This window comes from Candidatus Methanoperedens sp. BLZ2 (genome assembly GCF_002487355.1).
Lineage (GTDB): Archaea > Halobacteriota > Methanosarcinia > Methanosarcinales > Methanoperedenaceae > Methanoperedens.
The window spans coordinates 1-57,671 of the sequence record NZ_NTMG01000081.1 but is presented as its reverse complement, the minus strand read 5'-3'; the positions used below and the strand labels follow the sequence as shown (position 1 = coordinate 57,671).

Here is a 57,671-nt window from a genome sequence, read left to right as displayed (position 1 = left end):
CCGGGATCGTCACACAGATCTATGGGGGCTCAGGCACAGGAAAGACCAATATCTGCATACAGCTAACAGTAGAATGCGTCAGGAGCGGAAAAAAAGTCATATTCATAGATACCGAAGGCTTCTCAGCCGAGCGGTTCAAACAGATAGCTGGCGAGGATGCGAAAAAAATCGCTGGAGAGATAATCATATACGAACCCATGAGCTTTGAGCAGCAGTATTCAGCAATTACCGACATAGAGAAGCTCATGAATGAGAAGATCGGTTTGATAATTCTTGACTCTGCAGCCCTTTTTTACAGGCTGGGGCTCACGCAGGATGATACGGGTGAAGAGAACGTGGCAATAAGGCGTGAACTTGTGAACCAGATAGGAATACTTCACGGAATCGCAAGAAAATACGGCGTAGCAGTCGTGATCACAAACCAGGTCTATAAAGATGTGACAACAGGAGAACTATGCCCTGTGGGGGGGACTGCATTTGAACATCTTTCAAAAACGATTATTTTATTAGATAAGATCGGACCTTCAAAACGAAGAGCAACTTTGCGTAAACACAGGTCAAAAAGCGAAGAAGCTTTTTGTAAATTCATGCTGACCGATAAAGGCGTGAAATAGCAGTCTGATGAAATCCAGTTAAAAAATCAAGGGATAGAATGTAGTGATTTTCCGGGAAATCCGGTTGGAGTTGTTAAAATCATTTTTACAATGTCCCTGTGGCTTTCTTTGAGGGAATAGCACCGATGTTCCCTTTTCAAATAAATACGTAATATTCCAAGCCTTGTATGCATTTGCCCGACCATAGCAGAGACACCCCTGTAATTAACTTCAAATCCCTGTTTTTTGAGATAATCATAAACTTCACAGGTTGTATAATTCCTGGTTTGCAAGAACAGTTTTAGAAGAGATTTCCTTATGCCTACTTTATCCCTTACAAGAAATTTTAATAACCTTGTTTTCACACCATCTTCCATATTATTTGTTATAGCATCACCTAGAATAGGTATGTACGGATTGTTTATTAAACCTGCTGGTTTAATTCCGGAAAAACATGATTATGATTTTAATTTTATTTTTTCCCCTTTAAGTATTTTATATAGCTTTTGTAAAAAATCCTTTACTTTAAAAATCAATGTTTTCGGCTGGTCAGCAACAGAAGGTGCGGCAGCAGTTGCAGCATCCTTAACAACAGGTGCAGATTCTCTTAAAAGGTACCATGTCAGGACTTTATGATATGATATGACCCCGATAAAAGCAGACCATATAATGAGCAGGATGTGCAGATTAAATACCTGTATCCCTGAATATGAAAATTGTATTATTGAAACGAATCCCGCCGCCTCATCCGGAAGGATGAAAACAAAAACCACGGGAATAAGTATCATAATAAAAGCAGAAAGTAAAGGCGATACAAATACCAGAATTCCAAGAATCAGCAGTGAATATATGAAAAAAAGCAATATTGAAAAGATATCCATTAATTCGACCTCGTCTTAATTTTTGTTATTAAATAAGCTGTGAATGCAATACTTCCGATTATTCCGGATATCACAAGAAATGACAATATCATAAATGCTATCATTTCATACCGGCCTGCATTTATATGTGTTGTATCTGCGTTACCGGCTTTTGTTGATCCGGGGATTTCATTATTTTGTATGGCGTTTGATTGCACCTGCCTTATAGTCCCCCGGATATCGCGATACGTTGCAAAAGCTTCAGGAAGAGATACAGCATTGCCTTTCAATGAATACTTGAAATTCGCGCTCTTTCCTGCATCCACAAAACCTGACCACGTTGCTGAGCCGACCTCCAGAGGAAAACCATCAGGTATTTTATCATCCACCGTAACAATTGCAGGCCTGTCTCCACTATTGATAATTTCCAGTTCCACGTCTGTCAGGCCCTCATTGTTCAAAGCCTTCTTGACCAGGTTTATATAAGGCATATGAACGGTCATCTTAACATTCTTTGATGTGCTCTTCTTTTTGTCCCATTGCACTGTGGCGCTGGTAAGCTGATATACCCCGGGTTTTACAGGAGCGATATAGTATGATACGTTTGCTGATTTCTTTGGCCCCACTTCGATATGCCAATCCCTCTGGTTTTCTAAGGTGTCTTCGGTTACATTATCATGTATGTGTACGAACGTCCTGTTTGATCCGGAATTATATACAAATAATTCAACCAGGACTTTTTCATCATCAGTTTCTTCAGGAACGCGTTTTATAATGGAGACATAAGGAGCAACAGATACTTCCTTGCTTTCTGTGGATATGTAGGCATTATTGAAATAATCGCGCCCTTCTACTTTTGCATTAATGGTGAGCGTTGAATCGGGAGGCAGTTTATTTATTTGGGATTTGAAGGATTTTGTGCCATTAACATTAACTCCAGTAAAAAGATCTGGATTGAATGTTATTGGATTTTTGCTATCAAGACTCAAACCTGCGATGTTAAGAGTTTCATCAGTCGTGATGTTTATTAATACGGAAATATTTTCATCGGAAAAATATTCATCTTTATCAGTAATTATCTTTACTTTGATTGTCGGGATCTTATATTTGAAAAATTCAAACTCTATAAAACCAGTTCTATTTATGTCCATGACCACTATTCTCAAGTTATCATAATTTTTTGAACCGTTTTTTGTAAAAACGTCTGTACTAACAATTTTTTTGTCTGAGTTTGATACAGTAAGATTTACTGAATCTTTACCAATGGCCTCAATTTCTATGGAATAATCTTCAAATGAATATGTATCTCCCCATTTTAAGATCGTTCTTCCTGAAGGTATCCAGATATCTTTGTTTTCAAGACGGCTAAAAGCGATCCATGACTCACCCCCGATTATCCCCAGAAGAGTTATTCCTGCATCATCATATTTCCTAAATTCATTTACTTGAAACTCTTTTGTTTCTATCAGTCCCCTGTCTTTATAAACAATTATTGTTGAATTCGTATTATTCAAAGCAGTAACTTTCACGAGATAATTTTCAAAAGCCATAGATTCATCGATCTTAATAAAACCTGAAGATTTTGCGCTCCAGACCTTTTCTGTTGCGCCAAGAGATGCAGCAGGAAGAAAACCTATTATTATGAAACATATTACAATTTTTATGTTCATTGGACTATAAATTGTAATTCTCAATAAGTTTAATACTTCTTTTGCCTTCATATTGAATATATCATTATATATTAATGCTTGTATATATAATTAATTGTTTAACAACTTATCTTTTGAATTCAGTTGATTTAAACTTTTCTTTGATTTAAATGTATATTGTTTCTTTATTGGCAGGAGCGAACGATTTTACCCCAAGTTCTTCGTTGACCCAATTTGCGAACCCTTCGGTGTTATCACCATGTACTGCGATAACGGTTTCCGTACCTCTGTCGCAGAAGCTTTTTACAACATCTTTTAATTGCGCATCCCCGCAATGTGCTGAAAAATCATACAGCTCAAGCTTGCAATTAAGCCTCACAGTGCGTTTCCCATTTTCTATGTACCTGCTTTCAAGCGCCCTTCTTCCATTAGTGTCTTCTGCCTGGTAACCAGTAAGATGGATCTTGGATTTGGGATCATCGAAAATCTCATCGATATAATATAAAACCGGTCCACCGTTTAACATTCCGGCGCTTGTAACGATTATGGAAGGTTCATTTATTATAGCTTCCCTGTCTTCCCGTTTTACGATATTTGTGCTGACGAATGCGTTTTCAAGTTTCTTTATATCAGGTACATTCTCAGGCGACCTTTTGATCAGGTTAAAGACATCAACTCCCATGCCGTCAACATACGCATAAAGCCCGTGTTTTTTAAGCATCAGCATGATCTCCTGCGTCCTTCCGATCCCAAAAGCCGGGATTATTGCTCTTCCCCCGCTTTCAATTGTTTCCCTTATTGATGCGATGAACCGTTCCTCAAGTATTTTCCTGGGAGTATGATCCCTCCCGAAATATGTACTTTCAATAAGAAGTATATCGCTATCCGGAAACTCCGTATCTGCGCCATTCTGAAGTTCTGTCCTGATCGTGTTCATATCCCCTGTATAAAATAGGGTCTGTTTATCTTTTTCAAGATGTACCATGGAAGAACCCGGAATGTGGCCTGCATCGTAAAAACACACAGAATACCCATTGGTATTGAATTCTTTTTTGTATCCTATTGGCCTGACCTTTCGTTCGAATTCCTGGATCTCTTCATGATAATAAGGGATAATATGACCTTTTTTCCCCGCGATCTTAAGAGTATCCCTTGCCAGCAGCCCGGATAATTTTGCAGTAAGGGATGTGCAATATACCTCAGGCCCAAGGTCCATGAGATTCGGGGCAAGTCCGCAGTGGTCAAGATGGCCATGGGAAATTATCATGGTTTTCGGACGAAGACCATTTGAAGGATATGACGGCGGATCGGTAGGTTTAATCCCGTAATCAAGAAGAAGCTCTTCATTTAACAGGATGGCGGATCGTCCAACTTCTCTTGCTCCTCCAAGGAATCGTATGTTTATGTTATCGCCTCATTAACATTCTCGCTTCAATTCTATTTAGAGATATTATAGTCTTTTGTTTTGAGATGGGTTTGATATCATATTCTGATCTGGATCATGTCACCACGTAATAAATCACAATCTCAACAGCCACAGCCATAAAGGCATATAACTTATTTTCTTAGTCCCTATAATTTCTTCACCTTCGTAGTCCTCGGTTATTATAAGACCGCACTCAAGATTAAATTCATTCAAAACCGAAAGCATACCCTCAACTTCCCGCTTTTTGACTACAGGTTGAATAATTTCCCAGCAAACCTGAATAGCATTGCTTACTTTGTTTTCGCCCATCAGAAGGAAATCCGTTTCTTTTTGCTTTTTGTCATGCCAGTAGAATATTCTGGACAAAGGATCAGAAAAAGTTCTTCTTTTTAGCTCTATGAATACAATATTTTCAGCAATTCGTCCGTAATCCAGAGAAAATCTAAATCCTTTGATATTCCGTATGCCGCTATCTATACAGTATATTTTCTTGGGATTTATTTCCTGTGCTTTAACAGAAAAGCTAAATATCGGCATAGTAAAAACAAGATACGCATCCCCAAGATATGCCGCATACTCACCAACAGTATCCACAGAAAGCAAAATATCCTTTCCGACTTTGCTGAAATTCATGGGATTCGAAATGTTCTGTAAAAATATATTGATCATTCTTTCCATCTTTGCTGCGCTTCTCAAGTCTCGTTTTTTTATTATATCCCTGTAAATTATAGTATCAAAGTAAAACTGAAGCAGTTGTTTTTTCATGGTGGGATTCTTTTCAAGGACAACTTCGGGAAATCCTCCGAATTCCATATATTCAAATAAATAATGTTTTATTTCATCTTTCTTAGAAAGAGCTTCGATCTTATCTCTTATTCTGATCTTTATTTTAAGAAATTCTTTGAAACTCAAAGGATAAACTTCAAAGTACGCGATCCTGCCTGCGAGCCTGAAACTGAAATCATCCTTTTGCATCGAGAAGTTTGAACCTGAGATTATTAATTTGATCCCTTTTTCCAGATCATATATCCGTTTCAGGGTATTTTCCCAGTTATCTATCTCCTGGACTTCATCAATAAAAACAAAAATTTTGCCTTGCGGATTTACCAGTTCCATGTAACCTTTTAATGCATCATCGATCAAATTTTCTTTTTGAATCCTGTCATCATCGCATTTGATAAAAAGAATGTTTTTCCGGGGAATATTTGAACTTAATAGGTTTATCAGGATACTCATTAAAGTCGTCTTTCCAGATCTTCGGACACCGAGAAATCCCAATATCTCCTTTCTTTCAAGCCATGGTTCGATGTCTCTTACTAATTCGCGTTCAATCAGCTTAGATCCAGCCGTTTCCTCCCAGTGAGGATTCCATTCAACCAGAATCTCTTTATTCATATATTCTACTATAGTCGAGTGATATAATTAAATCTTTCGATTATAATCCGGATCTTATTACAAGTTTGTTCTTAATACTTTCCCATGAGTATCTATCTCCCCATTCCTGATACGAGTGCTGGATATCGGTAAACCATCTTCGGCAAGAACATAATCAACAAGGACGATCTTTAACGGTTTCATATTTTTTTCACTGCGTATCCTGTTTATCTTAAGCCCGATAGGACGTGTTTCAGGAGATACAACAAGATAATCAAAATCCTCAATTATGGTCGGGCCATAGGGGTCATCAAGCTTTATAATCCTGGGGATAATGCCCTGGTCATGGATAAAATTCAACACTTCATTATAGCGCGACCGGTAATCATCGACTTCATGGATCTTGTTTTTCGCCATTTCATCTGATGTTAACCCTATAAGTAGTTCACCATCCCTACCCAATTCAACAGCTTTCATCAAGAGTGACCTGTGTCCGTCATGCAAAGGGTCAAAAGTTCCTCCAACAGCTACGCGTGACATATACTCAGAATTGTAAAATCAAATGATAAGAGTATCTTTTAATATCTCTTGTGCGATTTTAGGGGAATATGACAGAAGAGACAATACACTGGGCAGATGTTATAGCGCAAAATCTGCTTTCGCGTGGAAAAAAGCATACTGTGGCCTCAGGAATTACTCCTTCAGGCCCCATTCATATAGGGAACATGAGAGAAGTCGTAACTGCGGATGCTGTTTACAAAGCGCTTCTGGATAAGGGCGCAGATGTACACCTGATCTATATCGCTGACACTTTTGATCCACTTCGTAAAGTATATCCATTCCTTTCAAAGGATTACGAAGCTCATGTGGGAAAACCGCTTTCTGAAATCCCGTGTCCATGCGGGGGCCACAAGAGCTATGCAGAGCATTTCCTCCTCCCCTTTATTGAGGCGCTTCATACTCTTGGCATAAAACCGGAAGTTTACAGGGCTGATGCGCTTTATAAAGAGGGAAAATACATTGAATCCATTAAGAAAGCACTTACCAGCAGGGATGCAATCGCGCGAATATTGTCAGAAGTTGCAGGCCGCGAGCTTGAACCTGACTGGAGCCCATATAATACGATATGCAAAGAATGCGGGCGGCTAAGCACCACGAAAGTCACAGGTTTTGATGCAGAGAAAGAAACTATTGATTATGTGTGCAAATGCGGCTCGGCAGGAACGGTTTCGATGAAAGGCACAGGTAAACTCAACTGGCGTGTTGACTGGCCTGCGCGATGGCCGCTATTTGGTACAACGGTTGAACCTTTTGGCAAAGATCATGCCACAGCCGGGGGTTCTTACGACACAGGAAAACGTATCGCCCGCGAAATATACAATTACGAACCTCCCTATCCGATAGTATATGAGTGGATAATGCTAAAAGGCAAAGGCGCAATGCATTCATCTACGGGTCTTGCGATATCCATTAATGATATGCTTGAAATAGTGCCGCCTGAAGTCCTTCGTTATCTTATTATCAGGCAGAAACCCGAAAAACACATTGAATTTGACCCGGGTCTTTCATTCCTTAATCTTATTGACGAGTATGACCAGGTAGAAGGCGATAAAAGGGCATACCAGCTTTCAAGGACAGAAGGGACAAAACCTTCAAAAATTCCTTTCAGGCACATGGTTACCGCAGTGCAGATCGCTGATGACAGGGGTTTTGATTATCTTCTTAATGTTCTGAAACGAACAGATTACGATACATCTGATGTAGAAGCGATCAGGCAAAGAGCAAATAATGCAAGGAACTGGCTTGCCAAATATGCTCCCCTGTTTGTTAAGTTCAAAGTCCAGGAGAACATTCCACCTCAGGTAAAAAGTTTCACAAAAGAACAGAAACTTGCGCTTGCAATTCTTGCCGACGAACTGGAGCATGGGATGTCAGGCCAGGAGATTCATGATAACTTATATAAGATTGCCGGGGAAACAGGTCTTGACGGAAAACAGGTTTTTGAGACTGTATATCTGGCACTTCTTGGTTTGAAGTCCGGGCCCCGGGCAGGGCATTTCCTTGCATCCCTGGAGAAGGATTTCGTTGTAAAGAGATTTAAAGAGGCAAGTTTGTAAAAAACATAATTATAATACTAATTATTTGTATGTTCGCATTTTCACGAACATAGCCTTTAAGTACTATGTAAGATTTATTATCTCTGAGGTTGTAGAATTATTGTAAATAATTTTACTAATAATATGACAGAAGGAAGGAAAATTTCACGGCCAATAAACTGGATAATAATATTTGCTGTATTATTATATTTTGTCAGTGTTGCGGCCGCCTACGATGGGCTCGAATGGGAAAACGGAACATCCGGAACCTTGAAACGGAATGAAGTAATTTCGTTTGGGGACTATTCTGTAAAGGTTACGGCTTTTAGCGCTCCTGTAGAATCAGAAAAGTATAAAAATATACCAATTGAACCAGTCGAACCTTTTGTGGAATTGAATATTTCCAAAAATGGTAGTTTTATAAATAAAACGTTTCTTGCACAAGGCGACTCGTTTATCTCTGCTGATAGCGAATTTAAGGTTGAAGTCGTACAGCTTCCTTCAGGTTCATCCAAAGATTGGTTATATGAAAGTTACAATCCATGGACTAAATTGCAATTAAGCAAGAGAGGAAAACCACAATTAGAATTATCAATAGAAACTGATGATGAGTATGTGTCTGGCCCGAATGCTGAGATCAATGCAGTGATCGTATTGAGAAACACCGGAACAGCCGCTATAAATAATATTGATCTGGACTTAGGTACAGAACTTCCTGTATTGAGAGGGCATTTAAAATATTATTATGAGACGCTCATGAAAGGAGAGGAGATCAGTGAGGCCGTTACTTTTTCAACACCGGCTATTATGGAACTAAAAAAATTTAATATATTTGTCAACTCCAGAGGCGTTGATGTCAAGGATGTTCCTTATAAAGCTACACAACTAAAAACGATCCTGATCGCACCGCCACTCCAGCAAGCCCCTTCCCTTACTAAGAATACGAACGCGAAGGCTTATTTAAAAGACTTGATCATGGTATCGATTTCTTTTAAGAACAATGCTGATTATGAACTTAAAAACGTCAGCATCGTGGATACTGTTCCAAATGGATTCAAGCAATTGAGCAATAATACACTCCGCTGGGTTGTCAATGTCGGTCCAAATAAGGAATGGTATTTCCGTTATCTTTTGAAACCAACGGTAGCAGGAGATGTTAAATTCCCTTCCACTACCGCAGAATTTGATATGAAGAATGAATACTACATGATCCAGTCAAATAGACCACAGACTGTAATATATGGGCCAAGGATTGAACTGATTAAACAGGCAGATAAAACAGAAATCAATCCTGGTGGTGATGAAGTAACCGTTAGAGTCATCGCTAAAAATAGCGGAACCACCCCTACTATGGTCACCATCAAAGACGATTTACCGCCGGATGCTACGCTCATAAGCGGTACTACAACCCTTGAAGAGTATCTTGAAGCAGGAAAGGAATTAAGTTTAATTTATACTCTCAGTTCAAATTCCGCAGAACCTCTTCAATTGCCCTCAGCTAAAGCAGAGTATTTTGAATTAGGCTCCCAGGGTTCAAAATTAACTACGATGAGCGAAAAACTCCTTCTAAGCATCAGGCCGCCGCCAACCCCTGAGCCAACTCAGGAGCCCACGCCTGATCCAGCTTTCGAAATACCATTTAATTCTACGGAAGAGCCCATTGACCAGCAGGCTGGATATGCAGTTAATCCCGGACAAGAGTCTGAACAACCCGTTATTGTAGAACCCACACCCACATCAACATTTGATGACGCGAATTCTGTTTTGAACCTCCTTATGGGGTGCGATAACAATAACGATAGCAATAGCGATGTTGTTTCACGAATTAATATGACAACTGATGTTTGCGCCCTTGTGGGAAATAGTCCCTGATAGACTTTGACACCATTGTCCTAAACGGAATTAGATATTCCTTCTATTTTCTTTTGTATCAGTTGTTTTAATTCTCCAAGATTTCCTTTTTTTGCGCTTACAGGGACGATCTTATCCAGCCATTGTCTCCAGGGAGGCGACATGCCCAGCCGTTGTGCTACCCCGTCAAGCGCTAAATCCCGGTCTTTCACTTTATCCATTTTGTTAGCAGCTATTATCACGTCTATATCCAGTTCATTGAAGAACTCGAAAAGCTCAACTTCCACAGGTATTTCATTTCTCAGGGTCCACCTGTCCACAATTTCTACAAATGATGTAGTATTAACGACCATAACTGCAAGCAGTATATTTGATGCATTATTTTCAATATAATGAACAATATTATCCTTTATCGCTTCCTGGCCTTTCCTGTTTACTTTGCTCATATATCCGAAACCAGGCATATCGGTAATTTGAATATTCTGGTAAGGTAAATGGAGAGGCTTTCTTGTTACGCCTGGAAGTTTCCCTACCGGGACTTTCTTTCCGGTAAGCGCCCTGATCAGAGTGGATTTACCAACATTAGACCGTCCTACAAAAATTATCTCTTTCATGTAGCAACTGCATTCACCAAAGTCATATAAAAATGCTTGCTGGTTCCAGGAGATTTGCGCTCCCTGTAAGAGTGAATCTACGCCTTGATCATCTGCGCCTGAAAACCGCAGCGAATGTCAATACAACGATCCCAAACATGATATCGAACCCCGGAGTGATGGGAGTGGGAGTTGGCTCTGAGGCTATTGGTGATGAGGTTGCCTGTAGTGGGTTAGTTTCTCCTGATTTCATCTGAACATTTGGAGTTAGAGTTGGAATGGCTGGATTTATCGATCTATTCATTGTCGGATCAATCACTGTGATGACAGGACGTCCGGATTCTACAGAAGAGCGTGTCATTCCTCTGTATTCTATGCCAGTGTAATTAGCTATAGCCGCAGGTAATTCAATATTTTCTCTGGTATTAACTCTGATTATATAGCTAAATCCCATTGTAGTATTTAACTCCAGAAATGTCGAATCAAGAGAAGTTGAACCGCTGACAAGGCTTACATTCTCTGGAAGAAAATCTTTGACTTCCATACGCGTTGCAATATTTCCTATATTCTGGATGCTCACTGTCACTGTTACATCGTCACTGATGTTTATAAATTGTTTATCTATAGTTTTGTTAATTATTATTTTTGGCCCATTTACAATAACGATAGATGCATTCGAAGAAATATTGTATTGTTTATTATTGACTTTGAATTGGGCATTAACTACCGGAAATGTAAATCCATTGATGCTTGTTTCCAGGGGTTTGATAGAATACCCTATGTCCTTCCACTCTCCCGGTTTAATTACAGGTATGTTCCAGGTCAATGATGTGTCGGATTTTAATTCAAAATTTGGGTTTATGCTATCCGTTAAGATAATATCTGTCATATCCATCGCGCCATTATTTGCAACATTTAATCTGACCATTAGCATGTCACTGAGATATATGCGGCTCTTGCTGAAGGCTTTGCTTACTGAATAATAATTCTGTTTGGGAGAGACTGTAATAGAAACCGATCCGCTCGATTTATATTCAAGATTTTTAACATCGATACTCTTTGTATCTGCACTCAAACTATAGTTTGTCTGATCCACTACATCAGGAACCAGGAATACGACTTCAAAACTTTTACTTTCATCTTTTTTCAATTCAAGATATGATTGGTGGAGCTGCCCCGTACCGCCTCCCCTGAGAACCAGTTCATCTGGATTAAGAAAAACATCCACATTCTTAGCAATAGCATCACCATTATTTTTTATAGTGACCTTAGCTGTTATGACCTGATCACTGCTTGAAGTATATGATGCTTTTTCTGTTGTAACAGTTACATTAAGTTCAGGCTTTCCTCTTAATGAGACCGCAACTTTTGCCCACGGCTTATAATATTCCATTACCCATTCCCTTGAATTTCCAGGGAGAAACTCCACTGCTGAAATCCTGAATTCATAATCAGGGTCTAATTCTGGCCCGCTTTGCATGGTCAAGAGAGCTTCTTTAAGGAAAGTACCATCCTTATAGACCTCAAGATATACCATCGGATCAACCGAAGTTTCCGGTATTATTTCTCCTTTAAAGTTCTTAAATCCTCTAACAGGAGATGGAAATTGTACTGCTTTTACCATGTATGGTCCATTGGTGAGATTATTTCCTTTGTAAAGCGTACCTTCTACCGCAGGTGCCCACTCAATTTCATCTGTTATGAAAGCTGCTGCCGGGAAAGAGCTGGCAAACCACAGAATTATTAATAGAACAACAAATTTCTTCATATTCTTCATATTATAATTATCATAATGAATTTGGAATAAATAGTTTACTATATCTAATTATAACAATTTTATGATGCAAAGATATATATTCATGAATAACCAAATCAGTATTAATCGGTTGGCTTATATATGGCAACTATTAGATAAAATGAATTATCTAAGGCTGTTTTTTTTAGGTTAATTGGTTTAAAATATAAAGGAAAGAAATAAATGGAATATGATAGAAGAGGCGGTTCACGCGGAGGAGGCAGAGGCTTCAGACCCAGCGGACCAAGAGAAATGCATAAAGCAACATGTGCAGACTGCAAGCAGGAAACTGAAGTACCCTTTGTGCCATCGGGCGACAGACCGGTATATTGCAGGGAATGCTACCAGAAACACAAGCCAGCAAGATATTAAGTATTAAATAACTATTTTTAGTTGGAGGGTTTTAATAACCCTCATTTTTTCAATTTTATTTTGAGGAAACCTGATTGAAAATAAATTCGGTAAGGATAATCAACCACAGAGGACGCAGAGATCACAGAGTTGTACTCTCTGTGGGCTCTGTGGTTTCTTCATTATTCATATAAGGGGATAATAAAAAGTCATAAATGGCGAAATCAAGTATTTAATCCCATGTGCCCCTAAAAAATTCAAGAACACATCTGCACGGATTTATTTTTTTGTATCCGTGCGTGTTCCCACTACTTCAATATTCAGATTTCAATACTCAGAGGTCAACTGTTATAGTCCCTCCCTCAAGTACATCCTTTTCAGCAACATCAATCTGCTCTGAGACATTACCTGCTGTCAAGGAATAAGGACCCACAGGCCCTGTGTCGAACCGTGTCTCACCCGGGATCGGGCCAAGCGTTGAATAAGGAACGATGAATACATAAGTTCCATTTGAAGCTGCCACCTGTTTGTATTGGATCGTTCTTCCGATATTCGTTTTTATTGTATTGTTCAGCGTGACGTTAGTACCAGGAGGAGCATTTCCAGTGATCCTTGCCCCTTTTACATATTCGAATATCTTTGCATATCCTGTATATTCAATTGGTATATCTGATTTATAAGCAAAGTTGTACCAGTATTTACCTACGCATATTTGTTGTGAATCACAGACCGGTGTAATTTGATTACCCTGATTATATACTCCCACTTCATAATATCCTCCCTGTGTATTAGGATTGGGTTGAGATTCATGAACCAATCTATAATATTTCATACCGTTGGCATCAAAAATATGCAGTCGGCTTTCCATTGTATCATAGAATTTTTGGCCTGGAACAAGCAATCGTCCTCCTCTGGTATTGAGAGCATAAAAACTTCCATAAACATCACTTTTATTCCATATACCGAATATCGGTTGGATCGAATATGCCATATATGCATTGCTTACAACATATCTTGCTCCAGGTTTTCCGTTAATACCTAATTTATCAAGGACAGCATTTGCTTCTTCTTCTGTTTGTGCGGTCAGGAATGTTGATGCACCAGGGTCATGTGTTAGGCTTCCGCCAATGCCTGCCTGGAAGGGATTTGCATTCGGGATCCGGTGTCCCCAGTATGTGATGATATGACCATAATCCCACCAGCTCATGACCCCGTAATCATTCCTGGAATAATTATATGGTTGGCCCGGCGCTGGTTTTTGATAAATTGAATAATATGGTAAATCAGGCACCGGAGTATTATTTCTCATCCACGTCAATGCCTCATTCCATTCATAAAATCCCGATCCAACAGCGCCCCCCGGCGCCTCCTGCATAGTTATTTTATAAGGAGATGCATTAGACGGCAAGAATCCGATAACAGCGATCACGAGGATAAAAGAAATAATGTGCTGCACCCTTATCTTTTTCACACATTCGATAATATCATTGGAATTAAAACTTTTCCAGTCAGCAAAGTCCAGGAATCTAGAACCAAGTATACCTGAAAGTATTGCTACGTTTACAGCATAGTAATATCCAAACCTGTTCTGGGCAAGCATTATGCCCAGGACGAAAATACTCCAGACAACAAGCAATGTGTATTCTGCATTGGATTTCTTGAGGACATAATAACAAAGAAGAATAATTGAAATATATGACAGAACATAATTATACCCGAAATACCCCAGCGCAGCCTCATAGGATGTTGGGGAAGCTTCTCCTATAGTTAAACCGCCATCTTTTAGTCCTTCAAAAAGAAAATTCCATTGACCTATTGTAGCGTTATACAGAGCGGGACTTATAATTTTCAGGAGTATTATTCCAACAAAAATTGCAACTAAAACAAATAATAGATAATGATATCCTTTATATTCCCGTTTATTCATTTCCCTGGAAACAAGACTCAAAAGAGCAAAAACAACTATGCCCCCTCCGGTAACTATAATATGCAATGCAGAATACCTGCTTGAACTAAATTCGTTACTTAAATCAACGTATGGTACTGTCATTATTAGAGCCACAAAATAAGCTATTATTCCCACAATACCGAGGTATTCCGTAGATTTTCCTCTATAGTGATCAATAACATATTGAACGACTATAAAAATGCCAAATACTACTGCGAAAAACACGCCTGTGGTCCATGTTAATAGATATGCTCCAAATGAAATTCCGGCCAGAAGAGTGTACGTTATAGGGACCTTTAAGGTAGCCCAATCTCTCTTAAGCCAGTGATCAAAAGTGATGTTCTCCGCCTTTTTTATAGCCATAATAAAAAACATCATCATCAGGGTCGTATAAAAGACTTCAGCTATATGATTATCCGTAAAACCAAGGATTGACCTTGAAAAGAATTGGCCCGGGAGAATGGCTATTAGAAAAGCTCCGATAAGCCCTGCTTTGTTATTCAATAATTCCTTCCCGATGAAGTATACCGGAAATACCATGAGAGCACCCAGTACTGCAGGGAAAAAGACACCAACAGTATCTATCGTGGACTGTGCTGGCAATCCGCCGTTTAAGAACAAACCGGCAATTATTGCAAAAAATGCGATCATCTGGTCAAATAATGGACCCCAGTGAATGGTGCTCCCATATGGATAGATCGTGAATGCATCATAAAATATCCTGTGAGGAAAAAAATTAATCGTGTTTTCGACCAGTCTCATGTGGAAAACAGAATCATCCATCGCAAAACCCACGAGTCCCTGCTGGAAGGCGGTTTTCATGGGGATTATGCCGCGTATATAAAATGAAAACAGGAATATTGCAATGAGAAGTATGTACGAAAGGTATGTGACTTTCAAAGACGTCATCGTTTCTTTTGTACTATTTAGATTATCGCCCTGTTTTTCCTTATATTGTTTTTTAGATTTTGCTTTAGCCAATGTACACCTCGGAACAGTTTTATAAGTGGAATTCGGAGACTATAAAGCTTACGGATTATTGTGAACTGCTCCGGGCTAAAGCCGCGGAGCGTCCCGCTGCATTGATACTCCGCTGAGATATCCTTGACGGGCGTTAATTCCGGTAGTTCCTACCGTACTGATTGGGCTATTCTCGATTAATATCGCAGATACCTGATCTCTTCCCATGACAAGACCACAGGAAGGACACCGATGTACCCTCACTGAAAGGTCTTTTGGGACACGGAAACCGCAAATACAGGTCTGGGATGTTCCTGCGGGATTAACGAATTCAACTATTTTCCCGGCACATTCTGCCTTGGATTTTGTGAATTGCATTAATTGATACCAGCCAGCATCGGAGATGGATTTAGCAAGACGATGGTTTTGCACCATGTTTTTTATCTGCAAATCTTCAAACACGATACGGTCATAGGAATCCACAAGAACCTTGCTGGTCTTATGAGCAAAATCTTTTCTTTGATTCCTGATCTTTCGATGTACTTTTGATACTATCACCCGCTGCTTATTCCTTTTCCCCGACCCTTTCCTTTTCCGGCTTAACCGCTTCTGTTCCTGTTCCAGCTTATCCTCTGATTCCCGCAGGAACTTTGGAGGTTTGATCTGTTCCCCGTTACTCAGGGTTATCAGGTCGATTAATCCAACGTCTATTCCTGTTTTGGTTTTGACTTCAACCGGGATAGGCTCTTCGATTTCACATGAAAAGGAAACATACCATTGATCAATATCCTTTTTGATGGTACAGGTCTTGATTATGCCTTCAATCGGTCTATGCAGGATGATCTTGATATTTCCAATTTTTGAAAGGTTAAGCTTTCCGTCTTTGATTGAAAAACCTGATTGGGGATACGTGAAACTATTGTATCTATTTCTTCCTTGAAACCGGGGATATCCGAACCCATTAAAGAAATTCTTGAAACTGCGATCCACTCTTTTTAAAACATCTTGAAGCACTTGACCATATACTTGACCATATACTTCTTTTTGATATTCTGTTTTTGTAGCTGTTAAATCAAGCATTTGATCGTATTTGTTGATCCATTCAGGTTTTCCCCACGGGAATACATCAAATGATTTTCTAAGCCGATTAAGCTCTGCTTGCTTCTTTCGTTCTGCGAGAGCATTATTATAGAGATACCTGCAAGTTCCAAGCGTTCTATTCAAAATAACCTCATGATTCTTGTTAGGGTATATTCTGAATTGATATGTCTTTTTCATGCTGTATCGACATTATTTTTAGATTATATATCGCTTATGATAGAGTGGGGTGAAAGTAATCTATTCCAAGGGGTACGTTTCAGCCCAAGCCTAAAGGCATTGGGCGATCTCTATCCCTTGACCCCGCGCAAAGTATATTTATCTTTTTTCTTATTACATTTTTGTCATGGATTCAGGTTCATTTATTATTCTTATTCTTACGTGTGGTTCATTGATCATTCTTATTCTTACGTTCCAGAATAGCTTTCCTCTGGTAAGAAAGATACGCAACCGAATATTTTCCGGAGTTAACCAAATACCTGACATACTTCCCTCCGATCAAAAAACTTAAAAATGGAAAGCAAATAGCCCAGGCGTAAGATATGAGCCATGGTATTGTGATTACCCTCAATTGGTTTTTTTGGCGTGCTCTGGCTGTTTCCTTAATTAACTTTATGGTGTTAGCAGTAATTCCTCCAATTTGCATCCCTGCAACAATCAGCCCGTTTATAAAATAAGCATCCCCTCCATCCTTAAAGATCCTGATTAGCAGTTCATAATCTCCTGCAATTCGAAACGATTCATCAAACTTTCCGTAGAGTTCAAAGAGGCTTCGATGATGAAACATCCCCTGGTGCGCAAAAGTGCATATTCCATCTATAACAATGCCCCTGCGTGTATATTCCCACGAATTACCATCAACACAACTTATCTCATTATTTTCTGTTACTCTTGCAACCTGCCCATACGCCATCCGCATACCTTGCGATTCCGCCCTGGCCAGATGCGGCATTATCTCTTCAAATACATTACTTTTCCAGAGATAGTCATCGGACCCCAGGAAACATATCCAATCTCCCCCGGCATGACCAAGTGCCTTATTCCATGCATCATAGATACCGTTATCAGGCCCTGATTGCCAGTAAGTGATCTTATCCTGGTTGGATCTCAGGATTTCTATCGTACCATCCGTAGAACCTCCATCAATGATAATAAGCTCTTTATTGAGATAAGTCTGATCTGATACACTATCGATACAGCGTTGTAAGGTTTTGGCGCCGTTATATACAGCTACAATAACAGAGACCAGGGGGTTTGAGGTCATTTTATTTAATCACCTATTACTTTTACTTACATACCACTCATATGTTTGCTCAATTCCATCCCTTAGAGATATCCTTGCTTTCCATCCAAGCCTGCACAACCTGCTAACATCCAGCAGCTTTTGCGGAGTCCCATCAGGCTTTGTGATATCATACACGATCTCTCCCTTATATCCCGCGATATCCCCTATCAGTTCAGCAAGCTCACGGATTGTCAAATCCTTTCCGACTCCGATGTTGACAAACTCCCCGATATCCGGGGCATCATAGTTCTCCATCAAGTATACACATGCATCAGCCATGTCATCCACATGCAGGAACTCCCGCCTGGGCGCCCCTGTGCCCCATACAATGATACGCGGCGCACTATTTATCTTTGCCTCATGGAATTTGCGGATCAGTGCTGCCATGACATGAGATGTTGTAAGGTCGTAGTTGTCATTGGGTCCATAGAGGTTGGTTGGCATGACCGAAATGAAGTTCATTCCATACTGCTGGTTGTAATGCTTGCACATTCGTATTCCTGCGATTTTTGCCACAGCATATGCCTCGTTTGTGACCTCAAGTTCGCCTTTGAGCAGATAGTCCTCTTTCAGTGGCTGCGGCGCGAGTCCGGGATAGATGCATGATGAGCCAAGGAATAACAGTTTTTTCACGCCATTGGTATATGCTGCATGGATCACATTTGCTTCTATCATGATGTTTTCATAGATGAACTCTGCAGGATACGTACTGTTTGCAAGGATTCCGCCGACCTTTGCTGCTGCCAGGAAGACGTATTCCGGTCTTTCTGCTTCAAAGAAGTTGTTGACAGCCTGCTGATTGGTGAGGTCGAGTTCGCTGTGGTTGCGGATTATGAAGTTATGGTAGCCTTTTGATTCCAGGTTTCTTTTTATGGCCGAGCCTGCCATGCCGCGATGGCCGGCGATGTAGATTTTATCACTTCTATTCATCAAATATCCTCTAAAATTCAAATTTTACATTTGGGAGTATAAATCAATATACCTTTTGGCAATATACTTTAGTTCAAAATTCTTTTCTACATATTTTCGCGAATTTTCACATAATACTTTTTTTCTCTGGTCATGCTTAACAATCCATTCAATACCTCTTGCAAGATCGTCTGCATTAAATGGTTTGGCCAGATATCCATTTTCTTTATGTACGATCATATCTGACATCCCACCGATATCAAATGCAACTGATGGAGTACCACATGCTAAAGATTCCATGATAGTATTTGGCAAATTATCCTGCAAAGAGGGCGCTACAAAGACATCAGCTGCCGAATATAATTTTGTCAACATATTATCTGGAAAATTTCCCATATAGTTGACAGGAATATTCAATTTATCTTTGCCCGAATTTCCAAATACTATAGCTTCAAAATCTAAATCTTCAGAAAGTACATTTATTGCAGATTTTAAATATTGGAATCCTTTTCTTTTATCCTTTATAGAATTCATCGCCCCAAATAGGATCAGATTTTTATCAACTGGCAAATTTAAATCTTCTTTAGCTTTTGATTTATCAATTGGTTTGAATTTTTGAAGATCAAGTCCGTTTGGGATCACTTCGATTTTCTTATCTCCAAACAGGGAACTTGAACGTGCGCAGTTTGCCAGCCAGCGACTGGGTGTGACAACAGTAAAATCCAGATTCGCCCAAAATTTCTTTTTTCGGCCCCATACCCGGCGACTTAAATCATTTTCTTTATCTGAACCAAGTTGTGGGCATTTACCGCACTCGTGCATGTACCTGTCACATTTGCCATTATAATGACATCCTCCTGTAAATGGCCACATGTCATGAAGAGTCCAGATAAGGGGCTGCTTTATTTTAGAAACTTCCTCAATAGGAACAAAACCGTCACATATCCAGTGAAAATGTACAATGTCCGGATTTAATCGATTAATTTTCTTATGGATTTTATTTGGAAGCCACTGAGGACTCCATACGGTTTTTTGATATTTTGGATATAACAGTAAAGGCAACTGATCGATTACATAGCGAAAAATATAGTTAACACCTATTCCTTTTAATCCTATTAGTTTTGGCCCGATCACAGAAATATCGGTACTGCGCTTATCCTGTACCAGCATTGTAGAATTGATTCCTGCCTGCTGCAACCCCTTGTGTAATCTATAAGATGCCCTTGCAGCTCCGCCACGGGCATCTGATGTGTTGATTAGCAGGGTTTTCATATCTTACTATTCTTAAATCTTATATAAATTATATATGGTATATTCAAAATCGGGAATATCATCCGTGAAATTCGTTCATATCTATTAATTTTTTGCCAATCTACGGTAATATCTTTCTTCTTTTGATAGATCGTTGCGTGGCTGCCAATACATGGCCCTATCCTGCGAAGTCCCATGATATGAGTGAATATTCTAAATGTGTATCTGAGGTGAAATGTGGAAGGTAAATGACATTTGATCACAGGAGAGAAATTATTCGCTATGATCAGGTATCCGCCAGTTCTTACATATCCAATCATTTCAGAAAATAATTTTAACGGGTCCGGGACATGTTCAAGAACATCAGTACTCACAAGGCAATCATATTTTTGGTCAATGCTTTTTATAAAGTGAATATTGGAATAATCTATTGCCCTTAATACGGCGTATTCACCTGGATATGGTTCAAAGATATCAACTGAAATCTTTGAATTCTTTCCAGCGATCAGGCGTGCAAGGGTTCCGAACCCGCCACCATAATCCAAAACATTGCTGAAGTTCCTTTCAGCGATCCAATCCGATATTGCATTGCGATGCTGCATGGAAAGTTCATGCTGTTCTATGAACATGCCATTAAGCAGCCATACAGGGTGGGCATAAAACTCGCTGACTTTATCCCAATCAGGATCTTCATTATTGCATCCAGTCTCATCCCAGACATTATCCATTAATTGCCACATGTCTTCCAGTTGTGGGGGAGAGTGGGGAGATTGTGAAAGCATTGAATCAATTACTTCCAGGTCTTTTCCGGATAAACCTTTTTTATTGAATTTCATTATCTTTTTCTCGCTAAAATAACATTGTCCAGATATAAATTTTTATTTTTTGGCAGGACTTTGGACAATATTAGTCCAAATATTAAAATCGGAGAACATAGAAATATTGAAATCAAAACATTGAGATATCGATTCTTTGTCAAAAATATTGTATATATATACGAAGAAAACATTTGTACTAAAGTCTCTATATAGTTACCACTTTTATATTGTTCAATTATCCCAAAACCCTTTTTTGAAAAAAAATAATTCAAACCAAATGAAGTATAACGCCAGTAGTCATATGGTGCTTCATGTTCATCCCACACAAAAGGAGCAGTTATAAGAAGTAAACCATCTGGTTTTAGAACACGGTATATCTCTTTCATTAATTGTTCCTGGTCGAGAACGTGCTCTAATACCTGATTTGAGATGACATAATCAAAAAAAGAATCGATAAACGGAAAAACTTTTCCGTCATAGTATACATCCGCAGATTTTGCATCATCATCGTGCCCACCGCCTGCAATGTCTAAACCAATATACGAAGTTACATTGAACAATGATTCGTATGGTTTCCTTCCGCAACCTACATCCAATAAATAACCACCATCAAAAAAGTGAATGTTTTTTTTTATATTCTGTAACAAATTTATTCGTGATATATAAAAAGGATTTAGAAAAATACCAGGTATCGTAGGGAAAAAAGCTTGTTTTTTGATATAATTTTCTATTCCGGCTAACATATTTCATTTCCTTGGGTCTGTAATATCAATAGCAAGCCCAACAAAACTGATAGTAAAGGCTCTCATTTAAAGACTCCTCTGAGGGTATGTTTGATTTTATTTATTCCTTTTTGCAGTAATGGACGGCCTGAAAAAATAGTCCTGTCGGTTATTGAATCTGCCACTGAATCACGCAAAATATAAGGAGGATGTGATATGGGAAAAACCATATGTCCGGTTTTCATCTCTGCTAACTCGCTTATTCCTATTGTATGAACCGCACCTGTAGAAAATCCTATATTAGACACCAGATTAACAGCTGGTAGAATCGTCAGTGCACTTTGTATCCAGCATGAAAAAGTCCACTGGTAATCCCAGGTATCTATCTTCCCTTTATACACATTTTCAAATCTGTTTTTCCAGTACCAAACGCTTATTTTAGCCCCAAGCAGGTCCTGCAACCATCCTCCATCGCGAATCTCTGGCCACAGTTTCATATCCACATCATAATTCTCCCAGGCCCTTCGCCATGATGCCCAGCCCCATATATGAGGATAACGAGAGAAGTAATAACTATATTCAGTCCTTTTTCGACCAAATTGGAAATTATCCCCGCTGATCATGGCAATCCGTTTATCATCACGGTATTTGTTGAGCATTTCCTCACAAAACCGAAAGAATGCCGGATGCGGCAGGCAGTCATCTTCAAGAATAATTGCTTCTTCAACTGTATCGAACACCCAGTCCAGACCGCTCGACACCCGGCGTTTGCAGCCCAAATTTATATCCGAGTAATTGGTCAAAACCTTGCAGTCCCAATCTATGCCATCGATGATAGCACGAACAGCAGCGCATTTTTCCACATCATCGGGATGATCTGCGCGCGGACCATCCGCAACGACCAGAAGTTTTGGGGGCCTTGCTTTGGCTATTTCTGCAAAAACTCTTCTGGTGGTGTCAGGGCGGTTGAATATTAAGAAAGCTACCGGTGTTTTTAATTGGAAATCATACATTTTATATTTACCATAGTTTAAAAACAATTTAAGGTTTTTTATGATTAAAATAATCATTAAAAGTTTCACGGATAAGGTTCATAATAATTTTTATTTTAACATCTATAGAATATTTCAAATCAATACCCTTGAATTTTCCCTTAAAAAGAGTCTCCTGATTATAATATATATATGGTATTCCTGCATGTGACTGGTAGTATCCATATTTTAAAGCGCCAGGATCTGGAAGGGGATTTAAATAAGCATTTATAAATTCAATTAATTCTTTATGATCTTTTGGAATGTAACATCCTCCCAGATCTTCATATAATGATCTACCTACAAGGATAGATGGTTTCCCCCAAAAAACACTCTCAATACCCATTGTTGACCCAAAAGTGATCACTTTCTCACAGGCATCCATCAATTCATATGAATCAATCTCTGAATCTGTAGTAATGATGACTAAATTTGTGCTTTTTAACCTGGATAGTTCTCTAGTCTGGGTATTGTCCACTCCTTTAAGGTTTGGATGGATTCTTATATAGAACATTATATTTTTATCAGTATCTGCGTTTATGATAGCATTAATCGCATCGATCTGATTCTTGTATATTGGATTTTGCCAACCATCAATTGCTTCAAATTCATCTTCGGATGAATTGAAAATTGCAATATTTCTCTTTGAATCGTCAAAACCATCTGGTAATTTTCCCTTCTTCTGGGATTTTGTAAATGAATACCATCCCTGGTCTTTCCCGCCTCTTCGTTCTTTAAACCACTGCCTGGCTATTTCTTCTTTTTCAGTATCATGCGGGCTATCATTCCAAAAAGGTTCAATTCTGCTTTTTTGATATTCAATATCATGCGGGTAGGTATCTTCAGAAAGTGTATATTTTTGTATCCGGCCAGCACGTTCATGGACAAAAGTTTTTATACCAAGATGCTGAGCAGCTCTCAGAGCAGGTCTTATTGCTGAGAATCTCCCATTAAATATATAAAAGACATCCGGTTTGATCTGTTGAAGGTTGTACATCATACAATCATAAATTGATTTTGACATTAATATGTTGTCGTGAATATATTTACTAAAATTGCTTACTTTGGGATTATACTCACGGGTCATACTTATTAATGTGGATGCAACAGCCATTCCAATATCGACATTGTTAATTTTAAAAGATTTCAACTCTTCGATAGAAGAAAAATCCGGTATATCAAAATATTGGGAAAAATCATGTAAAACGAGTTCATGTCGGTTATAATCAGGCAGATTGATCAGAGATAATCCTTTGTCACGCATATATTTGCATGCAACACAGCGTAATTTAGTGTGAGATGGATTTGTTTCGCATGATGGTAGATCACCTGAACATTGGATGATATGCACTTCATCTCCTTTGTCGATATGTCTGGCTGCAATTTCCAGATCGGTCCCAAGATGGGGGATCCAGGCTGCAAATGGCATATAGATTAAGACTTTCATAGGATATTAACCTGGAAGGTTCCACAGCAGATTTTTAATCTCATCTATACCCAGCACCTTCGCATCATCAGACGCATATCTTTTCTGCTGGGCCTTTGTGCCCCCATATAAAAAAGAACCGGGAAAAGCGGATTGGGATAATACTATATACATATCTTTTGTTTCATAAGCATATCGTGCCTCTTCTTCGGTCATCAAATGCTCGTACATCTTTTCCCCGTTGCGAGTGCCAATGATACTGATCTCAATCGATTCTGGTTTGCGGCCATACTCAGGCGCAAAGTATTCAATCATACATTTTGCCAGATCACCGAGTTTTACAACAGGCATCTTGAAAATAAATATCTCCCCACCCTGCGCCATCTTTGTCGCTTTGAATACAAGGTCAACTGCCTGGGGAATGGTCATCATGAACCTCGTCATGTCCGGGTCTGTTATTGTCAATTGGCCTCCATGTTTGATTTGTTTTTTAAACAACGGTATCACAGAACCACGAGAGCACATTACGTTGCCGAATCTAACACATGAAAATATTGTTTTTCTGTTCCCTTTGTAAAAATTGGCATCTATCATTAGCTTTTCAGCAAGAAGTTTTGTTGCTCCCATAGTATTCATGGGGCTTGCAGCTTTGTCGGTACTGATGGCGATTACTTTTTCAACTTTATTATCAAGAGCTGCATCAATCACGTTTTGCGTTCCGACAACATTCGTCTTCACAGCCTCAAATGGATTATATTCACATGCAGGTACATGTTTCATTGCTGCAGCATGGAAGACAATATCGATACCTTCGAATGCTCTTTTCAGTCTTTCCTTATCCCTTATATCTCCGATCAGGAATCTGATATTATCAAGATTTCCAAGTTCTTGTTCGAGTTCAAACTGCTTCGTTTCGTCCCTGCTTAATATTCGCACCACTTTGGGCTCATATGTAAGAAGACTGCGGACTATTTCGCTGCCTATAGATCCGGTTCCGCCTGTTACTATAATATTTTTATTTTTGAATATATGTTCCATAATAGCACGTTTCATTTTTCACAAAATTTTAGCGAATCTATGAGAGTATTACATACCTTTCTGGTTGTTCCTTTATCCATATTTCCATAAAAAGGTAGCGCGATCGTCGAATTACATACTTTTTCACATATCGGGAAATCGCCTTCATCATATCCGAACATTTCCTTATAGAATGGCTGGAGATGTATCGGTGTAAAATATGGACGGCAGCTTACACCGTGCTCTTTTAAATATACCATGACTTTATTTCTATCTATATATTCTCCAACTTGAACAACATATACAAACCAGCTCATTTTAACTCCTGGATCCAGATATTGTGTCTTAACACCTTCAATTCCACTGAGTTGTTTAGAATATTCATCGGCAACTCTGGATCTTTTTTCAAGTAATTCATTAATCCTTTTAAGCTGCCCGATTCCGAGTGCGCAGCTCATCTCATCCAGACGATAATTATACCCGATCCTGATGTGATCTAACCATTCACCTTTCTCTGATCGCCCCTGGTTCCTCATACTTATGCAGGACTGCGCTATATCTTTATTATCTGTTACAATCATTCCCCCTTCTCCTGTTGTCATCTGCTTGTTTGGGTAAAATGCAAATACTGAGGCATCCCCGAATGTTCCTGCTTTGCGACCATTGTATTCGGCGCCCACAGCTTCGCACGCATCTTCTATCACCGATAAATTATTATCTTCTGCTATGTCCATTATAGCATCCATTTTACATGGCTGGCCAAATACATGAACCGGCAAGATCGCCCGGGTATTTCTGGTTATTGCTTCCTCGATTTTTTCCGCATCAATATTAAGTGTATGCGGATCTATGTCCACAAAAACGGGTTTTCCATTTTCAAATATGATACTGTTGCTTGAAGCTATGAAGCTAAAAGGTGCGGTTATAACTTCATCGCCTTTATTAATCCCGATTGACTTCATGCAAAGATGCAATCCGCTTGTCCCGCTATTAACTGCGATCGCATACTCTGTACCGATATAATCAGCAAAGTTTTTTTCGAATTCACCGACTTTAGGGCCCATGCTAAGCCAGTCTGTTCTCAGGACTTCATTTACCAATCGTATTTCTTCTTCTCCGATATCGGGCCGCGAAAGTGGTATCATTTCGGTTTTGTGTTCCATATAATTCAATAAGTAATCTTTTTCTGTAATAAAGCTTTATTTATTTCGAGTTCAGCCAGAACTTCTGCAATTCGTAAAGCAGCTTTTCCATCGCCATAAGGGTTAGTACACTGCTTAACTTTCTGCTTAAATGTTTTATCATGTAACGCCGTATGTATCGCTTCAATTATCTTTGATTTGTCATGAGCCACATTAAGTACATTGCACCCGCACTGCCGTCCATCCTGTCGTATCCCGATATTTACCACAGGTAAATGGAATGACGCCGCTTCGATTATCCCGCTGCTGGAATTTCCAACCAGCACACTGGCAATCTTCATTAAACTGAGATATTCTATGTGAGGTAAACTTTTAAATGTATGCAGGAAAGATAAATGTTCGAATTCTTTAATAACTTCAATCATCGAACGCCCGCCTGCATCCGAATTTGGATATATCAATATGGTTTGTATCTTTAATTCCATAAGGGCATTTAAAGTAATTCGCATTTCGTCAGCAGCATTTTCCGGCTGTGTTGTAACAGGATGCTGTATTACAAGGAGGAAGGGGTTGTCTCCTGTGAGCGAAAAATTTTTTATTAATTGCTCCCCCGGTATTAATTCAGCGTTTAGAATTGTATCAAGCCCGGGAGCACCAACGATGTGAATTCGCCACATTTCTTCGCCTAATTTTTTGATCCTATCTCCACTTTCTTTTGTTGCCGGGAAATGAATGTGAGCGAATTTTGTGATGGAGTGGCGGATACTTTCATCTATGCATCCTCCAGTTGTTGATTCTCCGCCATGGATATGCGCGACTGGAATATTCATATGAGTTGCTGCAATTGCACCTGCAAATGGCTCTCCACGGTCGCCGAGAATCAGAACAATATCAGGTTTGATTTGTTCTAATGCCTGAGTTATCCCTACTATACCTATGCCAAGCGATTTTGCCATTGCTGCTCCTGTATCGTTACCCAGAAGCATATCTATAGAGGCATCTATTTTAAATCCATCTTTGTTAATCTCATTAATAGTATAACCATGCTCCCGGGAAAGATGCATGCCTGTTGCAATAACTGAAAGCTCTAATTTTGGGTTGTTTTCAATCGCTTTCATTACAGGATGCAGCAGACCATATTCAGCACGAGTACCAGTAATTACAACTATTTTTCTTTTCATTATATATTTTTGATTATCCTGACTGGTGTTCCAAATGCTATTGTGTTATCCGGAATATCTTTATTAACAAAGCTATGCGCTCCGATTATTGAATTATATCCTACAGTAACATTGGGCATTATTGTGCTGTGGCTCCCTATTTTACAATTTTTTTTTAATATTATCATCCCTTCTTTGTTATCTATAGTTGAAATAGTATATAAAGAACAATGCGAACCTATCTGTACATAATCTTCAATCGTTACTCCGTTTTTAGCATTGATATAAGTAAAAGCGCCTATATCGGTCTTATAACCCAGCTTTAAATTGTCTTTATGCTGGACCAGCCAATGATACCTTGTTAATTTATTTTCTTCAATTAAAGGATATTCCCAATTATCGAATCTCAATGTCATATTTATTCCAGATACTCATATTTAATTATATCGTCTTTATGTATATTTTGGTTAGCCATTTTTTTAATAATATGATCTGTGTGCTTCGGCGCAATCCCGATCCCGGGCCTTTTAAATGTTATTAAATCTTCAGTTATAAGGGTGCCCCGGGGAATTTCAACCTTAGCTACAATACTTCTCCTGACAACATCCCGTACTTCGAGTTCTAATTCAACCGGAGCTTTTACGGATGAACCAAGCGCTTTTTCAACCATCCTGATATCATAAACCATATCTTTTAACTCATGCGGGTCAAGAGAAGCCTGATGATCCGGGCCAGGAAGGTTCTTATCCAGCGTGAAATGCTTTTCGATCACACATGCGCCCAGGGCGGCGGCAGCAATGGGTACAACTCTACCGGGTGTGTGATCAGAATATCCGACAGGTATTTTAAAGGCATCAGCCATCGTTTTCATTGCTCGCAGGTTACAATCTTCGAAATGTGCGGGATAGTTTGATGTGCAGTGAAGCAGTGTCAGATCGTTACATCCGGTTTTTTTTATTACCGAAACTGCCTCCCTTACTTCTTCAAGAGTTGACATTCCTGTTGAAAGTATGATCGGCAGATCTTTTTTTGCAACATATCTTAAAAATGGGTGGTTGGTAATTTCCCCGGAGCCTATTTTTATCAGAGGAACTCCAAGCTCTACCAGCAAATCTACACTTCTTTCATCGAAGGGCGTGGATAAGAACATGATGTTCTTATTTTTTGCATATTCCATCAATTCTTTGTGGGCTTCCCGGGATAATTCCAGTTTTTTAATCATTTCATACTGGGACTCAGACGCATCAGTAGCCTGTTTCTGATATTCTGCTTTAGGTGCATTGATGCTAACCACTTCTCCAGCCACAAAAGTCTGGAATTTTACCGCATCTGCCCCGGCATCAGCGGCTGCTTCTATCAGTCGCTTTGCTAACCCGGGGCTGCCATTATGATTTACACCGGCTTCAGCGATGATAAATATCTTCTTATATACTATAAACTCCAACCCCCATCTACTATATGGTTTTGACCGGTTATATACTTCGAAGCATCAGATAACAAAAATATTAAAACATTAATTAAATCATCCGCATTTGCCATTCTATCTCCCAGAACTACTTTTTTAGAGTAAGCTTTGACAAAAGTATCGGGCTGTTTATCATAGACTCCGCCAGGGGATATTGCATTCACTCTGATATTACATTTTCCTAAATACGATGCCAGATACTTGGTTAAATTTATAATGGCTCCTTTGATCGCTGCATATTCTGCCGGAACTGTCATTTCCGTGCCTTCATAAATTTCAAATCTGGGTGCAGTAAATCCGTATATTGAAGCCATGTTTATGATGTTCCCATGGTTTTGTCTCATCATTACTTTTGCTACCTGCTGTGTCATTAAAAAATAACCGCCCAGATGCATATCTACATTTTCACAAAAATCTTTATAATCAATATCCTCGAATTTCTTTCCATAGTTTTTATTTCGCGGATATGCATTATTCACCAAACAATCTATTTTGCTGAATTTATCCAATGCTCTATCAATCAAAATTTGAATATCACTGATATTAGTAATATCGCACTTCTGGAAAATAATGTTACTGTTATTTGTTTCTTTTTTAAGGCTCTCTGTAATGCCGTTTCCTTTTTTTTCATCGATATCAACAATTATTACATTTGCATCAGATTCTGCGCATGCTCTTGAAAATGCACCTCCTAATAGACCTGCACCGCCTGTAATTATTATTGATTTATTTTTTAAATTATACATATTATTTATTTCCATACTCCAGCCACACTACCATTTTCAGGAACATCTTTCAAAACAATTGCTCCAGCACCAATATTCACAATATCTCTTATATTTCAGAACTTGCTTTCAACGTCATTCAATAATTTTAATATTTTAATATCTTCGTCCAATGAATTAGGAAATTTACCTTTTCCATTAAGGTTGTCGATAAATGAGTTAATCTCATCAATATACATATTGTCACTTATGTTTCTGTTATATCCTTCAATAGCCGGTCCAACTGGATAATTATAATAAATCCATCTCTGATTTATCGCATCATACAGTTTGACAGTATTTTCATCCCATCTCCATACAATCTGTCCCTGTTCCATATTTAAGATCAAACTTCTTGTAGCATATCTTGACACGACATCAATTGTCATATTCCCATAAGAATTCCCAAAATCCAGTGAGATCGCATAGCTATCATCGATTTCTGCCCCAATATCCATGGTTTTCCCATGGAATCCAATAATTTTTTTTGGAAATCCGACAATATCAACTATCCATGTCAATTCAAACGGAACTATCTCCCTACCGCCACCGGTCTCTTTTTTAGATACATAATAATCTTTTACATTCTCCCATGGATGCCAATCAGGAAGATATTGTCCGGAATGATAGCTAAAGTTTGTTACTTTCCCAAAATCTCCACTTTTTACGATTTTTCTAATATCTTTTATGGCCGGATGAAATTCCATAGTGCAGGAAGGGGCAATGAAGATTTTCTCTTTTTTTGCCAATTTATTTGATTCCTCCAGTCCTTCTAATACAACACTCGCTTCCACGAAAGCGGGTTTCTTTTTTTCTATTGCCAGACGTATATATTCATTATGTTTATCGGGGGGCGTGGATATAATGAGTGCATTAATTTCACTGAAATTCAGACGCTTTATATCTTCTATTGTATTAATTGCATATTTATCTTCAGCTTCTTTTCTTCTACTTTCTTTTAAATCAAAACCAATAATATCTTCAAAGCCTAAATTTTTCAAACATCTTATCCTTCTTTTGCCCATCGACCCTAAACCAATAATTAAAAATTTCATTTTATGTCCTCATTTAAACTTTATGAATAAATTATACCATGGCATCAACATATAACCACTTACCTGTAATTTTTCATCAGTCTCAGTGTTTATAGTATATGTTCCAAATTTTGGTTTACTTGGTTTAGGCAATGATATATCTATTTTAAATCTCTCGTATTCTATTTCAATATTTTTATTTGCCATTTTCTTTGCAGTTTTTTTGAACCTTTCAAGAGAATATATTTTATAAAGTCCTTTCCAATTTTCTTCAAGATCATTAGCTATTGTATGTTGTTCTATCCACCCTTCAGAAAATAAGGCGGATATGAAAATCCCTTTCTTTGCTAAATAGAAAGCTTTTTCGAGAAAAATAGGAAAATCAAAATCAACAAAAGATATAAATTGAACGGCAAAAACATAATCGAAAGACTCAGGAGAAAAAGATTTCTCGATATCCAAGAAATTCAATTCCTCAAATCTAATATCTTTATTCATTTCTCTCGCCAGATTTATTGCCTCATTATCAATATCAATCCCCATAAATTTACCCTCTTGAAACGATTTTTTTAGCCAATGAATATCAGCCCCTCCCCCGCATCCTATATCCAAAGCGGAAAAATTTCCCTTGGGGATTTGTTTCTTTAAGAAATCAATTAATGAAACAGTACTCCTATATTGTTCGTTATATTGCCTTATATGATAATTCCAATAAGAATTCTTAGTCATTTTAAGCCTCACTTTCTGGTTTATATTTTAAGATTGCTTCAATACATATAAAATCATATATATCATCAATTTCATAATTCTGCCATCTTTCTATAAAATACGGAATTGTCCTTTCTAGGTAGAATGTCTTATTTTTTTTCAGTGCAATAGTTAGTGCAAGATAAATTACTCCATACGGAAAATATACTTTTGGCAGCTGTTGTCTTTGATAGAGGTTCTTGCCAATCTCGATAAGTGGTTTTACATAACCGTTCTCTATTTTTTTGGTAATATGTGGGTTTTCCATATGAACTTCTCCAACACTCACCAATGACCCTGCATGATCAATATTTTCAATAAAAAGTTCAACTGCATTATCTATATCATTTTCTTTCCTGAGCGGTGAGGTAGGTTCCAATAATATAATTATATCAAAATATTCTTCTTTGCTCTCAAACCAATTTATTATATGCATTATTGCATCGATTGTCGGGGAATCGTCTTTTGCCAGCTCCTCTGGTCTTAATACTGGTACTTCAGCTCCGTATTTTCTCGATATTTCCGCTATTTCATTGTCTTCGGTACTTACAATTACTTTGTCGATGTACTTACTTTTTTTTGCCTTGTCAATCGTCCATGCGATCAAAGGTTTTCCAGCAAGCGATCTAATATTCTTTCCTGGAAGTCCTTTCGATCCCCCCCTCGCTGGAATAATTGCAATGATTTTTTTATTATTTATCATAATTTTCCTGATTTTAAGTTAATCTTCGAAATCCTGTGTGTGCAATAGGTCCATGAGGAAGACTTTTGAGCGTTCCTTTTTTTATGTATGGACCTAGATCATTAAGAGTATCATCAAGTGCCTCCAAATAATCATCCACATTCTCTTTTGTATGAGTATAGGTTGCATAGAAGGCTTTTGAGGTCAAAAATCCCTTATTGAGCATCTTTTCAACAATAATAGTATGTAATAATTGATTTTCTTTTGATTCTATCTCCCAGTGACCTAAGGGAGGTATTCCCGAAACGCTGATATCCAGATCATGCTCTATTCCCAATTTTTTCCAGCCATCCTGTACTAAATTTCCAATGTATATTAAATGAGAACTTACATCGCGTTCTTTATGTTTCCTCAATGTTGCAATTGCTGCAACAGGACCTATCTTATCTGTCCAATAAGTACTGCTAATAAAGGTTTTTTGCGTGGCACTCATGATTTCGGATTTCCCTATAATCGCTGCCATTGGATAACCATTTCCCAGAGCCTTGGCAAAAACAGCCACATCCGGCTCAACACCGAGCTTTGAATGAATTCCTCCATGTGTCATTCTTAAACAAGAGGTCACTTCGTCAAAAATAAGCGGAATCTCTTTTTCTATTGTTATTTGTCGAATCCCATCCAGAAATTCCTTATTCGGCCAGTGGTTTCTAACTGGTTCCATCACAACACCGGCGATTTGACCATCATATTGATCAACCAGGGATGTAAAACTATTTAAATCATTATAATAAAAAGGAATTGTAGTTTCCCTTAATCCTCTTGGTACACCTGCAGGTTCCAGTCCGGGCAACAATTGTCCATCAAGGGCAGTGGATTTGGCTAAATTTGCAGATAAATACCAGTCATGCCAGCCATGATATCCACAGAACAGGATTTTTTCTTTTCCAGTAGCAGCTCTACTGATTCTAACTGCCATCGCCATCGCCTCACCGCCAGTCCTGGCATACCGTACCATCTTGGCCCATGGATGAATTTTACAGAACAATTCCGCCAATTCCACTTCTTCAGGTACGTTGAGTGTGGACATATTGCCAGCCTTGATTGCTGTGATGACGGCTGCATCAACATCGGGATCCGAATGACCTAATGTACAGGCGCCAACTCCGGAGATTGACATGTCCAGATATCTATTTCCATCAAGGTCCCAAACATTTGAACCTTTTACCTTCGAATAGTAAGCTGGCCATTTATCAGGCAGAAACATTTCAGCTCTCTTTGAAAGAAGCTGGTTTCCTCCCGGAATGATTTTTTTGGCTCTTTCCCACAATTCGACACCTGAATTTTTTCTTTCAGTCATATTTTACATCCCATTTTCCTTATTGTTAAAGTCTGGCAAAAGCCATGTATACTTGCGCAAGAATTCTTTCCCTATTCTGCAGTTCATCCCGTATTTTGTACTGGATAACAATCTGCTATATTTCTTTTGTTGACAATTATCTTCTTCCGTATAATCAAGATTTCCTTTCAAACGGCCAAGCATTTCCAATACCAGATCATTGATTTCTTCCTGTGTATTATCGATTACTTTTATATTTGATGAGTCAAAAAGTCTGCCATCATAACAATATTTAAGCTGTGGTGCAAGTGCTTCTTTGAATGTCAAATAATGCCCCTCGATTGAAGACCAGTAAAGTTTTGGTATGAATATATCTTTTTCAGACCAGGGGAACTCTCCCAATGGTGTATAGTTTGCCAGTGCACAGGGTACCCCGAAATCAAAAGAAACAAGGAATAAACCTGATGTTGATCCCAGGAAAAAACGGCACTCTGCGCAGCAGAATATATCCATCCAATCGCTTCGGGCTTCACTGCGGGTATAGTCAATCACATGCCTCATAGAAGGAAGCGGTTTCATTGTCGGATCACCCATTCGAATGACCCACCCTCCGGATTCTACTATCGTTTTGACCGCCAGTAAATATGTATTGATATCCGCATCACGATAAGCATTAGCTGTGGCAACGTCCTTGCCCTTCAAAAAACCATCTTCCCTGACATGAAGGCAAACAAACCACGCCCCCCGCGGAACACCAAGATGTTCTAAACAATCCCATCCCCGCTCATGATGTGAACTTGATAAGACCAAAAGTGGTTGACGGCGTTCTTTTTCCCATTGTTTTTGTACTTCCACAATAGCGCGGTTTTTATGAACTATTTCCCCGTCAGGCATTTTTATGATTGCTGTATTGTACTGAACAAATGCTGCTAACAGGAAAAGATAGCGGGTGAATAAGGGATGATCGATCACACGGATATAACGCTTCCAATACTTTAAGAGGCATGGGTTCGAAATACCGTTCCTTGCTATAATGATACCTTTAGCTGATGGCCCCCAACCAAGCATCTCCATTTTCACATAGAGGTCAAACTGATGTGCCATTTCACCTATCTTGTTAGTACTACTATAGTACCATGTCAAGAAAACGATACCTCTTCTCCAGAAAAACGGACCAAGAACATGTGTGGCAACAAACATAGGGAAATGTCCTGATATATTTTTTGCATACCTTCCTACTCTAACAATAAAGTCTCCACACGTCACTTTTCCCCTCAGGACATCCTTAATAAACTCGATTTCATAATTCATAATATTATCTAACTACAATTTTAATAACGGATATCGATTCAGGGATGATTGGTGGGATTAATCCATGGCTGATGCAATAAACTCATATAATTTCTTTTGTGACCTGAGAAGTGGTGACACTAAATTATAGATATATCTGATAACAGTATATTTTCTTACACAATTATATCCCATTTTTATTGTACCTACCATAATTTTATTATAAAGTGTATAATTTTCAGGATAACATTCCCTTGTATTCACTCGTAAACGCGTGAAACAATTCCTGCAAATAACAAGAAAATAAATATTGAATGATGTTTGGTGCATATTTTTATATTCAGAAATATTATGACATATCGGGCATTTAATCTCAATTTTAAAAACATTTCCTTTATCAGGATTTTTAGATTCAATTTTCGAATTTGTTACTTTTCCAACTGTGAGATATTTATCTTCCCTCTGGCCAGTATATACAAAACCTTGAATTTCTTCAAATTTTTTATTGCTTATTTTAGTTAAGTTTACAATTGGAAAATTATTTCTCATATGTTCTAATTTATCTGCGATCAAACCATTAGCTATGGCATATCTATAAATTGGAGAATCCGGTATCGTATAGATCATACTTAAGTTTATTCCATATTCAGGATGGCTTTTCCACCAATCTATTGATTCTTTAGCAGTTTCTTCCGTTTCTTCGGGGTCACCAATTATTATATTTCCAATAATAGCAATCTTAGCATCGCGTGTCAGCTTAAGAGCATTTTCGATTTGAACTTTAGTAGTTCTCTTCCGCATACTTTTTAAAATTTTATCGCTAACACTTTCAATACCATAACTGATAGCAAACACACCTGAATCTTTAAGGGTTTTAAGCACTTTATCGTCTACATCTGCGACTCTCAATTGCGGAGACCAATTAATATTATACTTTTTGATTCGTTCTGCAAACTCATACATTCTTATTTTGTCTACGGAAAATAAGTCATCAAGGATAATCAACAAATTGACATTATACATTTCCACTAAATAATCAATTTCTTTAAAAACATTATCAAGCGTTCTTTGCCTGTATTTATTACCTAAAGGATGATAGCAAAAAGTGCAGCTGAACGGACATGATCTTGATGTCGATAAATAAGCTGGCCTTACTTCATCTAGAATTGTAAAGTGGTAAAGATCAGCAGGACTAAACAAGCTCACAAAATAATCATATTCAAACCCTTCGTAATCAAGAATGGGAAGTTTATCTAAATCAGAGATGGGGTCCCTTTTTTCTGTAAGGATTAAATCATTTTTTGAATCAAAATATGTTATTCCCCTCACATTATTAACATCTCTTCCATTACATAAAGCATCGGCAAGATCCGCCATTGTTTCTTCACCTTCACCAATGATTCCAAAATCAATTTGCATATTTTCCAGGGCCAGCCCTGGATCTGAAGTAATAATTGCTCCGCCTGCTACAGTGATAATTTCTGGTTTTATCTTTTTAGCAGCATCCAATACTTTATTGATTTGATTGAAATGTATAGACATTCCACCAGTACAAATAACATCAATCTGATTTTTATTAATGTATTCAGATAATTGTTGTTCAAGCGGAATGTCATAATGATTTGGATTTAGACAAAATACATTGTAACCTTTATGTTTCATATACGAAGAAACATACGCCAGGCCAAAATAAAACTCATATTTTTGTCCACGATTGACATATTTAGGAGCGACAAATAAAAAATTCATAACTATACCTCATATTTTTTTATTTTTCATAGATTTTTTGAGCTAATGATTCTTGCCATTGCAAAGTTAAACCACCATCTACAACAATAGTCTGACCAGTTATAAAGGACGATTTTGGACTACAAAGAAATTCTATGACCTGAGCAATCTCTTCTGCAGTTCCCATCCGGTTGAGTGGTATAATTTTCTTGTAAAAATCGTATACTTTTTCATTCTTAAGATAATAATCTCTTGATCTTTCTTTAATGATCGTCCCGGGTGAAATACCATTGACTCTGATCCCTTTTGGACCCAGATTTACCGCATAATAACGAATCATCTGGTCAATACCGGATTTCGCTACATGATAGCTTAACGGTTGATTTTCAACTACAAAATTAACAGCAGTTGAATTGGCGAGAACAATTGAATTATCACTTGCCCCGTCGAATTCAGTGGCTAATTGCTCGATGAGTATTTTAGTAGATGTCAGCGTTGTCTCAATATCCCCTACCCAGTCATCACCTTCACCCCTGTACCTTTGAAGACAAACCAGATGACCGAGGTTCCCATTTTGTCCAATGATTTCTGCCAATACCGATAGAAGTGCTTTTCTATCCAGTAAATCTACCGTCCAATAGTTAGTATTCGGAATAGAAATATCCGCATCTTCGGGTGGCTTTGAGCCAATAACAGATACAATATGCCCTTCTTCAGCGAGAATACGCACTAATGCACGCCCTATCCCTCTGGTCCCGCCAACAATTAGACTGTGTTTTTTTTTCATTATATCCTTCAAAATAATGAATTATAGTTTAATTCACTGAATTTTTTTAAATTATATGTTTTTGGATTTACATAAGCTTATGTACTGTTGCCCTCTACCAAAAGCGGAAATTAAACACATATATTTCGAATTTATTGCTTTGACAGTATAATCCTTGTTCTCAATAATTTCTTGAATTTCCTTTAAAGCGTTAATAATTTTCAGATCAGTGTCAACTAAATTCTTTTGCATCATTCCTATTATATCAATTAGTTTTTTTTCCGCATCAGAATCATCATATTTTACTGAATTATATACCTCTAACATTGCTTGTTTGCATAAGTTCAATAGTTCTTCATTTCTTTCTTTTTCCCGGTCAGGAGTTATCACTTGATAATGAATTAAATTGTGCTTCCTCATATCAAATTGATCTATTAAATGTTGATTAAACTCTTTTGGAGTAAGCGGCAGTTCCTTATACCACCTATAATCTGTAAAAATGTTTGGTGAGGTATGGTATATAAAATATTTGTCACCTAAAAACATTGCGCATTTTTTTAAAGAAAAATCGTAATTAAAGTGTGCAAATCCAAATAAACTGTCCGCACACCAATCTTCTTTGAGCCTGTTAAATCCTGAAAGTGTATCAAGATGACTGCCGAAAGCATTAATTGCCACTTGAATTTTTTCATCAAAACCATTTAAATCTTTTGTCAATTTATGTGCAAAAAAAATTCTGATAATTTCAAAAAACATTGAGATTTCATCCGCACATGTTATGACAAGTACCCCCTCATCTTTTAATAGACTATCTAATTTTGTAAGTATCTGTTCTTTATTTTTCAGTCCAGGAATCATTCCTTCACAAAGAACTATGTCAAATTGTTCATCTGGAAAGAAATCTTCAATCCTTTTATTTACAATTTCAATTTTAGAATTATACTGTTCATTAAATAGACTTTTAATGTGCAATACCCCGGTTGGATTTGGTTCCACAAGCACATACTTTGAAGGATTCCATTGAACATTCACAAAAGAGTTAAATCCACTACCGGGGCCAACCTCTAAGACCTTTTTGCCAGTAAAGCTTGATGGCAACAGTCCCAATGTTCTATATAAAGAAGCCCTCCTGAGAATATGACTTTTTATATCAAAAATATTTTGTCTCACAGGTGAAATATTATGCTTAGTATAGTGTTCAAGATAATCGTTTTTACTATAAGAACTTTCATACATTAATATCACTCCTTGAGTATATGATAGAACGGTCGGGTCTTAGCATCTTTTTCTTTCCCATTCAAGCTCCTATTAGTTTAACTAAATAACCTTCATTATCGGCAATGGTATAACAAAATGACCACCTTGCTCAAGATATGCCTGATGCTGTTTCATGATTGGCCCGGCATATCTCCAGGCCAGAATTAGCACATAATCAGGTTTTTTTTCATATATAACATCAGATGGTAATACTGGAATGTGATAACCCGGGCTAAATGTGTTTTGTTTTGCCGGATTATCATCAACAATATAATCGATCATCTCACTTAGACCGAAATGATATAATAACGTCGTAGATGTTGCTGAGCCACCATAACCCACAATAGATTTTCCATCTGCTTTAAATTCAAGCAACTTAGAAACCAGTTGATTCTTTAATTCGTCTATTTTTTTGGAAAAAGCGTCATAAGTTTTCATGGAATAAAGATCATTTTGATCTTCATATTCTTCCATATAAGCTACAGACGATGAAATCGGCCTTGACCCTCCGCTTAGTTGAATATAATAACGTAGAGAGCCTCCTTTAGTTGGTATTCGTTCAATATCGAACAATTCCATATTAAAACGACGGAAAAATGTTATCAGGGGCTTTACAGAAAAATAAGACAGATGTTCATGATAAATAAAGTCGAAAATCATGTTTTTGATAATATCACCCAGATAAGAAGATTCAATAACTAAAACTCCGTCCGGTGCAAGAAGTTTGTGGATTCCTTCCGTAAATTCATCCAGATCATCAATATTAGCAAATAGATTATTGACTGTAATTATCGTAGCATGACCATATTCATTTCCGATTTTATCGGCCAATTTAGTTGTAAAGAACTCTGGAAGTGTCTCAATTCCGGATAATGTAGCTTTTTTGGCAATATCTTTCGATGGTTCAATTCCCAATACGCGCATACCCTTCAGTTTAAAAAAATTTAACAATGTTCCATCATTACTGCCAATGTCGACGACTAACGAATTCTTCGCTGGTTTTATCCGGTATAATAGTTCCTCTGCGGATTCTTTGAAGTGATCCGATAATCCCATAGAACTCGTAGTTACATATAAATAATCTCGATAAATGGTTTCAGGATCAACCACATAAGGTAAATAAACATAGCCACAATCAAGACACATAAAAAGTTCAAGTGGATATGTTTCCTGGATTATGCCAGCTCGATCCCTGGACACATATGCGTCGCACAGTGCGGTTGGAGTAAGAGGCAGAACCATTTTTAAATTATTCCCTCCGCAAAGTCTACATGTTTCACGTTTGTATACAGATTTATTCATTATTAGTACCTCTGAATTTTCAAAACAGTTATTTATTAATCTCCTTCTTTGTCTTTTGATATAAAGCTGATAGCAGAATCTGCGAGTTTAGTCCTGAATTTTCTTGTTGCATTGTAGTCTTCTTCATCAGGTGACCATGCAGGGAAGACTGTGTCAGATTTCCTGAATGGTCCAGTTGTTACTTCATGAAATACCAGAAATTCTGACCGAATTATCATTGAATGATAATATGAATCAGACATTCGTAGATAGAACTTCTTTCCGGATAAATAATCCCCCATCTGGATAACATTTATGATATCTCCATCATCTTTAAATATAATTATATCAACCAATCCTTCGATAATATGCAGGGATTCATCTTTATTCAAATGCTTATGCGGCCTGACGTATGTATCATTGGTATGTACAATAAACATCTCATGAAGATTATTTTCAATACTCTTATGAGCACAAAATCTAATGCGTTTCCTTTTATTACTTTTAGACCTGTTCTTTAAGTTTTCAATTTCACTGCGTTCAATCTTCACAATAGAATCAATCGCTAAAAAGACTTCTTCGTTTAGCTTATCGAACCGCATGTTGAAATCCTATATCTTAGATTCTTCTATTAAACGTTTCCAAAAATGAGGGAGTAATTCGCTTGGGGGGAGAACAGAAATAAATTTGCCACCTTTTTTTATGAATTCCGGATGTTTTGAAATTGCTTTTTCTTCTGATTCTGTATTTACTGCCAATAGACATAAATCTATTGAATATTTCTCTAATGCATCTCCTGATAATATCGGTAAATTCGAACCTGGCACAAATAAACCCTGTTTTTCTTGTTGGTCATCCACGATGAATTCTATATACGGTCCAAGGCCAACAAAGTTAATTAGAGAATTTACCCGGGCGCCAGCACCATAAACAGCCACTTTCCCGCCAGCAGTTTTATGATCGTCCAAATATTTAATAAATGCATTGCGAAATTTTGGCCATGATTTACTATAATTAATTGCTTTTGCTCGCAGCGCCTCCATATAATCTTTTGGTGGCTCTAAAGGGATGTCTACTTTTTTTCCAATAACAATTAATGCCTCTCCGCTAAAAAGTATTTTTTCACTATGAATAATCTTAATTCCAGAATATGCTAAAAACCGGGTAAGTGTTTCTAACGTAAAATAATTGACATGCTCTTCCCAGAGGGTATAATCAAGTGTATCAAGACTGCAGTTAAAGTTCGGCACTTCAAAAACCACAAAACCACCAGGAGAAAGGACAACATCCATTGCATCATGAAAATCTTTCAAATCATTAATATGTTCAAGCATTTGTCTGGATATAAATAAATCACAATGGCCATAATTTTCTACAAATCCTTCAGCCGTTTTTTTATTAAAATAAGATGGAATGGTTATTACACCTTTCTGACCGGCAGCTATCTGAGCATCATGTGCTGGTTCCATCCCAATAATTTTTTTATAACCATGTTCTTTAAGAACTTGCAGAAAACGACCGTCATTACTGCCAACTTCCAGTATGGTGGATGTTTTTTTTATATCATTTAACTCCTCGATTATCCGGGCAAGGCGGGGAATATGAGGTTGATGTTTCCAGGAACTGAGGCAAACATAATTTTCATACAGTAAATCAGGGGGAATTGGATTTATTAGCTGAATATGCCCGCATGTTTCACAGAAATAAAGAGTCACCGGGTGAACATATTCATCATTGGATGGCGTCTTTAAATAATCATGGGCTATAGGGTGCGCGCCAAAATCTATTAGCTTATATAGTTGTTTGCCTTCGCATAAATTACAGGAGTTCATGATTATCTCCTTTTTGATCATTCAAAATAGATAAATTCATAATCGCCAGTGTATCCAAAATGTTTATAAATCCATATCCATTCGGCAGTATCGAAAAATGATTCACATGTCAATGCCCAGCATTGAAAATTGAATAGCTCCTGTTCATTCCGATAACTCTCTACCATGATGTATTTATTCTTACCTACCCGTTCGATTTCCTTTATAGCTGTTTCAAGTTCGAAAATTCGCAGATTGTGTAAACACCCAAGAGAGAGAACTAAATCAAAATAGCCATCACCCCATGGATAGCGATCCTGGGCACGATAGCGAAATAAATCTCCCCGAATCTCCTCTTTCGCATCGGCCAGACCATGCCTGGATATATCGAATCCAACTATTGTTGCATCAAACAGGAGTTGTTTTAATTCATACAACAAAAAAGCTTTTCCACATCCCACATCCAATATCTTTGCATCTGCCTTGAGATCATAAATTTCAATTAACTGCTGCGCAACTTTCTTCCACCTGTCGTCAATGTACTTATAACCGCCATATCCATAGCGCCGGTCTCCATCCCAATAATCAAACTCATATTCTTTTGCTTTCATCATGCAATGGACTTTATCATCAATCATCCTCTCAAGATAATTACGCCTGGTCATCTTATGCAGTGGTGTGAAAATATTTAACAATTTACCCATATTACTTTACCTGTTTGTCTTTCAATTTAATTAAATTTATTACTTCTCTGATGATATCCTCTTTTGCTATACCAGAATGAGTTTTCAATTCCTGGTGCGTACCATAATATGAACAGAAAATGTCATTTAAACCTATCCGTTTAAATTTGATTTGGGATTCGCTTTCCTCAAGGATAACAGATGCTATACTGCTTCCGACACCTCCTTCCAGATTATGTTCTTCTATTGTAATTATTGCGCCAGTTTCTCTGGCTGCCTTGAGTATAATATCTTTATCCAGTGGCTTAATAGTGTGAATATTAATTACTCTGGTTGATATACCTTTTAGTTCTAATTCTTTAGCTGCCATCAAAGTGTCATAAACTATAGAACCGGTGGCAATTAAAGTAACATCATCCCCATGTTTAAGTTCCACACCCTTTCCAAAAGTAAATTCATAATTCTCATCATATATTTTTGGCTCACCTGCGGTACCTATTCGGAAATATACCGGTCCTTTTATTTCTGCTATCGCGTATGTTGCCATTTTAGATTCTATTGGATCAGCAGGTGAAACTATTTTCATATTTGGAAGTGTTTTCATTATTGCGATATCTTCAATAGCATGATGTGTGGGACCCAGAGTACTATAAACAAGCCCTGCTCCAACTCCCACGATCTTAACATTGCTATTTTGTAAACATACATCTACTCTTATTTGTTCGTAGGTTCTTGCAGTGATAAAGGGGGTTATTGTATAGGTAAATGGAATTTTTCCACAGGATGCCAGACCAGCAGCAATACCGATCATATTTTGTTCGGCAACACCAACATTTACAAATCGGTCCGGGAAATCGGACTTAAATTTATCAAAGACAATTGCGCCTATGTCTGCATTTAACGACATAACCTGTTTATTCCTTTTTGCGATATCGTATAAAGCAGATATATAAGCATTTCTCATTTTAATGCCTCCTCAAATTCCTTTCTATCTAAGCCCAATTCTTTTAAGGCAATTTCAATTTCTTCTCTGTTATTTGGAATGCGGTAATGCCATAGTGGAACGTTTTCCATAAAGGAAATACCTTTACCTTTAACCGTATGTGCTATAAGAACACTTGGTTTATTATTTGTATAAGGAAGGGATGCCAGATTTTCAATGATCTTAGAAATATTATGCCCATCGACCTCCTTTACGCCCCAACCAAATGCTTTCCATCTATCATTGAACGGTTCTAATGAAAGAATTTCATTGGTTTTGCCAAGTGATTGAAGCATGTTATAATCAACTACTGCAACAAGATTATCCAATTTATGATGCGAGGCAAATGCTGCAGCTTCCCAAACACTTCCCTCCTGGCATTCACCATCACTAAGCAGCACAAATACTTTATAATTTTTATTATCTATTTTTCCGGCAAGTGCGATACCTGAGCCAAATGACAGACCGTGCCCCAACGAACCTGTTGAAACCTCAATACCTGGAATTGAGTGGGCTTCAGGATGAGCTCCCAAAATACCATCTTTTTGACAGAAGGTGTCTAATAATTTTTCTTCAATAATATCCTTTTTAGCCAATATTGAATATAATGCTGAACTTGCATGACCTTTGCTTAAAATAAATCTATCTCTGTTCTCATCATTAAGATTATTTTTATCAATATTTAATATTTTAAAATATAACGCAACCAGTATTTCTACACATGAAAAGGACGGAGCGATATGACCGCTACCAGCACGATAACTCATAAGGAATATTTTTTTCCTGATATTTTTCGCAATTTCTTCTAATTCCATATATTTTCCTCTTCTAAATCAGAAATATATCATACAAATCCTATATGTTCTTTATCTGCTTCCAGATATTCCAGCACAATTTTATTTTTTTCATTTGCAACACAGTGATGAAGGCAATGTATGGAAGGATTAATTTTGAAAAACTTATCTTTATTAGCAAACCAAAAATCTTTATATCTTATGTCTTTTATAGATCCAATCAACCCGGATTCGAAATTATAAGCTTTATCCTGACAGGAATAAACATTTTGATCTGCCCCGATGACATGAAGGATCTGAAGATATGGGCACCATGTATGTTTCTTCTCAAATGTTTCTAATTGTTCATGATATGAATCGAAAATCTCAAAATTGTCGTCTTTAAGTTCACTTGAAGCTTTATTGATCTGCTCCTTGACAACAGCAAATATGGCTTCATGATACTTATTATTTTCTTTTGCACTATTACTTACGACGCAGGGAGCGATTTTAACGCTATCCACTCCAATATCTTTTAGTTTCTTGATAATATCGTAGATGTGTGAATAATTCATTTTATCAATGATGACAACAACACCGAGAAGACACTTACCCTTTATTTGCTTGAAATTTTCGATATTTTTAAGAACTTTTGTGAATTCACCGTGTTGTACACCTCTATATTTAGAATAACTTTCATCATCCCAACCATCCATGGAAATTCGTACCCAGGTTCCGTGATGAGCGAAAATTTCAGCTATTTCTCCTGTTAATCCTGATCCATTTGTTAAAGCAGCAAACTTAATAGGAGTCCTGGACAGCTTCTTCACAGTTTCTAATAAATAAGGATACCGGAATGGATCGCCGCCTCCGCTAAAAGTAATTGCCTTTACCCCCATCTCCTCTATATCATCAATTATCTCCATCATTTTTTGTTTGGGGATGTAATCTTTTTTTACCATATCTGCACCCAGTTGCAAGTTATCTGTCCTATATGCACAATACCGACAATTATGATTGCAAACATTAGTAGGCTTAATCCTTATATGAATCGGGGCCATTATATTTTCCGTGTTTTTAGGTAGGCTTTCGATTTTTTCTGGAAAGTGGAATATTTTCATCTTAGTATATAATAAATCCATACAAACCTTCTTTTTATTCTTTATTTATCATATTTCTACATATTATAATTTCTAAATAAAATTCACATGCTCTACAGGATGCTTTAATTCCCATAAATATTTGTTTATCTTGTCCATTCTGCAGTTCACCCTGCATTGGGAAGTATCAAGTTCTGAATTTACCCATTGTAACGATGTTTTCCTTTTTTCACCAGTCCATATAGCCTCAAAAGTATTATCATTTATATTTCCATAATAAAAATTTTCGTTACCAAGGAAACAACTACAACCCCACACATTTCCTCCTGCGTCAATATAAGACCAGAATGGAAGCGCAAGACATTGTTCATATTCGTGTTTTCCTTCATCCCATTTATTCATTGTGTCCATGCGGAATATTACATTAAATTTTTTATCATTGAATTTTTCAAGTGCGCAGGCCAGATGTGAATAATCGCTGTATTTTACATTCTTATATGCTGTGCTCTTACCTAAAAGATGCTGTGAATATGGTTTTACTACCAGATAATCAAGCCCAATATCTTTAGCCTTTTCTGCCAATAATTCTACCTCCTGCCAGTTATCCGGCAAAAGTAAAAGTTGCATTCCGATTGCGGTTTTATGGCCATTTTCAGCTCTTACCCCGACTGCATAACGCAGATTATCAACAACACGGTCAAAATCATTGGGATTTGTTCCATGTATTTTTGAATATGTTTCTTTTGTTCCTGCATTGATACTTATCTTTATCCATTCAATGCTGCCAAGAGTTTTATCAACAAGTTTCTTATTCAAAAGTACCCCATTTGTTGTGACAGCTACATCAATACCTGCCTTTTTAGTACAAAGTATTATATCACCGATTTCCTTATGCAGCAATGGCTCCCCCTCTCCTGCATACATAATACTCTTTAATCCAAGAGATCCCATCTCAAAAAGCCGCTCTTCAAGAATTTCCTTATCCAGGAACCTTGGTTTGTATTCCATGAAATCCAGACCACAAAAAACACACCTGTGATTACATGCGCCTGTGGGGGATATCTCAGCATAGATCGGATAGATGTTCTCCCCTTCCAGCCAATCATTTACCCTATTAACGTGATATACCAGTTTATGACTGTCAATGTTATATTTATCCATATTACTTCTCAGCAGTTATTATGTCTGCAATACAGTGGCAAAGTATTGAATGAGCTAATTCAACATATCCATAAGAATCGGATGGGACATAAAAGTTAATCATACCTTCTGACCGCAGAGAATTATTTTCTTTAAATCCTGACATCGTAATGGTCATACATCCTTTATTTTTAGCTGTGATTAAGCCGTTTATGATATTTTTCGACATTCCAGAGCTGCTTATAGCAATAAGAACATCTCCTTTATCTGCGAACATTTCTATTGGCTTTTCGAAAACATGTTCATAACCAAAATCATTAGAAATACATGTAAGCAACGCTGAATCACTGTAAGTGGTTGCCCTTATTCCCGCATTCTTCCACAGATCGATAGCAAGATGATTTGCAATTGATGCACTGCCGCCGTTCCCGATTATTATGACCTTATTGCCTTGTTTTGACTGTTCGGTTATGGTTCTGACAGCTGTTTCAATACTGCTATTTAATTCAATATTAGTATTAATATAATCAGTGATTTGAATGTTCAGCAATATCTCTTTAAGTTCGTTTATGTAATCTTTCAAATTCAATCGTATCATATTTCTCTCTTTAATTCTCACTTCATCATGGTATTAATAAATTCTAATAACTCATATTTTTCAACAGCTTTTTTATTACCTGTTATCTGAACTTTTAATGCCCCCACAGTATTTCCTATAAAGGAAATAAAATCTAAAGGCAACCCCTTTGCAAAACATGGTGCAGCAAAGGCAAAAAAGGCATCTCCTGCCCCCACTGTATCTATGACCCTGGTTGAAAATATCGGCGTTCTTTTTATTATACCATCTCTATTAATACCTATTGATCCCTTTTTACCCAGCGTTATGATAAGGCAATCAGCATTTAATGTTCTTAATAATTTTATAGCAATATCATCTATGGTGCCAAATCTATCCTGAGTCGCAAGCCTTGCTTCAGGTTCATCGAGACACACAAAATTTGGGTCCCGGTATTTTGTTATCATATTATAACCTACATTAGCTGAATTTGTTTGTGTATTAACCGCAAGCATTTTTGAAAGTGAGCCAATGACCTCAATTATTTTATTCGTAATGAAACCATGTCCAAAATCAGAAACCAACACAAGATCATATCCAGATAAGTTCGTTCTTAGATAATTAATAACATTAGATTCACAATCATCGTCAATATAATTATTATCAAGATAATTAATTTCAAATAATTTCTGGTTTAGATACTGGTTGATGTATCTTTTTTTACAGATGGTGGGAGCATCAGTCCTATAAAAGAATTTTGTAGTAATGTTTGGTTTAAGATTGTTAATAATGAACTCTTCTCTTGAATTCCCCTCCCCCAACAAAGTCACCAACTGGACATTATCACATAACCCGGCAAGATTATTTGCTATTATAAATGCTCCTCCTGCAAAAACTTCATGATTAATATATCTATTTACGATAAGGGGTGATTTTGCAGACCTTCCCATAGATTCGCAATAGTGATATTCATCAATAATCCCTTCGCCAATAATGAGAACTTTTAATTTTTTTAGCTGATTTAGTTTTTCAACAATCTCATTAAAACTATATTTGCTGGAGAAATCTTTCAAATATCCCTTTGTTTCATCCGGATATATATCTAAAAAATCATTAATTATTTGCGATGAACTAAAAGAAAAACCTCTTGTTTCATAAATTTTGCTTTTTTCAAAATAAAAATCTTTTTGTTCCTTAAATATTGAATCATAAATTTTGGTACCAAGTTCTTTGTACGCACGACCTTTTGCAAAAATATCTGGTTTGATATGTCTTATACAATCAAATGGCATTTCATCATCTACAAGACAGACATAATCTACCTGCTCTAAAGAAGCAACAGTTTCTAACCGGAAATTTTCAGGGAAAATCGGTCTCCCTGCCCCTCGCCTAACATCCTTATCTTTGATAACCGTGACTATGAGAATATCTCCCTGCTCTTTTGCTTCATTAAGATGTTTAATGATACCAGGATGAATGAGGTCAAAAATGCCATGGCTCTGGACAACGGTTTTCCCCTCTTTCTTCAGGCTCTCCACTTTCGAGATGAGTTCGTTTAAGAATAATACCTTATTATGTTTGGTCATTTAATTACAACTTATATTTATGGTGATTTAATTTGAATGTTTTCATTTTTAGAACTCAAAGATTATTTTAAGTAATCGTTTATTAGTTTCGTTGATGAGAAAACTATCTCCTGGGTGAATCTTATTGTTGCACCAATTTCTTTTATTACTTCATATTCCTTTTGAATTTTTCCAGTTTTATCTTCCAGTTTTTCAAATTCCTGTCCTTTAACGTAAATATCAGGTCCCAAAAGTCTCAATGTTTCTTCCGCGGTCGGCCATTTATTGATGGCAACATAATCTACACATTCCAATGCAGCTATCGATTCTGCTCTAAGATCCTGGTTAAAGACTGGTCTGCCAGGCCCTTTATCAACATAGATATCAGGAGTGAGGGTAACTACAAGAATATCACCCATTTTCTTAGATGCCTGAAAATATTTAATATGACCTATATGCATGAGGTCAAAACATCCATGACAATGAACTATTTTTCTCCCACTGGATTTTAAAGTCCGGATTTTTTTAGCCAGGTCCTCCATATCAAGTATCTTCATATTTTGTTTATTGCCCTCCAGAGTGCTGGAATAGTAACTTCATGTTTACCTTTTATATATAAACTCTCTCCACCATCTGCTACTGTCCTGACAAGCAAGGTTTTCCATGGCCTGAAATAGTAAGAAGGATTATCTTTGCCGGGTTCCTTATCGAATCTTTCAGGAAGATCATGAAGATCACAGACCAGCGTCGTGAACTGCTTAATAGATCTTCCATGCTGTATTGCAACATTTCTTGCCATACTCAGGGCTTTTAAAAAAACCTCAGGAGACATAACAGCACTGCCAAAATTCATAACTACTCCACCTTCTAAATTTTCTACAATTTTTGCGAAATATAAAAAATCACGATATGAAGTTGCTCCAGTAGCTGCTCCATCGCAATTCGGGTGTTCATGGATGATATCATAACCTATCCCTACATGTACCGTAACGGGTATTCCTAACCTGTAACCTGCAGCCAGCAAGCTGATGTCCTTATATGGAAAATCCCCTTCAAATATGGCTCTTCCAACGGCTTCCCCCATTCCAATACCTTTTTTATAGCCTTCATTTATATAATCATTAATTTGTCCTGTTTCTTTCCACAACCCGAATTGTCCGTCCTGTATATATCTGGCTACGCTTTCAGTCGTTGCACCGATAAGTGCAAATTCATAATCATGGATCATCCCGGCACCATTCATAGCCAGACATGATATAAAGCCTTTTTCCATCAGGTCGATCAGATATTTTTGAACACCTGCCCGAATAACATGTCCCCCCATCATTAAGATTGCAGAGGATCGGTTGTGTTTGGCACTAACTATGCGCCCTGCAATCTTTTCAAATTTTTCATCTATATCATTTTTAGTGGGATCCAATTCACTTATCGTTGAAATTTGTAAATCATGCTGCCTATCAGATAAAGATTTTATCTTTATATTTGCTCTATTAAACGAAGGAGGTCTTGCCATAAATCTAACTACGGTAGGGATAAAATATACTCAACAGCATTATATAAATCATTTGCAACATAATCACAAATAATTTCATTCTCTTTTGATTGCCCTGAATTGTATCCGGTTCTCACCAATATAGTTTTACATTCCGCTCTTTTCCCCGCTTCTATGTCACTCATCCTATCCCCAACCATAAAAGATTGTTTCAAATCTATATTCAATTCTTTTTCCGCTCTTTTCAACATTCCTGGCCTGGGTTTCCTGCAATCGCAATTTACCCGGTATCTTTCTATTTTTGCTTCCGGATGGTGAGGGCAATAATAAATTGTGTCTATATGAGATCCAGTTTCAGCCAGTTTTTTTTCCATTGCCTTATTAAATATAGCTGTATCTTCTTCCGGGTAATATCCACGGGCAATGCCCGACTGATTCGAAACAATAATAACTGCGTAATTGTTTTTATTTAATATCCTTATGGCATCCGGAGATCGCGGAATAAATTCAAGTTCATCTACTTTATGTGCATAATATGGTGGTTCTTGTGTTAGCACGCCATCTCTATCAAGAAATACTGCTTTCTTCATTTTTTCGACTTTTCCCAATCCTTTAAAAACTTTTCCAATCCAATATCGGTTAATGGATGCTTGAACATCTTTTCAATGACTCCAAATGGAATAGTAGCCACATGTGCACCGGCTTTAGCTGATTCTATGACGTGTAAAGGATGTCTGATGCTCGCTACGATAATCTCAGTTTTAAAATCATATAAATTATATATCTGCATCAGATCATGTATTATTTGCATACCATCATGTCCGATATCGTCCAGTCTTCCTATAAAAGGGCTAACATAAGTAGCTCCCGCTTTGGCAGCCAGGAGTGCCTGATTTACTGAAAAAACCAGCGTTACATTGGTCTTAACATCATTCTCATTCAATATCTTAACAGCCTTTAATCCCTCCGGGATCATTGGTATTTTAACCACGATATTTTCCGACCAGTTAGACATCTCAAGCGCTTCTTTAATCATTCCTTCTGAATCAGTACTTATTACTTCAACGCTGATGGGGCCATCAACTATACCAAGAATCTCATTTATTAGCGCCCTCAAATCCTTTCCCTCCTTTGCAACCAGTGTCGGATTGGTAGTTACGCCATCAACAACTCCCCATTCATTAGCCGTGTTTATTTCTTCAATATTTGCAGTATCTATAAAAATCTTCATATTTTATCACCTATATTCTGGTTTTTAATCATATCCATTTAGGCCATGCCACATTCATCTGCGTCATTATTTCCTTCAACTCTTCATAAATCTTCCTATCAAACTTCAACACCAAAACCCCATACACTATAGCACCCAGCACAACCGGAACCAGTACGAGCCACACATTCGATATCGGCACCAATATTCGATACACCCCCACAGACAGCGACATCCCGACAGATGCCTTTAAAATATTCATCAAACTCCCGGACTCCGCTCTGACCGTTAGCATCTTTGACAATACCCACATTGCCAGAATTGCATTAAATATCATAGTAACAAGTGTAGCAATCGCAGCCCCGGAAATACCAATTAAAGGAATTAATGCTGCGTTCAATGCAATGTTCGCAGCAACTGCCACTACAGTGATCTTGAACAGATCTTTCAGATGGTCCAGTGCGGTCAGATATGTTGTGAAAAAATATTGAAAAATATTTACGATTTGCACAAGAAATAATACCACCATTGTCATGTAACCACGCTCAAATTCCGCTCCATAAAAATAATACAGGAGTTTATCACCCAGTAAAACCCCACCTGCAAACATTGGTATTGCCAGAGCAAGTGAGTACGTAAATGCACGCGAGAGCGATTCTTCTATTAATCCGGTTTCACCAGTTTTTCCCCACCTGCTAACCCTGGGATATAGTGTTGAACGAAGTGCTATAGTTGTAAATGCTGCCAGTGATGTGAACTGCAGCACTATCCTGTACACACCTACCTCCGCATTATTAAGATAGTAACCTATCATAACCGTATCTGATGTTGAAAACACGGTCATTCCACCTGAGATTAAAAATATCCACAATGAAAATTTTGAAAGGCTTTTAAAGTGCCTTAACTTAAAACGGACAAAATGCAAGTCAAAAAAACGCAGCTGCACTATGAGTCCAGCTAACATACCCACAATAAATCCACCAATAAGGCCTGCAACACCAAAACCCAGGAAAATTGCGATGACCTGAACAATAATGCGTGAAATATTTTCTATGAAACCAGCAGTTGCACTGATCCCTATTTTTCCGCGGCCTTGTATACCGCCTGAAACAGCCCCTGCAAATTGTGATACGATCAGCGCTATTAAAAGCCAGATAAATATTCCAGTATTGTTAAGATCAAAAAAATAACTGCGAAATGCAATTAGCACAACTAAAATCACTGTCATAAAAACAGAGCGAAGTACAACAAACGCACTGAAATACGCATCCTGCTCTTCTCCCTCGCTGATACGTTTGATCGCAGCTCCGCCAAATCCACCGTCAGTAACCAGATAAATGATGCTAAGATATGCAAGAAACAGGAAGTATCCACCCAGAACACCTGCACCTACAGCGTGAGCGAAGTACATTGTACTTAAAAAACCAATGAATGTAAGTGCAATCTGCCAGATAAGCGACACTATACTCTGCCGCTGGACTGCACCTATGCTCATAATGCGCGAGAAGAAGGTATTTAATTTGAACATAATTCGTGTGATATCGTTGTGTGTATAAAAGATTGCAGCATTCCCAATTCCGCTTTTACCATAAATATATCCAATTTTGTCAGCTTGTTCAGAAGATTATTGTCCAACATACGATTTTCCGATGATTTCTTCCAGAATCTCTAAATCATTAGAATAACCCTCCTCTCCTTTCCTTTTTTTGATATATTCAAGACCTGACAATGTTTTTTCTTTTGGTAAACCAAATTTATCGGCAAGCTTTAAGTACAATTCATACAGCTTTTCGAGAGTCAAATGATAGCCTGGTACGATTCGCCACTGCACCAAACCACATTGCCTGCAGTAGGGAAATGAGAATAATTCTCCCGTTATATATATCCTATGAAAAGTATCAATTTCATGAGATCTGCATTCAATGCACATCCTTGTTCCATGCTCTCTGATATGGTCCGATAATTTTTTCTTCGTAGTCACTGCTATTTACCTCACATCCAGATTATTGTAGTAATAATATATGGATGGTCACTGGGAGGATGGAGGGAACCAATGATATATACTTAATTTTATGTAAATCATAAATTCATCTTAAAGCCTCAGCGATGTTTCTCTATCCAATTTCATTTCAACCCATTTCATTTCAACCCTCTATTACAAGAGGTATTTTCTAATTTTTTTCAATCTAGCCATTACTAATTCGGCCATGACAAATTCGCTAGCTCCATAATGTCCTTTAATTCAATATATATTTTTCTATCAGTCCTGATTATTATTATCACATTGATTTCAAAGTACTCGCCTTGCCAGTATTGCATTAAAAACCAACAGAAAAGTAAAAACATTCTGCAAGACAAACGAGAGATTACCCTGTCGCTGTATTTCCCCAGTTCCCAGGATACGAGACAGAAACGTTTTTCGGTTAGATATTGGCAGTTATTTCATATCTCCGGCCACCATCATCCTGACCAGTTCCTCAAACCCAACTTTAGCCTCCCACCCAAGCTTTTCCCTGGCTTTTGAAGGATCCCCCATCAATATATCCACCTCAGTCGGCCTGAAATAGCGCCGATCTATCTCTATTAAAATATCTCCGGTCGCCGAATTCACACCAACCTCATCCACACCAATTCCTTTCCATTCAAGCTTAATACCAACCTCCCTGAATGCAAGTTCACTGAATTCCCTCACAGAATGCGTCTTTCCCGTTGCGATAACAAAATCATCAGGCTCATCCTGCTGGAGCATGAGCCACATGGCTTCCACATAATCCCTGGCAAATCCCCAATCTCTTTTTGCATCCAGATTTCCAAGATATAATTTTTTCTGTACTCCTTTTTTTATTCTGGCTACCGCCATCGTGATCTTCCTGGTAACGAATGTCTCGCCGCGGATCGGGGATTCATGGTTGAAAAGGATTCCATTGCATGCGAACATGCCATACGCTTCCCTGTAGTTTTTGGTGATCCAGTATGCATATAACTTGGCAGCAGCATAAGGGCTTCTTGGATAGAATGGTGTTGTCTCTTTTTGCGGGATTTCCTGGACTTTTCCATAAAGTTCGCTTGTTGAAGCCTGGTAGAATTTTGTTTTCTTTTCCAATCCAAGTATCCTTATAGCTTCAAGAAGCCTCAATGTTCCGACTGCATCCGAATTTGCAGTGTATTCAGGAGTTTCAAATGAGACCTGCACATGGCTCTGTGCTGCAAGATTATATATCTCATCAGGCCGGGTTTCCTGAACAATTCTGATCAGGTTTGTTGAATCAGTCAAATCCCCGTAATGCATGAAGAAATTCACATTTCTCTCATGTGGATCTTTGTATAAATGGTCTATCCGCTCTGTATTAAAAGATGATGATCTTCTTTTTATTCCGTGAACAATATACCCCTTGTTCAGCAGGAATTCTGCAAGATATGCACCATCCTGTCCTGTAATGCCAGTTATTAAAGCTGTTTTATTCATGTTCGGTCCCTTAAAAAGCTGCTTCGATTTAAAAACTAATATACTTTATTTATTAAAAATATTTCGCTGATTTTTTGTTGATGTTAATCCATGACATTAGAAACAATTATTATTCCACCCGCTTTTACAGGGGCGAGGAATCTTATTGAATGCAGCAGTATTTGCGGTAGAAAATATTCCACTCATCAAGAAAGGCGATGATATAGCCCGTATTCTGATACAGAGAGCCCAGCTCAGTGAACACGATATCATTGCCATTTCTTCTACTGTTGTTTCCAAATCCGAAGGAAGAGTAATTTCCCTGAAAAACGTGAACCCAACAGAAAGGGCAAAGCTTATAGCTCTGAATAATAAAACCGAGCCGCAGTTTGTCCAGGCTGTGCTTGATGAAAGCGTTGAAATATTGCTTGAGTCCCCTTTTCTTCTTGCTCGTATGAAGAATGGCAGTATATGCGTCAATGCAGGAATTGACCATTCAAATGTAGAAGGTAGCGATAATATACTTTTGCTGCCAGAGGACCCTGATAAGAGCGCATCTGACCTGAAAAAATCATTATTTAATTACACTGGCAAGAATATCAGTGTGATCATCACTGATACCAACGGCAGGGCTTTCCGTATAGGACAGACAGGTGCAGCCATTGGATGCGCCGGGATTAAACCGACACGGGACTGGCGCGGTACAAAAGACCTGTTCGGCAGGGTCCTTGAAGTAAAGAATGAAGGCATTGTGGATGAAATAGCAGGTTTCACTAATATATTGATGGGTGAAGGTAATGGCGGTTTACCGATAGTTGTTATCAGGGGTCTTGACCTTTATAGTGAATCTGACGGGATAAAAGAACTATACAGGCCTGAAAACGAAGATGTAATACGTAAGGCGATCCTTAAATCCCGGTCAGTTTGAACTGTTTGAGCTCTTTTTTGACTTCAAAGAATTCTCTTGCAATATTTCCAACTTTTTCCCGGTATTGCGCAGGTGTGAAAACACCGAGACGCCAGTTGTCAAGCTGCGCTTTCCCAAGCGATGCCACAAGATTTGAGGCTTTATCAATGCCAATCATTTTACCGTTAATGATAACCTGGGCTTTCATTTCAGCGATAACGGGTTTCTCAGGAATATCCACAAGCACATATCCAGGATCAATGCCTGCACTTTGCGCTATTTCATTTTCGATTCTCTTTGTGTTTTTTCGGATATTTGTGACATCAATGTTCACAGAATGAAAATCAGTATATAGCGCCCGCTTAAAAAGCCGCCTTTCATCCAGCCTGTTTACTATCTCGGATGCGTAACCTCCTGCTCTTTTCATTTCCATCATGAAGGTGCAATCATCCATTCTACTCAATAATTTCGGGTCAAGTCCATTCTCTATCATATATTGCGCCGCATGATGGCACATGGATTCCGCAATCCTGCTGACATGATGGAAATATACGGTAGGATGCATCAGGAATCTTGATACAAGCAGGGATTCTGCTGCCTGCAATCCTGCGATATTAAGAACCAGTTTATTTTCATTGAATTTCATTTCATGGATCAATCTTACATGGTCAATAAGCCCAAAAGCCACGCCAGTATAATGGGCGTCCCGCACAAGATAATCCATCCTGTCCACATCAATTTCGCTGTGTATTATCTGTCCGGGATTTGTTTCTCCCCTGATATGCCGGGCAATTGCTGAAGGGGATAGGGAATAACCTTTGAGTATATCGGAAATTTCTCCTTTTCGCAATAATTCTTCTATATCTTCATGGCTTTTTCTTGTATAGCGCGAGATCACTTCTTCAGTAGCATGGGAAAAAGGCCCATGGCCGATGTCATGGAGCAGCGCTGCTGCCAGGAGTTCATTACGCTGCTGCTCATCCACCTGTTTTATAAGTTGTTTTGCAAGGTGATAAACGCCGAGTGAATGCTCAAAACGCGTATGGTTTGCACCGGGGTAAACAAGATTGGAGAAGCCCAGCTGCCTGATCCTGCGAAGTCTCTGTATCTGCGGAGTTTCGATCAAAGAAAGCGCAAGGTCGTCGAGTTCGATATAATCATGTATCGGGTCGCGAATTACTTTCATAAATTATTTTACCTTCCCTTGATGCATATCGTCCGATAGTGCCGGGAATCTTTTGGTCGCGTTCATATTCTTCTCTTGTGAGAATGATAATATCAAATGCATATTTTAATTCAGTCAGTACCCGAAGCATTTCAATCATTAATTTTCTGCGTTTTTCTTTTATGGGAGATATTACTAAAAGGTCAATGTCGCTTCTGCTGTCGGCTGTCCCGCGCGCCTGCGAGCCGAAAAGTATTATCTTCTCCGGGTGGAATTTTTCCACGAGGCGGCGTGCGGCTTCGTTAAGAACTTCCTGACTTATCAAGATATCGCCTCTGCATTAATGATTTTTGAGCTACCAGTCAGGGAAATTAACCGCAGATGAACGCAGATGAACGCAGATATTTGTTTAACGATTTTATTGGGATAGAAAACGGATTGAGCAAATGACACGGATACGCACGGATTGAGAATATCTGTAAAAATCCGCCCGATCCGTGACATCCGCGTTCCAAACCGCTCTTTCAGAATTTTCTCATACAATGCACGAAGGGGGGGATTTTCCTCTGTGAGCTCAAAAAGGGATTTCTGTCTCTCGATGCCGCTTCGTTTTCGCACAGCATCGATGATGGTGCGGGGGTCGATGCGTTCATGGACGTGGAGCGAGACCGTGGGGATTTCGAAGGATGTATGTTCGGCTTTACCAGCCCATACAAGCGCAGGGTCAAGATGCGGGTCGTATGCGTAGTTCTTTTTTGCGCCTTCCCTGTCTGTTTCTGGAGTTACAAGTCCGACTGGCGGGTTATTGCAACGTTCTTTTCCCTTGTGGTCGTATTGTTCGATGGGTTTCTTTTCGGTTCTCGTGGTTTTGGACATTCTGAATATATCTATTATTGTAGATGAAGTATTAAATATATTCTCTTTTATTCATATCCATACGCAGCTACAAAATCTGAAATATTTAAAAAGCGCAAACATTAGAGATTATATAAAGACTTGACATCTCCAGGTTATGGAACTTATTAAATCTTCTTCCACGAAGAAACCACAGAGCGCACAGAGGACACAGAGAAACATTAACTCTGCCGAATAAGAAGGAAAGATTGCTCTCTCCCCCTCTTCTCAGAACGGCACGTG

56 protein-coding genes (1 of these 56 running past the window's edge) are annotated in these 57,671 nt (G+C 38.0%); 5 read left to right on the top strand and 51 right to left on the bottom strand.

Annotated features, from left to right (window positions below):
* Positions 1–614, top strand: the 3' portion of a protein-coding gene (gene radB, locus CL181_RS17040; protein WP_097300525.1) for a DNA repair and recombination protein RadB. 79 nt of this gene lie to the left of the window's left edge; the window shows 614 of its 693 coding nt (coding positions 80–693); its start codon lies off the left edge, out of view; its stop codon occupies positions 612–614.
* Positions 615–640: 26 nt separating this feature from the next.
* Here the strand turns inward: radB and CL181_RS17035 are convergent, their stop codons facing one another.
* From CL181_RS17035 to CL181_RS17010, 6 genes are all read right to left on the bottom strand, one after another.
* Positions 641–958, bottom strand: a complete 318-nt coding sequence (locus CL181_RS17035) for a DUF2551 domain-containing protein (RefSeq protein ID WP_320410191.1) — start codon at positions 956–958, stop codon at positions 641–643.
* 93 nt (positions 959–1,051) lie between these two features.
* Positions 1,052–1,474, bottom strand: a complete 423-nt coding sequence (locus CL181_RS17030; protein WP_097300523.1) for a hypothetical protein — start codon at positions 1,472–1,474, stop codon at positions 1,052–1,054.
* Entirely contained in the window at positions 1,474–3,123 is a 1,650-nt protein-coding gene (locus CL181_RS17025) for a hypothetical protein (RefSeq protein WP_097300522.1), read from the bottom strand. The genes CL181_RS17030 and CL181_RS17025 overlap by 1 nt, the downstream gene beginning before the upstream one ends.
* A 145-nt stretch (positions 3,124–3,268) precedes the next feature.
* On the bottom strand, positions 3,269–4,369 hold the full coding sequence (locus tag CL181_RS17020; protein WP_255251621.1) for an MBL fold metallo-hydrolase: 1,101 nt from the start codon (positions 4,367–4,369) through the stop codon (positions 3,269–3,271).
* 252 nt (positions 4,370–4,621) lie between these two features.
* The gene (locus CL181_RS17015) at positions 4,622–5,923 is read right to left on the bottom strand and encodes an ATP-binding protein (RefSeq protein WP_097300520.1); all 1,302 of its coding nucleotides are present in this window, start codon (positions 5,921–5,923) and stop codon (positions 4,622–4,624) included.
* A gap of 57 nt (positions 5,924–5,980) precedes the next feature.
* Complete coding sequence (locus tag CL181_RS17010) at positions 5,981–6,442, bottom strand: phosphopantetheine adenylyltransferase (protein ID WP_097300519.1); 462 nt, start codon at positions 6,440–6,442, stop codon at positions 5,981–5,983.
* Between the two features lie 68 nt (positions 6,443–6,510).
* On the opposite strand from CL181_RS17010, the gene lysS reads away from it, so the two are divergent.
* A complete protein-coding gene (lysS, locus tag CL181_RS17005) occupies positions 6,511–8,019 on the top strand; it encodes a lysine--tRNA ligase (RefSeq protein ID WP_097300518.1) in 1,509 nt (502 codons plus the stop codon).
* A gap of 123 nt (positions 8,020–8,142) precedes the next feature.
* Positions 8,143–9,870, top strand: coding sequence for a DUF11 domain-containing protein (locus CL181_RS17000; protein ID WP_097300517.1), 1,728 nt, complete (start codon positions 8,143–8,145; stop codon positions 9,868–9,870).
* 20 nt (positions 9,871–9,890) lie between these two features.
* Here CL181_RS17000 and engB read toward each other — a convergent pair whose 3' ends face one another.
* Together engB and CL181_RS16990 are read right to left on the bottom strand one after the other, a co-directional pair.
* Complete coding sequence (gene engB / locus CL181_RS16995; protein ID WP_097300516.1) at positions 9,891–10,463, bottom strand: GTP-binding protein EngB; 573 nt, start codon at positions 10,461–10,463, stop codon at positions 9,891–9,893.
* Between the two features lie 88 nt (positions 10,464–10,551).
* Positions 10,552–12,219 carry a DUF11 domain-containing protein gene (locus tag CL181_RS16990; RefSeq protein WP_097300515.1) on the bottom strand — a complete coding sequence of 556 codons (1,668 nt, stop codon included), beginning with the start codon at positions 12,217–12,219 and terminating at the stop codon, positions 10,552–10,554.
* A 201-nt stretch (positions 12,220–12,420) separates the two neighbouring features.
* Here CL181_RS16990 and CL181_RS16985 point away from each other — a divergent pair, with 201 nt between their 5' ends.
* Positions 12,421–12,609, top strand: a complete 189-nt coding sequence (locus CL181_RS16985) for a CxxC-x17-CxxC domain-containing protein (protein WP_097300514.1) — start codon at positions 12,421–12,423, stop codon at positions 12,607–12,609.
* Positions 12,610–12,922: 313 nt separating this feature from the next.
* Here the strand turns inward: CL181_RS16985 and CL181_RS16980 are convergent, their stop codons facing one another.
* The 40 genes from CL181_RS16980 to gmd all read right to left on the bottom strand — a co-directional run bounded on the left by CL181_RS16980 (position 12,923) and on the right by gmd (position 54,483).
* Complete coding sequence (locus tag CL181_RS16980) at positions 12,923–15,517, bottom strand: oligosaccharyl transferase, archaeosortase A system-associated (protein WP_097300513.1); 2,595 nt, start codon at positions 15,515–15,517, stop codon at positions 12,923–12,925.
* 75 nt (positions 15,518–15,592) lie between these two features.
* Complete coding sequence (locus CL181_RS16975; RefSeq protein ID WP_217993210.1) at positions 15,593–16,774, bottom strand: RNA-guided endonuclease TnpB family protein; 1,182 nt, start codon at positions 16,772–16,774, stop codon at positions 15,593–15,595.
* Between the two features lie 208 nt (positions 16,775–16,982).
* Positions 16,983–17,858, bottom strand: a complete 876-nt coding sequence (locus CL181_RS16970; RefSeq protein ID WP_097300512.1) for a glycosyltransferase family 2 protein — start codon at positions 17,856–17,858, stop codon at positions 16,983–16,985.
* Between the two features lie 9 nt (positions 17,859–17,867).
* The gene (locus CL181_RS16965) at positions 17,868–18,809 is read right to left on the bottom strand and encodes a GDP-L-fucose synthase (RefSeq protein WP_097300511.1); all 942 of its coding nucleotides are present in this window, start codon (positions 18,807–18,809) and stop codon (positions 17,868–17,870) included.
* Between the two features lie 24 nt (positions 18,810–18,833).
* Positions 18,834–20,060: a glycosyltransferase family 4 protein gene (locus CL181_RS16960; RefSeq protein WP_097300510.1), complete on the bottom strand. Its 1,227-nt coding sequence runs from the start codon at positions 20,058–20,060 to the stop codon at positions 18,834–18,836.
* The gene (locus CL181_RS16955; RefSeq protein WP_097300509.1) at positions 20,057–20,875 is read right to left on the bottom strand and encodes a bifunctional 2-polyprenyl-6-hydroxyphenol methylase/3-demethylubiquinol 3-O-methyltransferase UbiG; all 819 of its coding nucleotides are present in this window, start codon (positions 20,873–20,875) and stop codon (positions 20,057–20,059) included. Before CL181_RS16955 ends, CL181_RS16960 begins: the two co-directional genes overlap by 4 nt.
* Positions 20,875–21,600: a class I SAM-dependent methyltransferase gene (locus CL181_RS16950; protein WP_097300508.1), complete on the bottom strand. Its 726-nt coding sequence runs from the start codon at positions 21,598–21,600 to the stop codon at positions 20,875–20,877. Before CL181_RS16950 ends, CL181_RS16955 begins: the two co-directional genes overlap by 1 nt.
* 62 nt (positions 21,601–21,662) lie before the next feature.
* Positions 21,663–22,592, bottom strand: a complete 930-nt coding sequence (locus CL181_RS16945) for a hemolytic protein HlpA-like protein (protein WP_097300589.1) — start codon at positions 22,590–22,592, stop codon at positions 21,663–21,665.
* Positions 22,593–22,620: 28 nt separating this feature from the next.
* A complete protein-coding gene (locus tag CL181_RS16940) occupies positions 22,621–24,057 on the bottom strand; it encodes a hypothetical protein (protein WP_097300507.1) in 1,437 nt (478 codons plus the stop codon).
* 6 nt (positions 24,058–24,063) lie between these two features.
* A complete protein-coding gene (locus CL181_RS16935) occupies positions 24,064–25,074 on the bottom strand; it encodes a UDP-N-acetylglucosamine 4,6-dehydratase family protein (RefSeq protein ID WP_097300588.1) in 1,011 nt (336 codons plus the stop codon).
* An 11-nt stretch (positions 25,075–25,085) separates the two neighbouring features.
* Positions 25,086–26,216: a DegT/DnrJ/EryC1/StrS aminotransferase family protein gene (locus CL181_RS16930; RefSeq protein ID WP_255251620.1), complete on the bottom strand. Its 1,131-nt coding sequence runs from the start codon at positions 26,214–26,216 to the stop codon at positions 25,086–25,088.
* A 5-nt stretch (positions 26,217–26,221) separates the two neighbouring features.
* Positions 26,222–27,376 (bottom strand): UDP-N-acetylglucosamine 2-epimerase, encoded by a 1,155-nt coding sequence (gene neuC, locus CL181_RS16925; protein WP_097300506.1) that lies wholly within the window; start codon positions 27,374–27,376, stop codon positions 26,222–26,224.
* A complete protein-coding gene (locus CL181_RS16920; RefSeq protein ID WP_097300505.1) occupies positions 27,376–27,771 on the bottom strand; it encodes an acyltransferase in 396 nt (131 codons plus the stop codon). Before CL181_RS16920 ends, neuC begins: the two co-directional genes overlap by 1 nt.
* Positions 27,772–27,773: 2 nt before the next feature.
* Entirely contained in the window at positions 27,774–28,799 is a 1,026-nt protein-coding gene (neuB, locus tag CL181_RS16915; protein WP_097300504.1) for an N-acetylneuraminate synthase, read from the bottom strand.
* Positions 28,787–29,581 carry an oxidoreductase gene (locus CL181_RS16910; protein ID WP_217993209.1) on the bottom strand — a complete coding sequence of 265 codons (795 nt, stop codon included), beginning with the start codon at positions 29,579–29,581 and terminating at the stop codon, positions 28,787–28,789. The genes neuB and CL181_RS16910 overlap by 13 nt, the downstream gene beginning before the upstream one ends.
* Positions 29,582–29,661: 80 nt before the next feature.
* Positions 29,662–30,639: a Gfo/Idh/MocA family protein gene (locus CL181_RS16905; protein WP_097300503.1), complete on the bottom strand. Its 978-nt coding sequence runs from the start codon at positions 30,637–30,639 to the stop codon at positions 29,662–29,664.
* Positions 30,640–30,648: 9 nt separating this feature from the next.
* On the bottom strand, positions 30,649–31,347 hold the full coding sequence (locus CL181_RS16900; protein WP_097300502.1) for a class I SAM-dependent methyltransferase: 699 nt from the start codon (positions 31,345–31,347) through the stop codon (positions 30,649–30,651).
* A gap of 1 nt (position 31,348) precedes the next feature.
* Positions 31,349–32,068, bottom strand: coding sequence for a cytidylyltransferase domain-containing protein (locus tag CL181_RS16895; RefSeq protein ID WP_097300501.1), 720 nt, complete (start codon positions 32,066–32,068; stop codon positions 31,349–31,351).
* Positions 32,069–32,081: 13 nt separating this feature from the next.
* Positions 32,082–33,404 carry an aminotransferase class III-fold pyridoxal phosphate-dependent enzyme gene (locus CL181_RS16890; protein ID WP_097300500.1) on the bottom strand — a complete coding sequence of 441 codons (1,323 nt, stop codon included), beginning with the start codon at positions 33,402–33,404 and terminating at the stop codon, positions 32,082–32,084.
* 3 nt (positions 33,405–33,407) lie between these two features.
* Positions 33,408–34,694, bottom strand: coding sequence for a TIGR04372 family glycosyltransferase (locus CL181_RS16885; protein WP_097300499.1), 1,287 nt, complete (start codon positions 34,692–34,694; stop codon positions 33,408–33,410).
* 57 nt (positions 34,695–34,751) lie between these two features.
* Positions 34,752–36,422 carry a B12-binding domain-containing radical SAM protein gene (locus CL181_RS16880; protein WP_097300498.1) on the bottom strand — a complete coding sequence of 557 codons (1,671 nt, stop codon included), beginning with the start codon at positions 36,420–36,422 and terminating at the stop codon, positions 34,752–34,754.
* Positions 36,423–36,441: 19 nt separating this feature from the next.
* On the bottom strand, positions 36,442–37,188 hold the full coding sequence (locus CL181_RS16875; protein ID WP_097300497.1) for an SDR family NAD(P)-dependent oxidoreductase: 747 nt from the start codon (positions 37,186–37,188) through the stop codon (positions 36,442–36,444).
* A 51-nt stretch (positions 37,189–37,239) separates the two neighbouring features.
* Positions 37,240–38,403, bottom strand: a complete 1,164-nt coding sequence (locus CL181_RS16870) for a bifunctional 2-polyprenyl-6-hydroxyphenol methylase/3-demethylubiquinol 3-O-methyltransferase UbiG (RefSeq protein ID WP_097300496.1) — start codon at positions 38,401–38,403, stop codon at positions 37,240–37,242.
* 81 nt (positions 38,404–38,484) lie between these two features.
* Positions 38,485–39,726 (bottom strand): class I SAM-dependent methyltransferase, encoded by a 1,242-nt coding sequence (locus CL181_RS16865; RefSeq protein ID WP_097300495.1) that lies wholly within the window; start codon positions 39,724–39,726, stop codon positions 38,485–38,487.
* A gap of 35 nt (positions 39,727–39,761) precedes the next feature.
* Positions 39,762–40,307 carry a WbuC family cupin fold metalloprotein gene (locus CL181_RS16860; RefSeq protein ID WP_097300494.1) on the bottom strand — a complete coding sequence of 182 codons (546 nt, stop codon included), beginning with the start codon at positions 40,305–40,307 and terminating at the stop codon, positions 39,762–39,764.
* Between the two features lie 9 nt (positions 40,308–40,316).
* Positions 40,317–41,537 (bottom strand): class I SAM-dependent methyltransferase, encoded by a 1,221-nt coding sequence (locus CL181_RS16855; RefSeq protein WP_176505290.1) that lies wholly within the window; start codon positions 41,535–41,537, stop codon positions 40,317–40,319.
* Between the two features lie 17 nt (positions 41,538–41,554).
* Positions 41,555–42,220 carry a class I SAM-dependent methyltransferase gene (locus tag CL181_RS16850; RefSeq protein ID WP_097300492.1) on the bottom strand — a complete coding sequence of 222 codons (666 nt, stop codon included), beginning with the start codon at positions 42,218–42,220 and terminating at the stop codon, positions 41,555–41,557.
* 1 nt (position 42,221) lies between these two features.
* Entirely contained in the window at positions 42,222–43,163 is a 942-nt protein-coding gene (locus tag CL181_RS16845) for a transketolase family protein (protein ID WP_097300491.1), read from the bottom strand.
* Complete coding sequence (locus tag CL181_RS16840; protein ID WP_097300490.1) at positions 43,160–43,996, bottom strand: transketolase; 837 nt, start codon at positions 43,994–43,996, stop codon at positions 43,160–43,162. Before CL181_RS16840 ends, CL181_RS16845 begins: the two co-directional genes overlap by 4 nt.
* Before the next feature lie 29 nt (positions 43,997–44,025).
* Positions 44,026–45,096 carry a radical SAM protein gene (locus CL181_RS16835; protein ID WP_097300489.1) on the bottom strand — a complete coding sequence of 357 codons (1,071 nt, stop codon included), beginning with the start codon at positions 45,094–45,096 and terminating at the stop codon, positions 44,026–44,028.
* Positions 45,097–45,147: 51 nt separating this feature from the next.
* Complete coding sequence (locus CL181_RS16830; protein ID WP_097300488.1) at positions 45,148–46,215, bottom strand: radical SAM protein; 1,068 nt, start codon at positions 46,213–46,215, stop codon at positions 45,148–45,150.
* A gap of 1 nt (position 46,216) precedes the next feature.
* The gene (locus tag CL181_RS16825; RefSeq protein WP_097300487.1) at positions 46,217–46,792 is read right to left on the bottom strand and encodes an SIS domain-containing protein; all 576 of its coding nucleotides are present in this window, start codon (positions 46,790–46,792) and stop codon (positions 46,217–46,219) included.
* Between the two features lie 17 nt (positions 46,793–46,809).
* Positions 46,810–48,336 (bottom strand): PfkB family carbohydrate kinase, encoded by a 1,527-nt coding sequence (locus tag CL181_RS16820; RefSeq protein ID WP_097300486.1) that lies wholly within the window; start codon positions 48,334–48,336, stop codon positions 46,810–46,812.
* A gap of 62 nt (positions 48,337–48,398) precedes the next feature.
* Positions 48,399–48,872 (bottom strand): adenylyltransferase/cytidyltransferase family protein, encoded by a 474-nt coding sequence (locus CL181_RS16815; RefSeq protein WP_097300485.1) that lies wholly within the window; start codon positions 48,870–48,872, stop codon positions 48,399–48,401.
* Complete coding sequence (locus tag CL181_RS16810; protein ID WP_097300484.1) at positions 48,869–49,828, bottom strand: hypothetical protein; 960 nt, start codon at positions 49,826–49,828, stop codon at positions 48,869–48,871. Before CL181_RS16810 ends, CL181_RS16815 begins: the two co-directional genes overlap by 4 nt.
* Positions 49,829–49,836: 8 nt before the next feature.
* The gene (gmhB, locus tag CL181_RS16805; RefSeq protein WP_097300483.1) at positions 49,837–50,397 is read right to left on the bottom strand and encodes a D-glycero-beta-D-manno-heptose 1,7-bisphosphate 7-phosphatase; all 561 of its coding nucleotides are present in this window, start codon (positions 50,395–50,397) and stop codon (positions 49,837–49,839) included.
* On the bottom strand, positions 50,394–51,038 hold the full coding sequence (gene fsa, locus CL181_RS16800) for a fructose-6-phosphate aldolase (RefSeq protein WP_097300482.1): 645 nt from the start codon (positions 51,036–51,038) through the stop codon (positions 50,394–50,396). The genes gmhB and fsa overlap by 4 nt, the downstream gene beginning before the upstream one ends.
* Before the next feature lie 28 nt (positions 51,039–51,066).
* The gene (locus CL181_RS16795) at positions 51,067–52,545 is read right to left on the bottom strand and encodes a flippase (protein ID WP_097300481.1); all 1,479 of its coding nucleotides are present in this window, start codon (positions 52,543–52,545) and stop codon (positions 51,067–51,069) included.
* Between the two features lie 96 nt (positions 52,546–52,641).
* Positions 52,642–52,818, bottom strand: a complete 177-nt coding sequence (locus CL181_RS20960) for a hypothetical protein (RefSeq protein WP_217993208.1) — start codon at positions 52,816–52,818, stop codon at positions 52,642–52,644.
* Positions 52,819–53,454: 636 nt separating this feature from the next.
* Positions 53,455–54,483: a GDP-mannose 4,6-dehydratase gene (gmd, locus tag CL181_RS16785; protein WP_097300479.1), complete on the bottom strand. Its 1,029-nt coding sequence runs from the start codon at positions 54,481–54,483 to the stop codon at positions 53,455–53,457.
* A 145-nt stretch (positions 54,484–54,628) separates the two neighbouring features.
* Between gmd and CL181_RS16780 the strand changes: the two genes are divergently transcribed.
* On the top strand, positions 54,629–55,390 hold the full coding sequence (locus CL181_RS16780; RefSeq protein WP_097300478.1) for a coenzyme F420-0:L-glutamate ligase: 762 nt from the start codon (positions 54,629–54,631) through the stop codon (positions 55,388–55,390).
* On the opposite strand, the gene CL181_RS16775 is transcribed toward CL181_RS16780, so the two are convergent.
* From CL181_RS16775 to CL181_RS20955, 3 genes are read right to left on the bottom strand one after another with little or no spacing between them, the layout of a single operon-like run.
* A complete protein-coding gene (locus CL181_RS16775) occupies positions 55,371–56,555 on the bottom strand; it encodes an HD domain-containing protein (RefSeq protein ID WP_097300477.1) in 1,185 nt (394 codons plus the stop codon). The genes CL181_RS16780 and CL181_RS16775 overlap by 20 nt on opposite strands.
* On the bottom strand, positions 56,527–56,859 hold the full coding sequence (locus CL181_RS16770; RefSeq protein ID WP_176505289.1) for a nucleotidyltransferase domain-containing protein: 333 nt from the start codon (positions 56,857–56,859) through the stop codon (positions 56,527–56,529). Before CL181_RS16770 ends, CL181_RS16775 begins: the two co-directional genes overlap by 29 nt.
* A complete protein-coding gene (locus CL181_RS20955) occupies positions 56,856–57,410 on the bottom strand; it encodes a hypothetical protein (protein ID WP_217993207.1) in 555 nt (184 codons plus the stop codon). The genes CL181_RS16770 and CL181_RS20955 overlap by 4 nt, the downstream gene beginning before the upstream one ends.
* Between the last annotated feature and the right edge of the window lie 261 nt (positions 57,411–57,671).

Bases quoted from the DNA above. Each gene is read 5' to 3' on its own strand.
- CL181_RS17030 (WP_097300523.1), bottom strand. From the start codon at position 1,474: ATGGATATCTTTTCAATATTGCTTTTTTTCATATATTCACTGCTGATT.
- CL181_RS16830 (WP_097300488.1), bottom strand. From the start codon at position 46,215: ATGGATAAATATAACATTGACAGTCATAAACTGGTATATCACGTTAAT.
- CL181_RS16885 (WP_097300499.1), bottom strand. From the start codon at position 34,694: ATGAATTATGAAATCGAGTTTATTAAGGATGTCCTGAGGGGAAAAGTG.
- CL181_RS16820 (WP_097300486.1), bottom strand. From the start codon at position 48,336: ATGACCAAACATAATAAGGTATTATTCTTAAACGAACTCATCTCGAAA.
- CL181_RS16900 (WP_097300502.1), bottom strand. From the start codon at position 31,347: ATGACTAAGAATTCTTATTGGAATTATCATATAAGGCAATATAACGAA.
- CL181_RS17010 (WP_097300519.1), bottom strand. From the start codon at position 6,442: ATGTCACGCGTAGCTGTTGGAGGAACTTTTGACCCTTTGCATGACGGA.
- CL181_RS16795 (WP_097300481.1), bottom strand. From the start codon at position 52,545: ATGTTCAAATTAAATACCTTCTTCTCGCGCATTATGAGCATAGGTGCA.
- gmd (WP_097300479.1), bottom strand. From the start codon at position 54,483: ATGAATAAAACAGCTTTAATAACTGGCATTACAGGACAGGATGGTGCA.
- CL181_RS20955 (WP_217993207.1), bottom strand. From the start codon at position 57,410: ATGTCCAAAACCACGAGAACCGAAAAGAAACCCATCGAACAATACGAC.
- CL181_RS16940 (WP_097300507.1), bottom strand. From the start codon at position 24,057: ATGAAAGTCTTAATCTATATGCCATTTGCAGCCTGGATCCCCCATCTT.
- CL181_RS16840 (WP_097300490.1), bottom strand. From the start codon at position 43,996: ATGGAATTAGAAGAAATTGCGAAAAATATCAGGAAAAAAATATTCCTT.
- CL181_RS16855 (WP_176505290.1), bottom strand. From the start codon at position 41,537: ATGAACTCCTGTAATTTATGCGAAGGCAAACAACTATATAAGCTAATA.
- fsa (WP_097300482.1), bottom strand. From the start codon at position 51,038: ATGAAGATTTTTATAGATACTGCAAATATTGAAGAAATAAACACGGCT.
- CL181_RS16920 (WP_097300505.1), bottom strand. From the start codon at position 27,771: ATGACATTGAGATTCGATAATTGGGAATATCCTTTAATTGAAGAAAAT.
- CL181_RS16950 (WP_097300508.1), bottom strand. From the start codon at position 21,600: ATGTTAGCCGGAATAGAAAATTATATCAAAAAACAAGCTTTTTTCCCT.
- CL181_RS16850 (WP_097300492.1), bottom strand. From the start codon at position 42,220: ATGGGTAAATTGTTAAATATTTTCACACCACTGCATAAGATGACCAGG.
- CL181_RS16870 (WP_097300496.1), bottom strand. From the start codon at position 38,403: ATGTATGAAAGTTCTTATAGTAAAAACGATTATCTTGAACACTATACT.
- CL181_RS16875 (WP_097300497.1), bottom strand. From the start codon at position 37,188: ATGAAAAAAAAACACAGTCTAATTGTTGGCGGGACCAGAGGGATAGGG.
- CL181_RS16775 (WP_097300477.1), bottom strand. From the start codon at position 56,555: ATGAAAGTAATTCGCGACCCGATACATGATTATATCGAACTCGACGAC.
- CL181_RS16990 (WP_097300515.1), bottom strand. From the start codon at position 12,219: ATGAAGAATATGAAGAAATTTGTTGTTCTATTAATAATTCTGTGGTTT.
- CL181_RS17025 (WP_097300522.1), bottom strand. From the start codon at position 3,123: ATGAACATAAAAATTGTAATATGTTTCATAATAATAGGTTTTCTTCCT.
- CL181_RS16895 (WP_097300501.1), bottom strand. From the start codon at position 32,068: ATGATAAATAATAAAAAAATCATTGCAATTATTCCAGCGAGGGGGGGA.
- CL181_RS16985 (WP_097300514.1), top strand. From the start codon at position 12,421: ATGGAATATGATAGAAGAGGCGGTTCACGCGGAGGAGGCAGAGGCTTC.
- CL181_RS16970 (WP_097300512.1), bottom strand. From the start codon at position 17,858: ATGACCTCAAACCCCCTGGTCTCTGTTATTGTAGCTGTATATAACGGC.
- CL181_RS17000 (WP_097300517.1), top strand. From the start codon at position 8,143: ATGACAGAAGGAAGGAAAATTTCACGGCCAATAAACTGGATAATAATA.
- CL181_RS16815 (WP_097300485.1), bottom strand. From the start codon at position 48,872: ATGAAGATACTTGATATGGAGGACCTGGCTAAAAAAATCCGGACTTTA.
- CL181_RS16910 (WP_217993209.1), bottom strand. From the start codon at position 29,581: ATGGAAATAAATAATATGTATAATTTAAAAAATAAATCAATAATAATT.
- CL181_RS16905 (WP_097300503.1), bottom strand. From the start codon at position 30,639: ATGAAATTTTTAATTATTGGTTTAGGGTCGATGGGCAAAAGAAGGATA.
- CL181_RS16890 (WP_097300500.1), bottom strand. From the start codon at position 33,404: ATGACTGAAAGAAAAAATTCAGGTGTCGAATTGTGGGAAAGAGCCAAA.
- CL181_RS16965 (WP_097300511.1), bottom strand. From the start codon at position 18,809: ATGAATAGAAGTGATAAAATCTACATCGCCGGCCATCGCGGCATGGCA.
- CL181_RS16835 (WP_097300489.1), bottom strand. From the start codon at position 45,096: ATGGATTTATTATATACTAAGATGAAAATATTCCACTTTCCAGAAAAA.
- CL181_RS16960 (WP_097300510.1), bottom strand. From the start codon at position 20,060: ATGAAAACCCTGCTAATCAACACATCAGATGCCCGTGGCGGAGCTGCA.
- CL181_RS16880 (WP_097300498.1), bottom strand. From the start codon at position 36,422: ATGAATTTTTTATTTGTCGCTCCTAAATATGTCAATCGTGGACAAAAA.
- CL181_RS16860 (WP_097300494.1), bottom strand. From the start codon at position 40,307: ATGCGGTTCGATAAGCTAAACGAAGAAGTCTTTTTAGCGATTGATTCT.
- engB (WP_097300516.1), bottom strand. From the start codon at position 10,463: ATGAAAGAGATAATTTTTGTAGGACGGTCTAATGTTGGTAAATCCACT.
- gmhB (WP_097300483.1), bottom strand. From the start codon at position 50,397: ATGAAGAAAGCAGTATTTCTTGATAGAGATGGCGTGCTAACACAAGAA.
- CL181_RS16955 (WP_097300509.1), bottom strand. From the start codon at position 20,875: ATGAAATTCAATAAAAAAGGTTTATCCGGAAAAGACCTGGAAGTAATT.
- CL181_RS16810 (WP_097300484.1), bottom strand. From the start codon at position 49,828: ATGGCAAGACCTCCTTCGTTTAATAGAGCAAATATAAAGATAAAATCT.
- CL181_RS16975 (WP_217993210.1), bottom strand. From the start codon at position 16,774: ATGAAAAAGACATATCAATTCAGAATATACCCTAACAAGAATCATGAG.
- CL181_RS16930 (WP_255251620.1), bottom strand. From the start codon at position 26,216: ATGGAACACAAAACCGAAATGATACCACTTTCGCGGCCCGATATCGGA.
- CL181_RS16825 (WP_097300487.1), bottom strand. From the start codon at position 46,792: ATGATACGATTGAATTTGAAAGATTACATAAACGAACTTAAAGAGATA.
- neuC (WP_097300506.1), bottom strand. From the start codon at position 27,376: ATGAAAAGAAAAATAGTTGTAATTACTGGTACTCGTGCTGAATATGGT.
- CL181_RS16845 (WP_097300491.1), bottom strand. From the start codon at position 43,163: ATGAGAAATGCTTATATATCTGCTTTATACGATATCGCAAAAAGGAAT.
- CL181_RS16865 (WP_097300495.1), bottom strand. From the start codon at position 39,726: ATGAATAAATCTGTATACAAACGTGAAACATGTAGACTTTGCGGAGGG.
- CL181_RS17020 (WP_255251621.1), bottom strand. From the start codon at position 4,369: ATGATAATTTCCCATGGCCATCTTGACCACTGCGGACTTGCCCCGAAT.
- CL181_RS16945 (WP_097300589.1), bottom strand. From the start codon at position 22,592: ATGTATGATTTCCAATTAAAAACACCGGTAGCTTTCTTAATATTCAAC.
- lysS (WP_097300518.1), top strand. From the start codon at position 6,511: ATGACAGAAGAGACAATACACTGGGCAGATGTTATAGCGCAAAATCTG.
- CL181_RS16935 (WP_097300588.1), bottom strand. From the start codon at position 25,074: ATGGAACATATATTCAAAAATAAAAATATTATAGTAACAGGCGGAACC.
- CL181_RS17015 (WP_097300520.1), bottom strand. From the start codon at position 5,923: ATGAATAAAGAGATTCTGGTTGAATGGAATCCTCACTGGGAGGAAACG.